Origin of the sequence: Streptomyces sp. NPDC007856 (assembly GCF_042868225.1) — a bacterium.
Lineage (GTDB): Bacteria > Actinomycetota > Actinomycetes > Streptomycetales > Streptomycetaceae > Streptomyces.
Map to the genome: position 1 here is coordinate 232,060 of NZ_JBIAEC010000010.1, position 56,349 is coordinate 288,408.

50 protein-coding genes (1 of these 50 only partly in view) are annotated in these 56,349 nt (G+C 72.9%); 23 read left to right on the forward strand and 27 right to left on the reverse strand.

Features of this window, described 5'->3' with window-relative positions; genetic code table 11:
• Positions 1–559 precede the first annotated feature (559 nt).
• Entirely contained in the window at positions 560–1,801 is a 1,242-nt protein-coding gene (locus tag ACFYOH_RS24425) for a geranylgeranyl reductase family protein (RefSeq protein WP_388628998.1), read from the reverse strand.
• Between the two features lie 141 nt (positions 1,802–1,942).
• Here ACFYOH_RS24425 and ACFYOH_RS24430 point away from each other — a divergent pair, with 141 nt between their 5' ends.
• Positions 1,943–3,295 (forward strand): dipeptidase, encoded by a 1,353-nt coding sequence (locus ACFYOH_RS24430; RefSeq protein ID WP_388629001.1) that lies wholly within the window; start codon positions 1,943–1,945, stop codon positions 3,293–3,295.
• A gap of 61 nt (positions 3,296–3,356) precedes the next feature.
• Positions 3,357–4,061 (forward strand): MBL fold metallo-hydrolase, encoded by a 705-nt coding sequence (locus ACFYOH_RS24435; protein ID WP_388629004.1) that lies wholly within the window; start codon positions 3,357–3,359, stop codon positions 4,059–4,061.
• A gap of 80 nt (positions 4,062–4,141) precedes the next feature.
• Here ACFYOH_RS24435 and ACFYOH_RS24440 read toward each other — a convergent pair whose 3' ends face one another.
• Positions 4,142–5,185 (reverse strand): NUDIX domain-containing protein, encoded by a 1,044-nt coding sequence (locus tag ACFYOH_RS24440; RefSeq protein ID WP_388629007.1) that lies wholly within the window; start codon positions 5,183–5,185, stop codon positions 4,142–4,144.
• Positions 5,186–5,341: 156 nt separating this feature from the next.
• Positions 5,342–5,536 (reverse strand): hypothetical protein, encoded by a 195-nt coding sequence (locus ACFYOH_RS24445; protein WP_388629010.1) that lies wholly within the window; start codon positions 5,534–5,536, stop codon positions 5,342–5,344.
• 860 nt (positions 5,537–6,396) lie between these two features.
• On the opposite strand from ACFYOH_RS24445, the gene ACFYOH_RS24450 reads away from it, so the two are divergent.
• The 3 genes from ACFYOH_RS24450 to ACFYOH_RS24460 all read left to right on the forward strand — a co-directional run bounded on the left by ACFYOH_RS24450 (position 6,397) and on the right by ACFYOH_RS24460 (position 9,772).
• A complete protein-coding gene (locus tag ACFYOH_RS24450) occupies positions 6,397–6,750 on the forward strand; it encodes a hypothetical protein (protein ID WP_388629013.1) in 354 nt (117 codons plus the stop codon).
• Positions 6,747–7,517 (forward strand): maleylpyruvate isomerase family mycothiol-dependent enzyme, encoded by a 771-nt coding sequence (locus tag ACFYOH_RS24455; protein ID WP_388629016.1) that lies wholly within the window; start codon positions 6,747–6,749, stop codon positions 7,515–7,517. The genes ACFYOH_RS24450 and ACFYOH_RS24455 overlap by 4 nt, the downstream gene beginning before the upstream one ends.
• 215 nt (positions 7,518–7,732) lie before the next feature.
• Positions 7,733–9,772 (forward strand): NPCBM/NEW2 domain-containing protein, encoded by a 2,040-nt coding sequence (locus ACFYOH_RS24460; RefSeq protein WP_388629019.1) that lies wholly within the window; start codon positions 7,733–7,735, stop codon positions 9,770–9,772.
• Between the two features lie 206 nt (positions 9,773–9,978).
• On the opposite strand, the gene ACFYOH_RS24465 is transcribed toward ACFYOH_RS24460, so the two are convergent.
• Positions 9,979–10,929 (reverse strand): ROK family protein, encoded by a 951-nt coding sequence (locus ACFYOH_RS24465; RefSeq protein ID WP_388629021.1) that lies wholly within the window; start codon positions 10,927–10,929, stop codon positions 9,979–9,981.
• A gap of 267 nt (positions 10,930–11,196) precedes the next feature.
• Between ACFYOH_RS24465 and ACFYOH_RS24470 the strand changes: the two genes are divergently transcribed.
• The gene (locus tag ACFYOH_RS24470) at positions 11,197–12,246 is read left to right on the forward strand and encodes a LacI family DNA-binding transcriptional regulator (RefSeq protein WP_388629024.1); all 1,050 of its coding nucleotides are present in this window, start codon (positions 11,197–11,199) and stop codon (positions 12,244–12,246) included.
• A gap of 116 nt (positions 12,247–12,362) precedes the next feature.
• Here ACFYOH_RS24470 and ACFYOH_RS24475 read toward each other — a convergent pair whose 3' ends face one another.
• The 6 genes from ACFYOH_RS24475 to ACFYOH_RS24500 form a co-directional block, all read right to left on the reverse strand.
• Positions 12,363–13,661, reverse strand: a complete 1,299-nt coding sequence (locus ACFYOH_RS24475; RefSeq protein ID WP_388629027.1) for a DUF6986 family protein — start codon at positions 13,659–13,661, stop codon at positions 12,363–12,365.
• 184 nt (positions 13,662–13,845) lie between these two features.
• Entirely contained in the window at positions 13,846–14,808 is a 963-nt protein-coding gene (locus ACFYOH_RS24480; protein WP_388629030.1) for an electron transfer flavoprotein subunit alpha/FixB family protein, read from the reverse strand.
• Positions 14,809–14,862: 54 nt separating this feature from the next.
• Complete coding sequence (locus tag ACFYOH_RS24485) at positions 14,863–15,648, reverse strand: electron transfer flavoprotein subunit beta/FixA family protein (RefSeq protein ID WP_388629032.1); 786 nt, start codon at positions 15,646–15,648, stop codon at positions 14,863–14,865.
• Positions 15,649–15,865: 217 nt separating this feature from the next.
• Positions 15,866–16,375 (reverse strand): flavin reductase family protein, encoded by a 510-nt coding sequence (locus ACFYOH_RS24490; protein ID WP_388629035.1) that lies wholly within the window; start codon positions 16,373–16,375, stop codon positions 15,866–15,868.
• 44 nt (positions 16,376–16,419) lie between these two features.
• Complete coding sequence (locus ACFYOH_RS24495; RefSeq protein WP_351617915.1) at positions 16,420–16,500, reverse strand: putative leader peptide; 81 nt, start codon at positions 16,498–16,500, stop codon at positions 16,420–16,422.
• A 125-nt stretch (positions 16,501–16,625) separates the two neighbouring features.
• On the reverse strand, positions 16,626–17,039 hold the full coding sequence (locus ACFYOH_RS24500) for a TlpA family protein disulfide reductase (RefSeq protein ID WP_388629277.1): 414 nt from the start codon (positions 17,037–17,039) through the stop codon (positions 16,626–16,628).
• Positions 17,040–17,114: 75 nt separating this feature from the next.
• Here ACFYOH_RS24500 and ACFYOH_RS24505 point away from each other — a divergent pair, with 75 nt between their 5' ends.
• Entirely contained in the window at positions 17,115–17,531 is a 417-nt protein-coding gene (locus tag ACFYOH_RS24505; RefSeq protein ID WP_388629038.1) for a DUF4395 domain-containing protein, read from the forward strand.
• A 189-nt stretch (positions 17,532–17,720) separates the two neighbouring features.
• Positions 17,721–18,449 carry a lysophospholipid acyltransferase family protein gene (locus tag ACFYOH_RS24510; RefSeq protein ID WP_388629041.1) on the forward strand — a complete coding sequence of 243 codons (729 nt, stop codon included), beginning with the start codon at positions 17,721–17,723 and terminating at the stop codon, positions 18,447–18,449.
• A gap of 146 nt (positions 18,450–18,595) precedes the next feature.
• On the opposite strand, the gene ACFYOH_RS24515 is transcribed toward ACFYOH_RS24510, so the two are convergent.
• The 4 genes from ACFYOH_RS24515 to ACFYOH_RS24530 form a co-directional block, all read right to left on the reverse strand.
• Positions 18,596–19,186: a transglutaminase domain-containing protein gene (locus ACFYOH_RS24515; RefSeq protein ID WP_388629044.1), complete on the reverse strand. Its 591-nt coding sequence runs from the start codon at positions 19,184–19,186 to the stop codon at positions 18,596–18,598.
• 78 nt (positions 19,187–19,264) lie between these two features.
• Positions 19,265–20,335, reverse strand: a complete 1,071-nt coding sequence (locus ACFYOH_RS24520; RefSeq protein WP_388629047.1) for a threonine aldolase family protein — start codon at positions 20,333–20,335, stop codon at positions 19,265–19,267.
• Positions 20,332–21,126, reverse strand: coding sequence for an SDR family NAD(P)-dependent oxidoreductase (locus ACFYOH_RS24525; RefSeq protein WP_388629050.1), 795 nt, complete (start codon positions 21,124–21,126; stop codon positions 20,332–20,334). The genes ACFYOH_RS24520 and ACFYOH_RS24525 overlap by 4 nt, the downstream gene beginning before the upstream one ends.
• Positions 21,123–22,520 carry a DUF6421 family protein gene (locus ACFYOH_RS24530; protein WP_388629053.1) on the reverse strand — a complete coding sequence of 466 codons (1,398 nt, stop codon included), beginning with the start codon at positions 22,518–22,520 and terminating at the stop codon, positions 21,123–21,125. Before ACFYOH_RS24530 ends, ACFYOH_RS24525 begins: the two co-directional genes overlap by 4 nt.
• 389 nt (positions 22,521–22,909) lie before the next feature.
• On the opposite strand from ACFYOH_RS24530, the gene ACFYOH_RS24535 reads away from it, so the two are divergent.
• On the forward strand, positions 22,910–23,593 hold the full coding sequence (locus tag ACFYOH_RS24535) for a glycerophosphodiester phosphodiesterase (protein WP_388629055.1): 684 nt from the start codon (positions 22,910–22,912) through the stop codon (positions 23,591–23,593).
• Positions 23,594–23,596: 3 nt separating this feature from the next.
• Here the strand turns inward: ACFYOH_RS24535 and ACFYOH_RS24540 are convergent, their stop codons facing one another.
• Positions 23,597–24,136 (reverse strand): GNAT family N-acetyltransferase, encoded by a 540-nt coding sequence (locus ACFYOH_RS24540; protein WP_388629058.1) that lies wholly within the window; start codon positions 24,134–24,136, stop codon positions 23,597–23,599.
• Between the two features lie 71 nt (positions 24,137–24,207).
• Between ACFYOH_RS24540 and ACFYOH_RS24545 the strand changes: the two genes are divergently transcribed.
• The gene (locus ACFYOH_RS24545) at positions 24,208–24,600 is read left to right on the forward strand and encodes a VOC family protein (protein ID WP_388629061.1); all 393 of its coding nucleotides are present in this window, start codon (positions 24,208–24,210) and stop codon (positions 24,598–24,600) included.
• On the opposite strand, the gene ACFYOH_RS24550 is transcribed toward ACFYOH_RS24545, so the two are convergent.
• The gene (locus ACFYOH_RS24550) at positions 24,597–25,436 is read right to left on the reverse strand and encodes a class I SAM-dependent methyltransferase (protein WP_388629064.1); all 840 of its coding nucleotides are present in this window, start codon (positions 25,434–25,436) and stop codon (positions 24,597–24,599) included. The two genes, ACFYOH_RS24545 and ACFYOH_RS24550, sit on opposite strands and share 4 nt — an antisense overlap.
• Before the next feature lie 153 nt (positions 25,437–25,589).
• Here ACFYOH_RS24550 and ACFYOH_RS24555 point away from each other — a divergent pair, with 153 nt between their 5' ends.
• Positions 25,590–26,354 carry a VOC family protein gene (locus tag ACFYOH_RS24555; protein ID WP_388629067.1) on the forward strand — a complete coding sequence of 255 codons (765 nt, stop codon included), beginning with the start codon at positions 25,590–25,592 and terminating at the stop codon, positions 26,352–26,354.
• Between the two features lie 41 nt (positions 26,355–26,395).
• Here ACFYOH_RS24555 and ACFYOH_RS24560 read toward each other — a convergent pair whose 3' ends face one another.
• A complete protein-coding gene (locus ACFYOH_RS24560; protein ID WP_388629069.1) occupies positions 26,396–26,875 on the reverse strand; it encodes a MarR family winged helix-turn-helix transcriptional regulator in 480 nt (159 codons plus the stop codon).
• 689 nt (positions 26,876–27,564) lie between these two features.
• The gene (locus ACFYOH_RS24565; RefSeq protein WP_388629072.1) at positions 27,565–29,253 is read right to left on the reverse strand and encodes an FUSC family protein; all 1,689 of its coding nucleotides are present in this window, start codon (positions 29,251–29,253) and stop codon (positions 27,565–27,567) included.
• 188 nt (positions 29,254–29,441) lie between these two features.
• On the opposite strand from ACFYOH_RS24565, the gene ACFYOH_RS24570 reads away from it, so the two are divergent.
• From ACFYOH_RS24570 to ACFYOH_RS24580, 3 genes are read left to right on the forward strand one after another with little or no spacing between them, the layout of a single operon-like run.
• Positions 29,442–29,999 (forward strand): DUF5134 domain-containing protein, encoded by a 558-nt coding sequence (locus ACFYOH_RS24570; RefSeq protein ID WP_388629075.1) that lies wholly within the window; start codon positions 29,442–29,444, stop codon positions 29,997–29,999.
• A 54-nt stretch (positions 30,000–30,053) separates the two neighbouring features.
• Complete coding sequence (locus tag ACFYOH_RS24575; protein WP_388629078.1) at positions 30,054–30,434, forward strand: phosphatase PAP2 family protein; 381 nt, start codon at positions 30,054–30,056, stop codon at positions 30,432–30,434.
• Positions 30,435–30,444: 10 nt separating this feature from the next.
• Positions 30,445–31,134, forward strand: coding sequence for an HAD family hydrolase (locus ACFYOH_RS24580; RefSeq protein WP_388629081.1), 690 nt, complete (start codon positions 30,445–30,447; stop codon positions 31,132–31,134).
• A gap of 66 nt (positions 31,135–31,200) precedes the next feature.
• Here the strand turns inward: ACFYOH_RS24580 and ACFYOH_RS24585 are convergent, their stop codons facing one another.
• Positions 31,201–31,449: a DUF2630 family protein gene (locus ACFYOH_RS24585; protein WP_388629084.1), complete on the reverse strand. Its 249-nt coding sequence runs from the start codon at positions 31,447–31,449 to the stop codon at positions 31,201–31,203.
• A gap of 264 nt (positions 31,450–31,713) precedes the next feature.
• On the opposite strand from ACFYOH_RS24585, the gene ACFYOH_RS24590 reads away from it, so the two are divergent.
• Positions 31,714–32,382: a TetR/AcrR family transcriptional regulator gene (locus ACFYOH_RS24590; protein ID WP_388629086.1), complete on the forward strand. Its 669-nt coding sequence runs from the start codon at positions 31,714–31,716 to the stop codon at positions 32,380–32,382.
• A gap of 33 nt (positions 32,383–32,415) precedes the next feature.
• Here ACFYOH_RS24590 and ACFYOH_RS24595 read toward each other — a convergent pair whose 3' ends face one another.
• Positions 32,416–33,060 carry a DUF6214 family protein gene (locus ACFYOH_RS24595; protein ID WP_388629279.1) on the reverse strand — a complete coding sequence of 215 codons (645 nt, stop codon included), beginning with the start codon at positions 33,058–33,060 and terminating at the stop codon, positions 32,416–32,418.
• Positions 33,061–33,267: 207 nt separating this feature from the next.
• On the opposite strand from ACFYOH_RS24595, the gene ACFYOH_RS24600 reads away from it, so the two are divergent.
• Both ACFYOH_RS24600 and ACFYOH_RS24605 read left to right on the forward strand, forming a co-directional pair.
• A complete protein-coding gene (locus ACFYOH_RS24600; RefSeq protein ID WP_388629089.1) occupies positions 33,268–34,602 on the forward strand; it encodes an FAD-dependent oxidoreductase in 1,335 nt (444 codons plus the stop codon).
• 143 nt (positions 34,603–34,745) lie between these two features.
• A complete protein-coding gene (locus tag ACFYOH_RS24605) occupies positions 34,746–36,137 on the forward strand; it encodes a nucleobase:cation symporter-2 family protein (RefSeq protein WP_388629091.1) in 1,392 nt (463 codons plus the stop codon).
• Here the strand turns inward: ACFYOH_RS24605 and ACFYOH_RS24610 are convergent.
• Positions 36,054–36,410 carry an ArsR/SmtB family transcription factor gene (locus tag ACFYOH_RS24610; RefSeq protein WP_388629094.1) on the reverse strand — a complete coding sequence of 119 codons (357 nt, stop codon included), beginning with the start codon at positions 36,408–36,410 and terminating at the stop codon, positions 36,054–36,056. The two genes, ACFYOH_RS24605 and ACFYOH_RS24610, sit on opposite strands and share 84 nt — an antisense overlap.
• Positions 36,411–36,541: 131 nt before the next feature.
• Here ACFYOH_RS24610 and ACFYOH_RS24615 point away from each other — a divergent pair, with 131 nt between their 5' ends.
• A complete protein-coding gene (locus ACFYOH_RS24615; RefSeq protein WP_388629097.1) occupies positions 36,542–37,621 on the forward strand; it encodes an NADH:flavin oxidoreductase/NADH oxidase in 1,080 nt (359 codons plus the stop codon).
• A gap of 509 nt (positions 37,622–38,130) precedes the next feature.
• On the opposite strand, the gene ACFYOH_RS24620 is transcribed toward ACFYOH_RS24615, so the two are convergent.
• Positions 38,131–42,462 carry an HAD-IC family P-type ATPase gene (locus ACFYOH_RS24620; protein WP_388629100.1) on the reverse strand — a complete coding sequence of 1,444 codons (4,332 nt, stop codon included), beginning with the start codon at positions 42,460–42,462 and terminating at the stop codon, positions 38,131–38,133.
• An 8-nt stretch (positions 42,463–42,470) separates the two neighbouring features.
• Positions 42,471–43,157: a hypothetical protein gene (locus ACFYOH_RS24625; RefSeq protein WP_388629102.1), complete on the reverse strand. Its 687-nt coding sequence runs from the start codon at positions 43,155–43,157 to the stop codon at positions 42,471–42,473.
• 373 nt (positions 43,158–43,530) lie between these two features.
• Here ACFYOH_RS24625 and ACFYOH_RS24630 point away from each other — a divergent pair, with 373 nt between their 5' ends.
• Positions 43,531–45,807 carry a DEAD/DEAH box helicase gene (locus ACFYOH_RS24630; RefSeq protein ID WP_388629105.1) on the forward strand — a complete coding sequence of 759 codons (2,277 nt, stop codon included), beginning with the start codon at positions 43,531–43,533 and terminating at the stop codon, positions 45,805–45,807.
• 307 nt (positions 45,808–46,114) lie between these two features.
• On the opposite strand, the gene ACFYOH_RS24635 is transcribed toward ACFYOH_RS24630, so the two are convergent.
• Positions 46,115–46,873, reverse strand: coding sequence for a PaaX family transcriptional regulator C-terminal domain-containing protein (locus tag ACFYOH_RS24635; protein ID WP_388629108.1), 759 nt, complete (start codon positions 46,871–46,873; stop codon positions 46,115–46,117).
• 70 nt (positions 46,874–46,943) lie between these two features.
• On the opposite strand from ACFYOH_RS24635, the gene ACFYOH_RS24640 reads away from it, so the two are divergent.
• Together ACFYOH_RS24640 and ACFYOH_RS24645 are read left to right on the forward strand one after the other, a co-directional pair.
• Positions 46,944–48,623, forward strand: coding sequence for a DNA alkylation response protein (locus tag ACFYOH_RS24640; RefSeq protein WP_388629111.1), 1,680 nt, complete (start codon positions 46,944–46,946; stop codon positions 48,621–48,623).
• 166 nt (positions 48,624–48,789) lie between these two features.
• A complete protein-coding gene (locus tag ACFYOH_RS24645; protein ID WP_388629114.1) occupies positions 48,790–50,763 on the forward strand; it encodes a HEAT repeat domain-containing protein in 1,974 nt (657 codons plus the stop codon).
• Between the two features lie 14 nt (positions 50,764–50,777).
• On the opposite strand, the gene ACFYOH_RS24650 is transcribed toward ACFYOH_RS24645, so the two are convergent.
• Together ACFYOH_RS24650 and ACFYOH_RS24655 are read right to left on the reverse strand one after the other, a co-directional pair.
• Positions 50,778–50,993, reverse strand: coding sequence for a hypothetical protein (locus tag ACFYOH_RS24650; RefSeq protein ID WP_388629117.1), 216 nt, complete (start codon positions 50,991–50,993; stop codon positions 50,778–50,780).
• A gap of 48 nt (positions 50,994–51,041) precedes the next feature.
• A complete protein-coding gene (locus ACFYOH_RS24655) occupies positions 51,042–51,632 on the reverse strand; it encodes a hypothetical protein (protein WP_388629120.1) in 591 nt (196 codons plus the stop codon).
• A gap of 285 nt (positions 51,633–51,917) precedes the next feature.
• Here ACFYOH_RS24655 and ACFYOH_RS24660 point away from each other — a divergent pair, with 285 nt between their 5' ends.
• Positions 51,918–53,006 (forward strand): WD40/YVTN/BNR-like repeat-containing protein, encoded by a 1,089-nt coding sequence (locus tag ACFYOH_RS24660; protein WP_388629123.1) that lies wholly within the window; start codon positions 51,918–51,920, stop codon positions 53,004–53,006.
• A 276-nt stretch (positions 53,007–53,282) separates the two neighbouring features.
• Here the strand turns inward: ACFYOH_RS24660 and ACFYOH_RS24665 are convergent, their stop codons facing one another.
• Positions 53,283–53,798 carry a hypothetical protein gene (locus ACFYOH_RS24665; RefSeq protein WP_388629126.1) on the reverse strand — a complete coding sequence of 172 codons (516 nt, stop codon included), beginning with the start codon at positions 53,796–53,798 and terminating at the stop codon, positions 53,283–53,285.
• Between the two features lie 258 nt (positions 53,799–54,056).
• On the opposite strand from ACFYOH_RS24665, the gene ACFYOH_RS24670 reads away from it, so the two are divergent.
• On the forward strand, positions 54,057–56,349 hold the 5' portion of the coding sequence (locus ACFYOH_RS24670; protein ID WP_388629128.1) for a BTAD domain-containing putative transcriptional regulator. Its footprint extends 629 nt past the window's final position; only the first 2,293 of its 2,922 coding nucleotides appear in the window; its start codon is at positions 54,057–54,059; the stop codon falls past the right edge of the window.

Genomic DNA, 56,349 nt, shown 5'->3' on the forward strand with positions numbered 1-56,349 from the left:
AGCCCAGTTCTCGTGCCTCTCCCGCACCGAACCGGCTCTCGCACCCCATACCCGACCAGCTCCGCGGACCCCACCGGCCCGGTGCTCATACCTCTCCCGCACCGGACCGGTTCTCGCACCCCCACCGGCCCGGTCCCACGCGGGCCCCGCACAGCCCGGTTCTCGTACCTCTCCCGCAACGGACCGGTTTGCGCGCCCCACACCGGACCAGCCCTCGCGCCCCGCCCAGCCCAGTGCTCGTGCCTCTCCCACCGGACCGGCTCTCGCACCCCACACCGGACCAGCCCTCGCGCCCCCACCGACCCGGTTCTCGTGCTTCTCCCACACCGGACCAGCCCTCGCGCCCCGCCCAGCCCAGTGCTCGTGCCTCTCCCACCGGACCGGCTCTCGCACCCCACACCGGACCAGCCCTCGCGCCCCCACCGACCCGGTTCTCGTGCTTCTCCCACACCGGACCAGCCCTCGCGCCCCACTGGGCCGGTCGGCGCGGGCTTCCATGGGACCGGTCCGCACAAGGCCTCCTGCCCGCGAGACCCTTCGTCGGCCTCGTCCGGTGCGGTCAGGAACCCGCTGGGTCCTCGACCGGAGCCGCCGCCCCCCGGTCCAGCGCGGTCAGGGCGCGCTGGGCGATGGGGTGAGTGCGGACGAGGTCGCCCAGAGAGGTCGAGCCCTGGGTGATGTCCCGGAAGGCCTTCCACGCGGGGCGGAAGCCGGTGAGGGCCGCGTGGAAGAGGCCGGGACGCTTCTCGAACACGGAAAGCATCCGCTTGCCGACGCTCATCTCGACGCCGAGCCCGGCCTTGATCGCGAACGCGTAGTTCAGGGCCTGGCGGCGGGTGTCCACCGCGTCGTGCGCCTCGGCGATGCGCACCGCCCACTCCCCCGCCAGCCGGCCCGAGCGCAGCGCGAAGGAGATGCCCTCGCGGGTCCACGGCTCCAGCAGTCCGGCCGCGTCACCGCAGACCAGCACCCGGCCCCGGGACAGCGGCGAGTCGTCGGCACGGCAGCGGGTCAGATGTCCGGAGGAGACGGCCGGCTCGAAGCCGGACAGGCCGAGGCGGGCGATGAAGTCCTCCAAGTACCGCTTGGTGGCGGCGCCTTCACCGCGCGCGGAGATCACGCCGACCGTCAGGGTGTCGCCCTTGGGGAACACCCAGCCGTAACTGCCCGGCATCGGGCCCCAGTCGATGAGCACCCGTCCCTTCCAGTCCTCGGCGACCGGCTCCGGGACCGGGATCTCCGCCTCCAGGCCGAGGTCCACCTGGTCCAGCTTCACCCCGACGTGCGCCCCTATGCGGCTGGCGCTGCCGTCGGCGCCGACGACCGCGCGGGCCAGCACCGTCTCACCGCCCTGCAGGACCACGGCGACCGTACGCCGGTCGGGCACCGCCGAGCCGTGCTGCTCGACCCGCTGCACCGTGACGCCCGTACGCAGCTCGGCGCCCGCCTTCTGGGCGTGCTCGACCAGCTGCTGGTCGAACTCGGGCCGGTTGATCAGACCGAACAGCATCTGCTTGGAGCGGCGGGTGCGGGTGAAGCGGCCGTTGTTCGAGAAGGTGACCGCGTGCACCCGGTCGCGGAAGGGCAGCTCGAAGCCGGGTGGCAGCGCGTCGCGCGAGGGGCCGATGATGCCGCCGCCGCAGGTCTTGTAGCGCGGCAACTCGGCCTTCTCCAGCAACAGCACGCGCCGGCCCGCGACCGCCGCCGCGTAGGCCGCCGAGGCCCCTGCGGGTCCCGCGCCCACCACGACGACGTCCCACACCCGCTCCACGTCGTCCGCCGAAGAGTTCTCGCCGCTCACGATGGTCTACCGCTCCGATCAAGCCGCTGCCGTAGTGTCCCCCGCATCCTACGGCGGCCATCGCCGCAGGCCGCTGTGGGAGTATCGGAGGCACATACCCTGTTCAAGCTGTGCAACGTCGCACCCACGAGGAGCGTGCCCATGTCGTCGAATCCGGTCGCCGAGACCGTCGCCTCGCTGCTGCCCAGAGCGAAGGCGGAGCTGACCGAACTGGTCGCCTTCAAGTCGGTGGCGGACTTCACGCAGTTCCCGAAGAGCGAGAGCGAGGGCGCCGCGAACTGGATCGCCGACGCGCTGCGCGCCGAGGGATTCGTCGACGTGGCCCTGCTCGACACCCCGGACGGAACGCAGTCCGTCTACGGCTACCTGCCGGGCCCGGAGGGCGCCAAAACGGTTCTCCTCTACGCGCACTACGACGTGCAGCCGCCGCTGGACGAGGCCGGCTGGACCACCCCGCCGTTCGAGCTGACCGAGCGCGACGGCCGCTGGTACGGCCGCGGGGCCGCCGACTGCAAGGGCGGCGTGATCATGCACCTGCTCGCGCTGCGCGCCCTGAAGGCGAACGGCGGCGTCCCGGTGAACGTCAAGGTGATCGTCGAGGGCTCCGAGGAGCAGGGCACCGGCGGCCTGGAGCGGTACGCCGAGGAGCACCCGGAGCTGCTGGCGGCCGACACCATAGTCATCGGCGACGCGGGCAACTTCCGCGTCGGCCTGCCGACGGTGACCACCACGCTGCGCGGCATGACCCTGGTCCGGGTGCGGATCGACACCCTCGCGGGCAATCTGCACTCCGGCTCCTTCGGCGGCGCCGCCCCGGACGCGCTCGCCGCACTGATCCGCGTGCTGGACTCGCTGCGGGCCGAGGACGGCACGACGACGGTCGAGGGGCTGGACTCCACGGGGACGTGGGACGGCCTGGAGTACCCCGAGGAGCAGTTCCGCGCGGACGCCAAGGTGCTCGACGGCGTCGGGCTGATCGGCAACGGCACGGTCGCCGACCGCGTCTGGGCCCGCCCGGCCGTCACCGTCCTCGGCATCGACTGCCCGCCGGTCGTCGGCGCCACCCCGTCCGTGCACTCCAGCGCCCGCGCGCTGGTCAGCCTGCGGGTGCCGCCGGGCGTGGACGCGGGGCAGGCGAGCAAGCTGCTGGAGGCCCACCTCACGGCGCACACCCCGTGGGGCGCCCGGGTCACCACCGAGCAGATCGGCCAGGGCCAGGCCTTCCGCGCCGACGCCTCCAGCCCGGCCTACCAGGCGATGGCCGACGCGATGGCGGTCGCCTACCCGGGCGAGACCATGCAGTACGCCGGTGAGGGCGGCTCCATCCCGCTGTGCAACACCCTCGCCGGCCTGTACCCGCAGGCGGAGATCCTGCTCATCGGCCTGAGCGAGCCGGAGGCGCGGATCCACGCGGTCAACGAGAGCGTGTCTCCCAGGGAGCTGGAGCAGCTGTCGATCGCCGAGGCGCTCTTCCTGCGCAACTACGCGGGCTGATCCCTTCTGCCCGTGGCAGAGCGCCCTCGCCTCGGGCGGGGGCGCCGCCTACGGTCGGCGCATGGACGTCATCGAACTGCTCCCTCGGCTCCACCTCCTGCGCTTCCCCGTCGGCCAGGCCTATCTCTGGCGTGATGACGACGGGTGGACGCTGATCGACGCGGGCCCGATCGGTGCCGGCCGCGCCATCGCCGAGGCGCTCGGGGCGCTGGGGCACGCACCCGGGGACGTACGGCGGATCGTGCTGACCCACTTCCACGAGGACCACGTGGGCGGGGCGGGCGAGTTCGCGGCGCTGAGCGGCGCGGAGGTACTGGCCCATGATCTCGACGCGCCGTTCGTGCGAGGTGAACTCCAGGGCCCGCCACCCCGTTTCGAGGAGTGGGAGCTGCCCATCCACGCGGAGGTCGCCCGGCATCTGCCCAAGGGCACACCGGTGCCCCCGGCCGCGGTCACCGGTGTGGCCGACGGCGATGTGCTGGGCTTCGGCGGCGGCGCCCGGGTGATCCCCGTACCGGGGCACACGGACGGCAGCATCGCCCTGTTCCTGCCGGACGAGCGGGTGCTGTTCACCGGGGACACGGTGGCGGCCTCACCGGTCGACGGCACGGTGATCCCGGGCGTCTTCAACCTCGACCGGCCCCAACTCCTCGCCTCTGTCGTCCGGTTGGCCGAGCTGGACGCGGAGGTGGCGTGCTTTGGACACGGGGACGCCGTGGTGGGAGGGGCCGCCGCCGCACTGCGCAAGGTCGCGAACACCCACTGACCAGTGGGGGGCGGCCGTAACCCCGGCACACCGCACCACTTCCCAGGTCGGCCGGACAACCACCAGCCCGCAGACGCAGGTCAGCCGACGGGTACGCCCGCCTCCAGATACAGCGCGGTCCCCCGCTCTCGGGCCCGCAGCGCCCAGCGCAGCCGCTCGTAGCGGACCGGCGGCAGCAGCTCGGCGGCCTCCTGCTCGCTGGCGAAACGCCAGCCGCGCAGCTCCGGGCCCGGCAGCAGCACCCGGGACGCCTCGCCGGTCTCCAGCCGGCCGCCGTCGAACAGCAGCCGCAGCCCGCCGAAGCCGGGCGGCACCGGCCGTTCCCAGTCCACGACGAGCAGCCGGGGCACCTCCCGCAGCCGTATCCCGGTCTCCTCGGCGACCTCGCGCATTCCGGCGCGGGCCGGTGCCTCGCCGCGCTCGACGACGCCGCCGGGGAACTCCCAGCCGGGCTTGTAGGTGGGGTCCACGAGGAGCACCCGGTCGCGCTCGTCGAAGAGCAGCACCCCGGCGGCCAGGGTCTCGGCAGTCGGCTCGGGGGTCTGCACGATGTCGCAGGGCGGTACGGCACCGCTGCCGACGGCGTCGGCGATGCGGACGGCGGTGGCGTACGGGGTGAGGGCGCTGGTGTCCACGAGGTGGGCGTCGGCGGTCAGCCAGGAGGCGAGGGCGGCGCGGTAGGGCTCGATGTGGTCGGAGGACCACTGCCGCACCCGTATCTCGCCGTCGGGCAGGTCCGGCGGGATCTCCCGCCCGGCCATCCGCTCACGCAGGATCGTTTCAGCCGGGGCGAGCAGCAGATGGTGCACGGGGATCCTGCGGGCGGCGAGGCCGCCGAAGATCTCGTCGCGGTACTCCTGGCGGAGCAGGGTCATCGGTACCACGAGCGTCCCGCCCAGTTCGGCGAGCATCGCGGCCGCCGTGTCGATCACGAGCCGGCGCCAGATCGGCAGGTCCTGGAAGTCGCCGACCTCGGCGAGGCGCTTGGCCGGCAGCAGGTGCCTCAGCCCCGCGCCGATGACCTCGGGGTCGAAGAGCGTGCTGTTCGGGATCAGCTCGATCAGTTCCCGTGCGGTGGTGGTCTTCCCCGCACCGAACGCGCCGTTGATCCAGACGACGGTCACGGACTCCCCCTCTTGTGTCGGCCCCCTGAGGCTTGCCCGCTCCACCCTGCCACGGAAACCCCGCCCCGGTGAGGGCGCCGGAACGGCAGTGCCGGTGCCCGCTGAGGTGGGGACACCGGCACGCGTGCCGTGGGCCGTGGGCCGTGGGCCGTGGGCCTACTCCTGGCCGCCGAGCGCGTTGTCGTCTACGGCGAAGCTGTCCTGGCCGGCCAGGTGACCGGCCGAGTCGAGGGTGTCCGAGACCTTGAGGTCCTTGAGGGGTCTCTGGTCCGCCGCGTGGGAGGGGGTGACGGCAGCCACGACGAATCCGGTGGCCAGGGTGGCGATGGCGAGCATGCTGCGCTTCTTCATGCACTGACCAACTGCGGATCCGGCCAGGGGTCACGCGGATACCCGCGAGCGGACGACCGGCGTCACGTCCGGGCGGGAAGGCCGGGGTTACGTCCGGGGAGAACCGGGGGACGCCCGGCGGAAGACGGGGGGACGCCCTGCGTGAAAGCCGGAGAACGCCCGGCGGAAGCCCGGAGGACGCCCGGCGCGGAAGCCGAGGGCCCGGCGGAAGCCCGGAGCATCGCCCGTGCGAAGGCCAGGGAACGCCGGGCGGAAGACGGGAGCAACGCCCAGCGGAAGACCAGAGCAACGCCCGGCGCGAAAGCCAGAGGAACGACCGACGGAAGACCAGAGCAACGCCCGGCGCGAAAGCCAGAGGAACGACCGACGGAAGACCAGAGCAACGCCCGGCAGGACCAGGTACGCCAGCAGGAGGGTGCATCGAGAAGTCCGGCGCTCACCTCCACCTCGAGGCACAGGGCGACGCGGCGGCGGTGCGCAACGTCAGCGCCGCCACGTTCGGTCTGGTCGGCACGCCGTCCGTCGAGGCCAGAACGGGTGCGGGCTGCGGGGGCCGCGCGCTCTCGGCTCAGGGCACCCCGAGCGTGTCACGTGCCCGCCGTGCCGCGAGCACGTGCCGGACTGGCACCCGCGGCTCGCCGACCGGCTGGAGCGGGTGGCCGGGCGGCCGGGAGCCATCGCCGACCGGGCCCGGGTGCGGCGAGCAGCCGCCCAACGCCGCGATCCGGCACGGCGGTTCTCGGCGGCGAGAGGATGCGGCCCCGTCGAAACCCGCTGGTCCGCTCCCGCATGGGGCCGGTATCGTCCGAGGTCCCGGCCCTCCCGCTCCTGTGGCAGGCCCCGACCAGAATTGCGACATCATGACCAGCCGGCCCCCGACGACGACCCTCTGGCGACCGACAGGCCCCAAGGAGCTGGAGCTGGTCCGCGCGCTCGACTGGCGGGCCTGGCCGCCCCGGCTTCCGGAGCAGCCGATCTTCTACCCGGTCCTCAACGAGGACTACGCGATCCGCATCGCCCGGGACTGGAACGTCAGGCACGACGGCGCCGGCTTCGTGACCCGCTTCGAGGTCGACACGGAGTTCCTCGGCCGCTATCCGGTCCGCCAGGCCGGCGGTGAGACGATCCTCGAACTGTGGGTCCCGGCGGAGGAGCTCGACGAGTTCAACGCCCATATCGTCGGCCGTATCGAAGTCGTGCGGGAGTTCCGGTGAGCGAGCTCGCCGCCTGCCACGCCGGAGGCGACCGCATCGAGGACGTCCGGCGCTCCGGCGACCGGCTCCTGCGCACCGCGGCCGGCCTGTCCGACGCGGGACTCCGCGCACCGTCCGAGCTGCCCGGCTGGACACGCGCCCATGTGCTCGCCCATGTCGCCCACAGCGTCGACGCCTATGTGTGGCTCATGCGGCTCGCGCACACCGGCCGCGAACCGGGTCCGCGCGCGAACACGGCGACGCTGTCCGCGGCGATCGAGCGGGACGCGGCCCTGTCCGCCGACCGGCTTCTGGCCCGGCTGCGGGAGAGCCTGGACCGGTTCACGGCGCAGACGCGCGAGATGCCGGCCCCCGCCTGGGACCGTCCGGTCGCGGCACTGGCCGGCTGGCGGCACCCGGCCTGGTACATCCTGCTGCGCTGCCTGCGGGAGTTGGAGACCCACCACCTCGACCTGGGCCTCGGCCATGGCACCGAGCAGTGGCCCGACAGCTATGTCTCCTGGGCGCTGGACGACACCCTCTCCACGCTGCGCACCCAGGGGTTTCCGCTCGCCTCGGTGACGGCCGTGGATCTCGGCCGGCGCTGGTCCATGGCGGCGGAGGGGCCCTCGGTCGCCGGGGCCGGGCACCAGGTGCTCGGCTGGCTCAGCGGCCGGACTCCGGCCGGCGTGCTGACGACGGACAGCCCGGCCCCTCTCCTCCCCGCCCCGCCCGCCTGGCCCCAGCCTCCGCTGCCCGGCTGGGGCCGCGTCGACGACGAGGGGTGAGCCCCGGAAGCGCACACTTCCGAACGCACGACAGGAGCGACTGCGCCAAACGGCCCTGCCATCCCCGCTTCTGACAGCATATCGAACAGTCGGGACGCACCTCTTCCAACACAGTCCGACACGTCCTACCGTAATCGCGCACAGCTGACACATGCATGACGCCCAGGCGCCGCCCTGTCGTCAGCCACCATTCGCGAGTCGGAGGAACGTCAACGATGCGTCACCCTCACACCCGCACGACCCGCCACACCCGCACAACCCGCCGGAGAGTCGCGGGAGCACTCACCGCAGGCCTGCTGTGCGCGGCGGGCCTCGCCGGCCCCGCGCTGGCGGCCCCCGTCCAAAGCCCGGCCGCTCCCGCCCTGGCCGACGGTCTCGCCCTTACTCCGCCCATGGGCTTCAACAACTGGAACTCCACGCACTGCCGCGCGGACTTCAACGAGAGCATGGTCAAGGGCATCGCCGACCTCTTCGTGGCGAAGGGCCTGAAGGACGCCGGCTACCAGTACGTCAACCTGGACGACTGCTGGGCCCTGCCGCAGCGCGACGCCGACGGCAAGCTGGTGCCCGATCCGGCCCGCTTCCCGAACGGCATCAAGGCCGTCGCCGACTACGTCCACTCCAAGGGGCTCAAACTCGGCATCTACACCAGCGCCGGGACCAAGACCTGCAACAGCGCGGGCTTCCCCGGCGCGCTCGGCCACGAGTACAGCGACGCCCAGCAGTTCGCCGACTGGGGCGTGGACTACCTGAAGTACGACAACTGCAACAACCAGGGCGTGGACGCCGAGCAGCGGTACACCACCATGCGGGACGCGCTCAAGGCGACCGGTCGGCCCATCGTCTACAGCATCTGTGAATGGGGCCAGAACAAGCCCTGGAAGTGGGCGTCGGACGTAGGTCACCTGTGGCGGACCACCGGTGACATCAGCGACAGCTGGTCCTCGATGCTGTCGATCCTGAAGCAGAACCTGCCGCTCGCGCCGTACGCCGGACCCGGCCACTGGAACGACCCCGACATGCTGGAGGTCGGCAACGGCGGCATGACGGACACCGAGTACCGCTCGCACTTCTCCCTCTGGTCGGTCATGGCCGCGCCGCTGCTGATCGGCACCGATCTGCGCAAGGCCTCCCAGGGAACCCTCGACATCCTGGACAACAAGGAGGTCATCGCCGTCGACCAGGACCCGCTGGGCAAGCAGGGCACGGACGTCTCCTCGGCGGGCGGACGCTGGATCATCGCCAAGGAGATGAGGGACGGCAGCCGCGCGGTCGCCCTGTTCAACGAGTCCGGCACCGCGCAGCGGATCGCCACCACCGCGTCCGCCGTCGGCCTGCCCGACGCCACCGCGTACACCCTGCGGGACCTGTGGCAGCACAAGAGCTACAACACCGCCGGCACCATCGCGGCCACCGTCCCCGCCCACGGCACGGTCCTGCTGCGCGTCTCGGCCGACCCGCGCTGGGCCACGCACCCGCCCGCCGCCGAACTGGGCCTGGACGGCAGCTCGTTGCTGGAGGCGGGTACACCGGCGACGCTGACCAGCACCGTCACCGACCTCGGCCGCACTCCGGCGCGCCAGGTGTCCGTGTCCCTGACCGGCCCCGACGGGTGGACCGTACGGCCCTCGTCGCCGGCCACGGCCGCCGCCCTCGCCACCGGCAGCACCCTGCGCACCGGCTGGACCGTCACCGCGCCGGCCGGCACACCGACCGGCTCCTACGGCCTCACCCTCCAAGCGCGTTACCTCTCACCGGCCGGACAACGCGTCACCAGCACCCTTTCACTGACCGCGTCCGTCGTCGTGCGGCCGCCCGCCGGGACGTCGTACCTCAGCGACCTGCCCTGGCTGTCGGCGACCAGCGGCTGGGGGTCGGTGGAGCGCGACACCAGCAACGGGGAGAGCGCCGCAGGCGACGGCCACCCGATCACCCTCGGCGGCACCGTGTACGCGAAGGGCCTCGGCGTCCACGCCCTGAGCGACGTCTCCTTCTACACCGGCAAGGCCTGCAGCAAGGTCAGCGCGGACGTCGGCGTCGACGACGAGAAGGGCACTCAGGGCACCGTCACCTTCGAGATCTGGGCCGACGGCACGAAGGTCGCCTCGACCGGCGTGCTGACCAATGCGATGCCCGCCCAGCCCCTCACCGCCGACGTCACCGGCGCCCAGGTGGTCCGCCTGGTCGTCACCGACGCGGGCGACGGCATCGACTCGGACCACGCGGACTGGGCAGACGCACGCGTGAGTTGCTGACCGTGCGGCTGCGGGCCGTCACGCCCGGCCAGGGCGCGGATCCAGGTGGGGCGGCTGCGACTCCCCCGGGGGCGCAGGGCCGTGTCTGCTATGCGGCTCCGCCGCGCGGGCGCGACCAGCCCACCCCACTCCACATCCGCGCCTGGCAGACGGCCCGCAGCACCACGGCGCCGCCCGGCGGCACCTCCGGCGAGCAGCGCTACCGCTCAAACCCCCGCCGTCGCGTCCGGCCGCCGAGCCAGCGCCGCGGCCGCCGCGCCGACCAGCCCCGCGTCCGTACCCATCTGCGCGGGAACGACCCGCAGGCGCTGGACGAAGGACAGCGTGGCGTAGTCGCCGAGTGCCTTGCGCAGGGGGGTGAAGAGGATGTCGCCCGCCTTGCCGACGCCGCCGCCGATCACGGCGATGTCGATCTCGACCAGGGTCGCGGTGGCCGCGATGCCGGCGGCCAGCGCCTGTGCCGCACGCTCGAAGGAGGCCACCGCGACCGGGTCGCCCTCGCGGGCGGCGGCGGCCACGGCGGCGGCCGAGGTGTCGCCACCGGGGCCGGGACGCCAGCCCTGGTCCAGGGCGCGGCGGGCGATGTTCGGGCCGCTCGCGATCCGCTCCACGCAGCCGCGCGAGCCGCACGGGCACGGGTCGCCGTCGAGGTCGACGCTGATGTGGCCGATGTGCCCGGCGTTGCCGGTCGGCCCGGGGTGCAGCCGGCCGTTCAGGACCAGGCCGCCCCCGACGCCGGTCGACACGACCATGCACAGCGCGTTGTCGTGGCCGCGGGCGGCGCCCTGCCAGTGCTCGGCCGCCGTGATCGCGACGCCGTCGCCGATCAGCTCGACCGGCAGTCCACCGGTGGTCGCGCGCACCCGCTCGACCAGCGGGAAGTCCCGCCAGCCCGGCACGTTCACCGGACTGACCGTGCCCGCCGAGGCGTCCACCGGGCCGGCGCTGCCGATGCCGACGGTGTCGGCGCGTTCCCACAGCGGCGACCCGGCGAGGTCGCCGAGGACCTCCTCGACGGCCCGCATGACTGTTTCGCCGTCCTGCTGGGCGGGCGTGCCGCGCTGGGCCCGCGCCAGTATCCGTCCGTCGCCGTCCACCAGCGCGCCGGCGATCTTGGTGCCGCCGATGTCCAGGGCCGCCACGAGGTCGGTGTGCATCAGAGTCAGATCTCCCCGTCGAAGCTTGAGAACCAAGGACACGCAGGCCAGTCACACGTGGGGCGCAGGCCGACAGACAGCAGTGGACAGTCTCTCGCGCATCTGACAACGTTGTCCAGGCTCTATGCTCGACGCCACATCCTCATACAAACCACGGATCGGCGCATCACCCGGGGCGTACGACCCCGTGCGCACCGGCGCACCACCCCGGACGCACCGGTTCCGTGACCGGACGACAAGACGGACGACAGGACAGGACGCCGCATCGTGCCCGAGACCACCCGCCGCACAGACAGCCTTTCCGGCACCCGTTACGGCAACCGCCCGACCATGAAGGACGTGGCGGCGCGGGCCGGGGTCGGCCTGAAGACGGTCTCCCGGGTGGTCAACGGCGAGCCCGGTGTCACCCCGGACACCGAGCGCCGGGTGCAGGAGGCGATCGACGCGCTGGGCTTCCGCCGCAACGACAGCGCCCGGGTCCTGCGCAAGGGCCGTACCGCGAGCATCGGGCTGGTCCTGGAGGACCTCGCCGACCCCTTCTACGGCCCGCTCAGCCGCGCCGTCGAGGAGGTGGCCCGGGCCCACGGCGCGCTGCTGATCAACGGCTCCAGCGCCGAGGACCCGGAGCGCGAGCAGGAGCTGGCGCTGGCCCTGTGCGCACGGCGGGTGGACGGTCTCGTGGTGATCCCGGCCGGGGACGACCACCGCTATCTCGAACCGGAGATCAGGGCGGGCGTGGCGACCGTGTTCGTGGACCGTCCGGCCGGGCGCATCGACGCCGACGTGGTCCTCTCCGACAACTACGGCGGTGCCCGGGACGGCGTCGCCCATCTCATCGCCCACGGCCACCGCCGGATCGGCTTCATCGGCGACATGCCGCGCATCCACACCGCCGCCGAGCGGCTGCGCGGCTACCGTGCGGCCATGGAGGACGCGGGGATACCGGTCGAGGAGGCCTGGATGTCCCTCGGGCAGACGAATCCGGAGCGGGTGCGCCGGGCGGCGGAGGAGATGCTCTCCGGTCCCGCCCCCGTCACCGCGATCTTCGCGGGCAACAACCGGGTGACGGTCACCGTGATCCGGGTGCTGGCCGAGCAGTCCCGCCGGGTCGCCCTGGTCGGCTTCGACGACATCGAGCTGGCCGATCTGCTCCAGCCGGGCGTCACGGTCGTCGCCCAGGACGCGGCCGCCCTGGGCCGTACCGCCGCCGAGCGCCTGTTCCGTCAGCTGGACAGCGGCCTCGTCGCACCGGAGCGCATCGAACTGCCCACCCGGCTGATCACGCGCGGCTCGGGCGAGCTACCGCCGGCCGACTGAGCCGCCCGTGCGCCCCGTTCCTCTGTCGTCCGCTGCCCTGTCCGCCTGGTCGATGTGTGGCGCGCAGGGTACGGGGCAGCCGTGCCCGCCCTCGGGCTGGGACCGGTTCGCTGCCGCTACTTGGCGGAGGCCGTCAGGTCGCCCCGGCGGGGAGCGGCGAAGCCTTCCAGGTCGGCGCGGGTCAGGCCGGTGAGGCGGGCGACTTCGGCGATGTCGAGGGCGCCGCAGTCCAGGCCGCGCAGCAGATAGCCGCTGAGGGCCTTGGCGGTGGCAGGCTCGTCCATGACGTCGCCGCCGGCCCGGTTGGCGTAACGGGCGAGGCGGCCGGCGGCCTGTTCGAAGCCCTCGCGGTAGAAGGCGAAGACGGCGGCGTAGCGGGTCGGGATGTGGCCGGGGTGCATGTCCCAGCCCTGGTAGTAGGCGCGGGCGAGGGCGCGGCGGGTGAGGCCGTAGTGCAGCCGCCAGGCGTCGTGGACCTTCTCGGTCGGGCCGACGGGCAGGACGTTGGTCGAGCCGTCGGAGACGCGCACCCCGGTGCCCGCCGCCGCGACCTGCATGATCGCCTTGGCGTGGTCGGCGGCGGGGTGGTCGCTGGCCTGGTATGCGGCGGAGACCCCGAGGCAGGCGCTGTAGTCGAAGGTCCCGTAGTGCAGCCCGGTGGCGCGGCCCTCGGCGGCCTGGATCATCCGGGCGACGGTGGCGGTGCCGTCGGTGGCGAGGATGGACTGGCTGGTCTCGACCTGGATCTCGAAGCCCAGCCGCCCGGCGTCCAGGCCGTGCACCTTCTCGAAGGCCTCCAACAGCCGCACGAACGCGCTGACCTGCTCCGGGTACGTGACCTTGGGCAGGGTGAGGACCAGGCCCTCGGGCAGCCCGCCCGCATCGATCAGGCCGGTGAGGAAGACGTCGAGGGTGCGGATGCCCCGGTCGCGTACCGCCGCCTCCATGCACTTCATGCGGATGCCCATGTACGGCGCCGCCGTGCCGTTCGCGTACGCCTCCGCGATCAGCCGGGCCGCGCGGGCCGCCGCCTGGTCCTCCTCGGCGTCGGGGCGGGGGCCGTAGCCGTCCTCGAAGTCGACGCGCAGGTCTTCGATCGGCTCGCGTTCCAGCTTGGCGCGGACGCGGGAGTGGACCGGCTCGGCCAGCTCGTCCGAGAGGCCCAGGACGGCCGCGAAGGAGGCGGCGTCGGGGGCGTGTTCGTCGAGGGCGGCGAGGGCCTGGTCGCCCCAGGAGCGGATGGTGTCGGCGGCGAAGGCGTCACCGGGGACGTAGACGGTGTGGACGGGCTGCCGGGTGCCGGGGTCCCCGGGGTAGCGGCGCTCCAGCTCCGCGTCCACCGGCGCGAGGGAGGCGCTGACCTCCTCGCTCACGGCACCCGCGAGGCTCGTCGCCACCTTCTCCTGCTGCCCCATCCCACACCCTCCAATTTTCCGCAGTACGGAATCAACAATCCGTAGAATGAAGTTATCCGGGTGGTTCTCGCTGGTCAACACCCCGTCCGGACCGTGGTCGGGGTCCGGCGGATCGTCACCAGGATGCACCGAGGCCCCGGTGACCGCGTCGGTCACCGGGGCCTCGGACGTGCCTGAGTGAGGCTCAGCCCTTGCGGGCCTTGATCTCCTCGGTCAGCTGCGGGACGACGTCGAAGAGGTCGCCGACGACGCCGTAGTCGACCAGCTCGAAGATCGGGGCCTCGGCGTCCTTGTTGACGGCCACGATCGTCTTGGAGGTCTGCATACCGGCACGGTGCTGGATGGCGCCGGAGATGCCGTTGGCGATGTACAGCTGCGGCGAGACCGACTTACCGGTCTGGCCGACCTGGTTGGTGTGCGGGTACCAGCCGGCGTCGACGGCGGCACGCGAGGCACCGACGGCCGCGCCGAGGGAGTCGGCGAGCGCCTCGATGATCGAGAAGTTCTCCGCGCCGTTGACACCACGGCCGCCGGAGACCACGATCGCGGCCTCGGTCAGCTCCGGGCGGCCCGTGGACTCGCGCGGGGTGCGGGCGGTGACCTTGGTGCCGGTCGCCTGGTTCGAGAAGGTCACGGCGAGGGCCTCGACCGCACCGGCGGCCGGGGCGGCCTCGACGGCGGCCGAGTTCGGCTTGACCGTGATGACCGGGGTGCCCTTGATGACACGGGACTTGGTGGTGAAGGACGCGGCGAAGACCGACTGGGTGGCCACCGGGCCCTCGTCGCCGGCCTCCAGGTCGATGGCGTCGGTGATGATGCCGGAACCGATGCGCAGCGCCAGACGGGCGGCGATCTCCTTGCCCTCGGCGGAGGACGGGACCAGCACGGCGGCCGGGGAGACGGCCTCGTGGGCGGCCTGCAGGGCGTCCACCTTCGGCACGACCAGGTAGTCGGCGTACTCGGAGGCGTCGTGGGTGAGAACGCGGGTCGCACCATGCTCGGCGAGCGTGGCGGCGGTGTCGGCGGCGCCGTTGCCCAGCGCGACGGCGACGGGCTCGCCGATGCGGCGGGCCAGGGTCAGCAGCTCGAGGGTGGGCTTGCGGACGGCACCGTCCACGTGGTCGACGTAGACGAGGACTTCAGCCATGGGAATGCTCTCCTGCGAAACGGAAGGTGAGGGGCGGTCAGCGGGGGCGAGCCCTTAGATGAACTTCTGGCTCGCGAGGAACTCAGCGAGCTGCTTGCCGCCCTCGCCCTCGTCCTTGACGATGGTGCCGGCCGTGCGCGCCGGGCGCTCGTTCGCGGCCTCGACCGTGGTGAACGCGCCGTCCAGGCCGACCTCTTCGGCCTCGATGTCCAGGTCGGACAGGTCCCAGGACTCCACCGGCTTCTTCTTGGCGGCCATGATGCCCTTGAAGGACGGGTAACGCGCCTCGCCCGACTGGTCGGTCACGGAGACGACCGCCGGAAGCGAGGCCTGGAGCTGCTCGGAGGCGGCGTCGCCGTCACGGCGGCCCTTCACGACGCCGTCCTCGACGGAGACCTCGGACAGCAGGGTGACCTGCGGGACGCCGAGACGCTCGGCGACCAGCGCCGGTACGACACCCATGGTGCCGTCGGTGGAGGCCATGCCGGAGACGGCCAGGTCGAAGCCGGCCTTCTCGATCGCCTTGGCCAGGACCAGGGAGGTGCCGATGGCGTCGGTGCCGTGCAGGTCGTCGTCGGCGACGTGGATGGCCTTGTCGGCACCCATGGACAGGGCCTTGCGGAGCGCGTCCTTGGCGTCCTCGGGGCCGATGGTCAGGACGGTGACCTCGGCGTCGTCCGCGTTCTCCGCGATCTGGAGGGCCTGCTCGACCGCGTACTCGTCCAGCTCGGAGAGCAGACCGTCCACGTCGTCGCGGTCGACGGTCAGGTCATCGGCGAAGTGCCGGTCGCCAGTGGCGTCGGGCACGTACTTCACAGTGACAACGATCCTCAAGCTCACGCCGGCTCTCCTACTGCATCGTCATTTCCGGGCTGCCTCTTGCACGCAGCATAGGCGCCTCAAGCGGCCGATCCCGGTCGGGGCGTCCGCGCGCTCCGACCGAAATATTACTCGTCAGTACATCCAGTTCATGCCCGCTAAGCAAGCGCTTTGAACTGTGACCTTCGCAACGCAGCGTAACCGGAACTCGACGGCTTCGCAGGCGAGGCGGACGTGATCAATCCCGCAGACCGTTGAAGCGGCCCTGGTGGTAGAGGAGCGGGCGGCCGGCGCCCGTGGGATCGCCCAGGACGACCTCGGCGAGCACGATCCGGTGATCACCGGCCGGGACCCGGCCGGTGATCCGGCAGACCAGCCAGGCGAGCACCTCGTCGAGCACCGGTACGCCTTCCGGGCCCTCGCGCCAGGCGGTGGGCGCGCCGAAGCGGTCGGCGCCGCTGCGGGCGAAGGTGGCGGCGAGCTCGCTCTGGTGCTCGCCGAGTATATGGACGCCGATGTGGTCCGTCTCGGCTATCGCGGGCCAGCTGGAGGCGCCCGTGCCGATGCCGAAGGAGACGAGCGGGGGCTCGGCGGAGACCGAGGTGAGGGAGGTGGCGGTGAAGCCGACCGGGCCGGAGGCACCACGCGCGGTGATCACCGCCACACCGGCGGCGTGCCGGCGGAAGGTGGAGCGCAACAGGTCGGGCGAGGCGAGCTGAACAGTGCCGAGGTCGGGCGAGGCCGTCATGGAGTTGTCCTTCTGGTGGAGTTCGCGAGGTGGGCCGTCGGGTCTCAACAGCCCGGACAGATGGCGCTCGCGGTGCGGGCGAGGTCGACATGGACCCGCCCATGGAGAAGGAGTTCGGTCGGCATACGGTCAGGCTGACGATAGTTGGTGCGCCCAGTCAAGCACGGTCCGGGATGCGGAAGACCTCGTACCGTGCCCTGAGGGCCCTTCACCGTGCCCTGAGGGCCCTTCACCGTGCCCTGAGGGCCCCTCACACAGCCTCGCCCAGTGCCGCGATGACGTCGGCCTTGCGGGGCTGTCCCGTGGCACGCCGTACGACCCGTCCGTCGGCGTCGAGGACCAGCACGGTGGGCGTCTTCAGGATTTCCAGGTCGCGTACGAGGTCCAGCCGGGCCTCGGCGTCGATCTCGATGTGAGTCACCCCGGGGACCATTCCGGCGACCTCGCCGAGGACACGCCGGGTGGCCCGGCAGGGCGCGCAGAAGGCGCTGGAGAACTGGACCAGCGTGGCCCGCTCACCGAGGTCGCCACCCAACTCGACGGCGCCCAGCCGCTTGTCCTCGTCCCGCCCGCGCACCCGTACCCTCCCGCTCCGCCGCTTGTGCAGCACTCCGAAGGCGCTCGCCACGACGAGCACCGCCACGCACACCACCGCTCCGTTCATCATCTGCCCAAGCATTCATCAGACTGCAAAGATTCCCGCCTCCCGTCGCGGTTTCCGTTGCGGAATGCTGGCTTCATGGACATCGACGTGAGAGGGCCGCGCTTCGGAGCGGCCGTGACGACGGCCGTTCTGGCCGTGGCACTGATCCTGCAGAACTCCTGGGTACTGGGCTGGCAGACAGTGGTGTTCGCGGTGGGCGCGGCCGCGGGCGTGCAGCGTTCGCCGTACGGCTGGGCGTTCCGTACGGCGGTACGGCCGCGGCTCGGCCCGCCGAAGGAGTTCGAGGCGCCGGAGCCGCCGCGGTTCGCGCAGGCCGTGGGTCTGGTGTTCGCGGGGCTCGGTCTCGTCGGGTTCACGCTGGGACCGCAGTGGCTGGGACTGGCCGCGACCGGCGCGGCGCTCGCCGCCGCTTTCCTGAACGCGGCGTTCGGCTACTGCCTGGGGTGCGAGATGTTCCTGCTTCTGAAGAGGGCCACCGTACGGGCGGAGTAAAAGACCCTTGAAGATCCAAGGTGGGATGTAGGCCGACGTGACGAGAATCTCGCCGCCGCCGGGCACCAGGGCTGGCTACCCGTCCGTTCTTCGGGCACGATCTGCGAGACGCCGTAAACCTACGGCTGCGTAACTTTCCCGCCGGGAGCCTCCCTTTCCCGAGCAGAGCAGAAAGGGTCCGTCCCGCCCATGGCAGAACTGGTCTACCGTCCCGTCATCGGATTCGCCAAGACGATGTTCAAGGTCTGGGACCTGAAGATCGACTGCCAGGGGTCGGAGAACATCCCGCGCTCGGGCGGCGCCGTGCTGGTGAGCAATCACATCAGCTATCTGGACTTCATCTTCAACGGCCTGGCGGCCCTGCCGCAGAAGCGCCTGGTGCGCTTCATGGCGAAGGAGTCCGTCTTCCGCCACCGCATCTCCGGTCCGCTGATGCGCGGCATGAAGCACATCCCGGTGGACCGCAAGCAGGGTGAGGCGGCCTACGCGCACGCGCTGGACTCGCTGCGCTCCGGTGAGGTGGTCGGTGTCTTCCCGGAGGCCACCATCTCGCAGTCGTTCACCCTGAAGAGCTTCAAGTCCGGTGCGGCCCGGCTCGCCCAGGACGCCGGTGTCCCGCTGATCCCGATGGCGGTGTGGGGCACCCAGCGGCTGTGGACGAAGGGCCACCCGCGCAACTTCAGGCGCAACCACCTGCCCGTCACCATCCGCGTCGGCGAGCCGGTCGAGGCACCCCGCGACCAGTACGCGGGCGCCATCACCCGCCGGCTGCGCGAGGGCGTCCAGGAACTACTGGAGGCCGCGCAGCGCGCCTACCCGGGCCGCCCCAAGGACTCCACGGACTCCTGGTGGCTACCGGCCCATCTGGGGGGCACGGCACCGACTATGGAGCAGTTGCGGGCGGCCGACGCGCTGTGACCTGCGGCGCCTTGGCCGGGGGGCTTGGCGGGCTTCTTCGGCTGCCGGCCGGTGGGGGCTGGTCGCGCAGTTCCCCGCGCCCCTAGGGGGCTTCAGAGCCGTCGGTTTCCGGTGAGCGACACCCGGGCGACGGCCGTTGCTTGGCGTCAGAGTGCGTCAGGGAGCGTCTTCCACAGGTACGGCCGGTCCGGGGCCGCCTTCAGGGCATCGAGGACGACCGGGTGCGGTTCGGCGTACAGGACCGGATAGTCCAGCTCACCGGCCGCGGGGTCGGGGATCCAGGCCAGCCGTTCGCCGTCCAGGGAGAACCGGGCGTCCACGCCAGGCTTGTTGCCGCGCGGGTCCTGGCGGTGCCAGGCGCCGTGGAACCGGACGGCGACCAGACCGTGCACGGCATGGCCGCCCTCGTCGTCCGTCAGCCTCTGATAGCAGAGGGCCGTGGGGATGTCCTCGGCACGCAGCAGAGCGGCCAGCGCATGGGCTTTGGCGTAGCAGATGCCGGTGCCCAGGGCGAGCACGTCGGAGGCGCGCCAGGTGACGCGCAGGTCCCCGGAGTCCTGGGAGTGCGGGATGGTGTCCCGGACGAATTCGTAGGCGGCCTGCGCATAGGCATACGAGTGGGCCGCGCTGGCGGCCAGCCGATCGGCCGTCTCGCGGACCACGGGATGGTGATGGTCGATGACCTCGTCAGCGGCCAAGTACGCAGACAGATCGGCGGTGTTCTGGATCAGCTCCATGCCCGCAGAGCATAGGAACGCGATCGCCCGACAGTCAATGACTTTTCGAGCGACCGCATACCTATGCACGCGAGGCGACTAGCGCGCCATCTCCTCCTTGAGCGCGGCCACGAACGTGTCGACGTCCTCCTCGGTGGTGTCGAACGAGCACATCCAGCGCACCACTCCGGCGGCCTCGTCCCAGAAGTAGAACCGGAAGCGCTTCTGCAGGCGCTCGGAGACGTCGTGCGGGAGCTTGGCGAAGACGCCGTTGGCCTGCACCGGGTAGAGAATCTCCACGCCGTGCACCGCGCGCACGCCCTCGGCGAGCCGCTGGGCCATCTCGTTGGCGTGCCGGGCGTTGCGCAGCCACAGGTCCTTCGCCAGCAGCGCCTCCAGCTGCACCGAGACGAAGCGCATCTTGGAGGCGAGCTGCATCGACAGCTTCCGCAGGTGCTTCATCCGCCGCACCGCATCCTGGTTGAGGACCACGACGGCCTCGCCGAAGACGGCGCCGTTCTTGGTCCCGCCCAGCGAGAGGATGTCGACCCCGACCGCGCTCGTGAAGGTCCGCATGGGCACGTTCAGCGAGGCGGCCGCGTTGGCGATCCGGGAGCCGTCCAGGTGCACCTTCATGCCGTGCCCATGGGCGTGCTCGCAGATCGCGCGGATCTCGGCCGGCGTGTAGAGGGTGCCCAGCTCCGTGCTCTGGGTGATCGAGACGACCTGCGGCATGGCACGGTGCTCGTCCTCCCAGCCCCAGGCCTGCCGGTCGATCAGCTCGGGCGTGAGCTTGCCGTCCGGCGTGGGCACGGTGAGCAGCTTCAGGCCGCCCATGCGCTCGGGCGCGCCGCCCTCGTCCACGTTGATGTGGGCGCTCTCGGCGCAGATCACCGCGCCCCAGCGGTCGGTGACCGCCTGGAGCGCGACCACGTTCGCGCCGGTGCCGTTGAACACCGGGAAGGCCTCCGCGGTGGCCCCGAAGTGGCTGCGGATGATCCGCTGGAGGTTCTCGGTGTACTCGTCCTCGCCGTAGGCCACCTGGTGGCCGCCGTTGGCGAGGGCCAGGGCGGCCAGCACCTCGGGGTGGGCCCCGGCGTAGTTGTCACTGGCGAAACCGCGGACCTCGGGGTCGTGATGGCGACGCGCGTCGGTCTTGGGAGGGTTCACGGCTTCTCGGTCAGCCACAGACGGTTTCCGTTCACTTCCGCGGCGGGCTTGCTCCAGACGCCCTCGATGGCCTCGGCGAGGTCCTTGACGTCCGTGAAGCCCGCGAACTTCGCGTTGGGGCGTTCGGCGCGCATCGCGTCGTGCACCAGCGCCTTCACCACCAGGATGGCAGCAGCCGCCCGCGGACCGGCCTCGCCCCCCGCCTTGCGGAAGCCGTCGGCCATGGCCAGCGTCCACGCCTCGGCGGCGGCCTTGGCCGCGGAGTACGCCGCGTTGCCCGCGGTGGGCTTCGACGCGCCGGCGGCGCTGATCAGCAGGTAGCGGCCGCGGTCGCTGCGCTGCAGGCCGTCGTAGAAGGCCAGGGAGGTGTGCTGCACCGTGCGGATCAGCAGCTTCTCCAGCAGGTCCCAGTCGGCGACGCTCGTCTCCGCGAAGGTCGCGCTGCCGCGCCAGCCGCCGACCAGGTGGACCAGACCGTCGATCCGGCCGTGCTCCTTCTCGATGCGATCGGCCCAGGCACGGGTCGAGTCCAGGTCGAGCAGGTCGACCGTCTCGCCGGTGACCGTGGCACCGCCGCGCGCGTAGCGGGCCGCGTCCACGGCCTCCGCCAGGCGCTCGGGGTTGTTGTCGGCGCCGACCACGACCGCGCCGGCCTCGGCGAGCCGGACCAGGGCCGCGTGTCCGGCGGGACCGCCCGCGCCGGCCACCGCGATCACCGCACCGCTGAGAGACCCGTTGTTCGCCACGTTCTTCCCCTCTGAAGCAGTGTTCTCGTTGAGGCGGTCGCTCACGCGGCGATCCGCTCGGCGCTGTCCGCCGTGATGCCCTTGGTGGAAGCGATCACATTCTTCAGCTTCTTCGACAGGGCCTCGTAGAACATGCTCAGCGGAAACTCGTCCGGAAGCACGTCGTCCACGAGCTTGCGCGGCGGCTGGGTCAGGTCCAGGGCGTCCGGGCCCTTGGCCCACTTGGAGCCGGGGTGCGGGGCGAGGTAGGTGGCGACCAGTTCGTAGCCGGCGAACCAGTGCACCAGCTTCGGGCGGTCGATGCCGTCCTTGTAGAGCTGCTCGATCTCGGCGCACAGCTGGTTGGTGACCTGCGGGGCGCGCTCCCAGTCGATGGAGAGCTTGTTGTCGGTCCACCGGACGACGTCGTGCTTGTGCAGGTAGGCGAAGAGCAGCTGGCCGCCGAGGCCGTCGTAGTTGCGGACGCGGTCGCCGGTGACCGGGAAGCGGAACATCCGGTCGAAGAGCACCGCGTACTGCACGTCACGGGCCTGCGGGACGCCGTCCGCCTGCAGCTTCACGGCCTCCTTGAAGGCGGTGAGGTCGCAGCGCAGCTCCTCCAGGCCGTACATCCAGAACGGCTGGCGCTGCTTGATCATGAACGGGTCGAACGGCAGGTCGCCGTGGCTGTGGGTGCGGTCGTGGACCATGTCCCAGAGCACGAAGGCCTCTTCGCAGCGCTTCTGGTCGTGGACCATCGCGGCGATGTCCTCGGGCAGCTGAAGGCCGAGGATGCCGACGGCGGCGTCGGTCACCCGGCGGAAGCGGGCGGCCTCGCGGTCACAGAAGATGCCACCCCAGGAGAAACGTTCCGGCGCCTCGCGTACGGCGATGGTCTCCGGGAAGAGGACGGCCGAGTTGGTGTCGTAGCCGGACGTGAAGTCCTCGAAGGTGATGCCGCAGAACAGCGGGTTGTCGTAGCGGGTGCGCTCCAGCTCGGCCAGCCAGTCGGGCCAGACCATGCGCAGCACGACCGCCTCCAGGTTGCGGTCCAGGTTGCCGTTCTGCGTGTACATCGGGAAGACGACCAGGTGCTGCAGGCCGTCCGCACGGTTCGCGGCGGGCTGGAAGGCGAGCAGGGAGTCCAGGAAGTCCGGCACCTGGAAGCCGCTCTCGGCCCAGCGGTGCAGATCCTTCACCAGCGCCTGGTGGTAGGCCGCGTCGTGCGGGAGCAGCGGGGACAGCTGCTCGACCGCGTCGACGACACGCCGTACGACGGCCTCGACGTCCGCCCTGGCCGGGGCGCCCTCGGCCTCGAAGTCGATCGATCCGTCCTTCGACTGCCATGGCCGGATCTGCTCCACGGCATCCTTGAGCACGGGCCAGGCCGGGTGCTCAACCACCCTGGTCGACGAAGGAATGTGTCCCTCCGCACCCGTCTGCACAAGAATTTCCGTCATGTCCCATCCTCCACGGGAGAAGCTCAAGTAGGGACACCGTATGCATACCCGGTTTCAGCCAGCAAGAGGCAGCTCGGGAAATCTTTCTGTCCTTTCCCTTGGTCACCGACATTTTTCCTGCACCAAACCGTGACGGCGCTCACTTCCGTCGAGCACCCGCCCCCCGCGCGGTAGCCATCCGGGAGGTCAAAGGGCGGAGACTCGCCCGCCACAGGGTGACGGCAGGGGCGTGCACCGGCCGGCTGACGGCCGCCACGCACCCGTATGCCTCATGCACGTGCGGGTTCATCGCGGGGCCCGGCCGTTAGGCTGCGACTCTGCCCGCGCGGACGACGGAGTCCGCCCGTTCCGCGCGCGCCGAGCCGCCGTCGACGGAACGGAGTCGAACCTTGAACTTCCTTACCATCGGTCACCGCGGGGTCATGGGTGTCGAGCCCGAGAACACCCTTCGTTCCTTCGTCGCCGCGCAGCACGCCGGCCTCGATCTGATCGAACTCGATCTGCACCTGAGCAAGGACGGCGCCCTGGTCGTCATGCACGACGCAGAGGTGGACCGTACGACCGACGGCACCGGGGCGATCGCCGACAAGACCCTGGCCGAGCTCCGCTCCCTGGACGCCGGCCGCGGGGAGCGGGTACCGGTGTTCGAGGAGGTCCTGGACGCGGTGCGCACACCGATCCAGGCCGAGATCAAGGATGTGGCCGCGGCCCGGGCCCTGGCAGCGGTGATGCACGAGCGCGACCTGATCGGGCGCGTGGAGGTGTCCTCGTTCCACGACGACGCGATCGCCGAGATCGCCCGGCTGGTGCCGGGCGTGCGCACGGCGCTGATCGGGAGCCGCTACGGCACGGACATCGTGGACCGCGCGGTCGCCGTGGGCGCGTCGACCGTCTGCCTCAACATCCGCCGGCTCACTCTGGAGATCGTCGAGCACGCGCGCAAGTCCGGGCTGCGGATCGTCGGCTGGGTCGTCAACACCCAGGATCATCTGCGGCTGGTGCGCGCCCTGGAGCTGGACGGCGCGACGACCGACTTCCCGCAGATCAAGCGCACGGGGCGGTTCACGGCCTGACGGTCACCCGAGCTTCTTGACCAGCAGCTCGAACCGCAGGTCGTCGCGCTGCGGGATGCCGAAGCGCTCGTCGCCGTACGGGAAGGGCGACATCTCTCCCGTACGGCGGTAGCCCCTGCGCTCGTACCAGGCGATCAGGTCGTCCCGTACCGAGATCACGGTCATATGCATCTCGGTGACGCCCCAGGCCTCCCGGGCCTGGCGTTCGGCCTCCGCCATGACCGTCTTGCCGAGACCCGCGCCCTGCAGGGTGGGGCTGACCGCGAACATGCCGAAGTAGGCGTGATCGCCACGGTGTTCCAGCTGGCAGCAGGCGATGATCCGGCCGTCCTGCTCCACGGTCAGCATCCTGCTCTCGGGCGACTTGATGACCTCCAGCACGCCCTCGGGATCCGTCCGCCGCCCCTGCAGGATGTCCGCCTCCGTGGTCCACCCGGCCCGGCTGGAGTCCCCGCGGTAGGCCGACTCGATCAGCGCGACCAGCGCGTGGACGTCGGCGTCGGTGGCGTCGCGGAAGGTGGGGCCGGCGGCCGGGGTGTCCATGGAGCGCTTCTCCGATCTCGGGCGTGGCTGAGCCAGGGTCGAGGGTAACCCTGCCACTAGGCTGCGCCTGCATGGTGCACGTTCTCAGCAGCCGGACCCTGCTCACCCCCTCCGACCCCGAGCGCTCCCGGACCTTCTACGGCGAGCAGCTGGGGCTTTCCGTCTACCGCGAGTTCGGTACGGGGCCCGAGCGGGGGACGGTCTACTTCCTCGGCGGCGGCTTCCTGGAGGTCTCCGGGAGGTCCGAGGCGCCGCCGTCGCCCGCGGTCCGGCTGTGGTTCCAGGTCGACGACGTGACGGCCGCGCACGAGGAGCTGAAGGCCAACGGCGTGGACATCGTCCGGCCGCCGGTGAAGGAGCCGTGGGGGCTGGTCGAGATGTGGATCGCCGACCCGGACGGCATCCGCATCGCCCTGGTGGAGGTCCCGGAGGACCATCCGATGCGCTACCGGCCGGGCGTCTAGGGTCCGGGCGTGCGCTCGGGGCGGATGCCCGCGGTGAGCACATGACCGCTGATGCCCAGCAGTGAGGGCACGGACTCGGTCCGCCGCGTCGCCGCCAGGACCAGCGCCCGGCGCTCCGGATCGTCGAGCCAGGAGGCGACGTCGGCCATGAGCCAGGCGGCGCCTTCGAGGCCGTACTGAGCCTGCGGTGTCAGGCCGGCGTCCGCGAACTCGGCGGGGACGTCGCCGGGGTCGTGGAAGTAGGCCGTGGTGAACAGGGACTTCGGCCGACCGGTCGGACTCATCAGGCCGTCGCCGACGGCGGCCTCGATCTGCGGCCGGTGCTCGGCGTCGAAGTAGAGCCCGGTGCTCAGGTTGTCGTGCAGCGGTGCGAACCGGTTGATCGTGGCGGCGACCACGAGCCCTCCGGGACGCACCACCCGCCGCGCCTCGGCGAGCGCCCGTACCCGGTCCGAGCGCTCGGGCAGGTGGTACAGGGGGCCGAGGAGCAGCGCGACGTCCCCGGAGGCGTCCGGCGCGTCGAGGGCCCGGGCGTCGCCGTGGCGTGCCCGGACGCCGGGCAGCCGGGCCGCCCGCTCGACGTGCAGGGGTACCGGGTCGAGGAGTTCCACGTCGTGGCCGTCGGCGGCGAGCCACTCCGCGTGGATGCCGCTGCCGCCGCCCACGTCGAGGATCCGCGCCGGAGCCGGCGGCAGGAGCCTGCGCAGGACGTCCTGGGTGCGCCAGAACTCCAGCCGTCCGGCGCCGGTGCGCAGCCTGGCGTCCTCCCGGTCGCGTCCGTAGTACTCGGCGATCTCCTCGGTCAGCGAGGGCGCCGTGGTGTCCTCGGTCTCCATGGCCGGAACCCTCGCGCACCCCGCTCCGCCCGGCAAGCCATTTCCGCGCCCGCGGGGACCGTCCCGGATGGCCGGGGCGGGGAGCCCGGGTTAGCGTGCCGGGAGAGCGCTCTGTGCGGCACGGCAGGCCCGCCCCGGCCGGAAGGAACCCCCATGAAGTTCGACAAGCCGGTGACCGGCGGACCGTGCTGGACCGAGCTCGGGACCAGCGATCTGGAGGGGGCCAAGCGGTTCTACACCGAGTTGTTCGGCTGGCGGCCGGAGACCGACCCACGGCAGGAGGCGGGCGGGTACACGGTGGCGCACCTGGGGGACGCGGCGGTCGCCGCACTCACCCCGCTGTACCAGGAGTCCCAGCCGGTGGCGTGGAACGTCTCCTTCGCGGTGACCGACGCCGACACGGCGGCACGGCGGGTGGAGGAGGCCGGTGGGACGGTGGTCCTGGGCCCGATGGACGTGTTCGACGTGGGCCGGTTCGCGGTGGCCCTCGATCCGACCGGCGCGGCGTTCCAGCTGTGGCAGGCGCGGTCCTTCCCCGGCGCCGGACTGTTCAACGCGCCGGGCACCCTCGGCTGGGTGGAGCTGGCGACCCGGGACACCGAGCGGGCCCGGGACTTCTACACCACGGTGTTCGGCTGGAGCGTCAACGCCTCGGAGTGGTACACGCAGTGGGGCATCGGCGGGGACGACTTCGGCGGCATGGCCGACATGGGCGACCGGTTCCCGCCCGAGGTGCCGCCGCACTGGCTGCCGTACTTCGCGGTGGACGACGTGGACGCGACGGCCGAGGTCGCGCAGCGGGCGGGCGGCGCCGTCGTCCTGGCGCCCGTGTCGGTGCCCGACGGCCCGCGCATCGCGGTGCTGCGGGATCCGCAGGGCGCGGCGTTCGGAGTGCACCAGGCCGGCGAGGAGGGCTGAGGCGCTGCGCTTGCCCTCCCATGCCTCCGCTGGAGCTTCGCTCACGTCCGGAGCGACCCCATCCGGCCTTCCAGGCGAGCGAGCAACTCGGCGAGCAAGTCGGCGAGTTCGCCCTGCCCCTGCGGAGCCAGCACACTCAACACAGCTGTTTCATAGGCGAGTTGATCAGGGAGGATGTCGTCGACCAGATCGCGGCCCGCGTCGGTGAGGCGGACATGGGCTACGCGGCGGTCCCGGGTGTCGCCGCGCCGCTCGACCAGTCCGCGTTCGGTCAGCTGCTTGAGCCGCTTGGTGACGGCGGCCCCGGAGGAGAAGGTCTCCCGGGCGAGCTCGCCCGGGGTCAGCTCGTGTCCGGTACGGCGCAGCGCGCCCAGCAGGTCGAACTCGGCACGGCTGAGGCCCGCCCGGCGCAGCGGCGCGTCCTCGGCCTGCTGGAGCAGCGCGGCACACCGGTTGATCCGGCCGATGACCTCCATGGGCCCGGTGTCCAGCTCCGGGTGAACGACCCGCCACTGCCGCACGACGGCAGCGACTGTGTCGTGGTGAGCGGCGGGGGCGGTGCTTGTGGCGGGGGCGGGGGCAGTGACCCTGGCGGGGGCGGCGCCGCTTGCCGGTCCGCCCGGCCCGACGGCTCCGCTGGCGTCCGTTCCGACGGGCTGGTGGCCACCCGGCCGGCCCGCGTCGGCCGTGGCGTCACCGTTCCCCCTGCGCGCCCCGACGGAACCACGGCCGTCCGCCGATTGCGTGTCGGCGGACCGCCTGTGTCCGCCTGCCGGATCCGCTTCGGCCATGGCGTCACCGCTCCCTGGGCGCGCCCCAACGGAACCACGGCCGTCCGCCGATTCGGCGCCGACGGACCGCCTGTGACCGCCCGACCAACCTGCCTCGGCCATGGCCTCACCACTCCCCGAGCGCGCCCCAACGGAACCACGGCCGTCCGCCGATTCGGCGCCGACGGACCGCCCGTGACCGCCCGACCAACCTGCCTCGGCCATGGCCTCACCACTCCCCGAGCGCGCCCCCACGGAACCACGGCCGTCCGCCGCTCGCGTGTCGGCGGACCGCCTGTGTCCGCCCCCCGGGCCCGCTTCGGCCGTGCCGCCGGAACCATGGCCGGCCGTCAGCTGCGATTCGGCGGGCGGCCGGTGGTCGCCCGCGCGGTCCGCGTCGGCCGTGTCGTCCGCCGGCGCGTGTCCGCCGTTCGTCGCCGTCATGGCCGTATGTCCTCCGTCGTCCTGCCGGGGTCCTGGACCGGATCCTGGTTCCGGTGCCGCGGCACGAACCCCTGCCGTCGTACCGTCGCCGCGAGCGTACGGTGTCCGGACTGCTCGGCCAGCACGATCCGCTCCTCGGGCAGGGCGCGCTGCCACCACTCGCCGGACGCGGCGTCGGCCGTGGCGCGCAGGTCGGCGAGGGCGGCGGCGAGGCTGCGGCGGGCCGACTCCAGGGCGCGGGGTGCCGGGTGCGGCTCGGCCAGCAGCCGGGCGGCGTTCTCGCGGGCGCGCTCCGCCGTGGTCAGGGCGTGTTCGAGGCGGTCGCCGGCGCGCCGGTTGGTGACGGCGACGGCCGCGACAAAGCCGACCAGCGCGCCGACCAGGGTGTCCGTGACCCGCTCGGTGATCAGTTCGGCCGGGTTCTGGGCGCGCGCGAACTCGGTGATGAGCAGGGCCATCGGGGTCACGCAGACGGTGCCGAGCCAGTAGTTGCGCGCGATCAGCGCCTCGGCGCCGAAATTGAAGGCGAGGCAGCACAACACCAGCGCGACCGGGTGGAGATGGGCGAGCGGGGCGACGACGGCGAACACGAGGACCCCGAGCACATTGCCGACGACCCGCTGGACGCCCCGGCTCCAGGTGAGTGTGACGTTGGCCTGGTAGAGGGAGGCGGCGGTGACCAGCGCCCAGTAGGGACGCCCCACCCCGAGTGCGAGGGAGGCGTAACCGGCGAGGGCGCAGCCGATCGCGGTGCGCGCGGCGATCGGGGCCAGGTGCGCCAGGCGTTGCCGCAACGGCCGTCGCGGCTGGGCGAGTTCGGCGTCGATGCCGAGGAGTTCGGCGGCGGACTCCTGAGGGGAGTCGACGCGCGGTAGCCGCCCGGTGCCGCGCAGTTCACGGGCCCAGGCGCGCAGCCGAGCGGGGTCGGCGTCGGCGGGGGCGGGGGCGGCGAGGGCGACCTCGGCGCGGACGAGGAGCCGTTCAAGAGCGCGCCGGGTGCGGTCGGGGCGGGTGCCGGCGGCGAGCAGGGACTGCCAGGCGGCGTGGATCGCGGCGGCACTCGCGGCCCTGGCCCGGGCGTGGCCGTCGGCCGTGCCACGGGTGTCGGCGTAGGCGGCGGCCGCGTTCAGGGCCTGGGCGGTGGCGCGGCGCTCGGGGCCGTGCGGGCGGAGCAGCCCGGGTGCCATGCCGACCAGCCAGGCCCAGGCGCCGGCCGCGAGGGCCAACCCCACATGTCCGGGCACCTGACCGAGGGCCTGCGGCGCGAACAGCGAGGCGGAGCTGATGAAGGTCAGGACCACGTTCCCGGGCGGTCCGAGCCGGGTCGCGTCGCTCACGGCCTTCTGGGCGGCCGCCATCACCGCGCCGACGGTGACGAGGACGACGGCGTCGCTCGTGACCGACGCGGCGAGCAGGGAGACCGCGAGGCCGCCGACCATGCCGAGCACCACCCAGGCCAGGACGCGGGCGCGGGCGGCGTAGGGCCGGTTGTGGCCGTAGAGCGCGCACAGCGACCCGGCCATCGTGTACATCGCGAGGTCGAGGCGGCCGAGCGCCAGCAGGATCAGATTGGGCGGTGCGACCGCGGCGACCACGCTCAGCGCGGGCTTGAACCAGATGTCGGAGGGCCGCCCGAGGCGGAGCACTCCGGCGAGGGGAAGTCGGTGGAGGGTCGCACTGCTCATACCATCAATTTAGCATGTGTTTTACTTGTAAAATTCCTTGGCGGCGGCCCTCGGGCGATTCCCAGGGGCGGGCGCGCTCACCTGCCGTGCTCCGTCGAACGCTCCCCGTGTACACCCTTGCGCTTGCGTGCGCTCCGCACGGCGTGGGCATCGCATCCCTCGACCGAGCGTCGAACGGGGAGGTGCGCGTGCACGGACCGGTACCGGCAGCGTGGCTGCTGGTCGCCCTGTGCGCGGCGACCGGGGCCTACTGCCTGCTGCGGATGCGCAGCCGTGTGGAGGAGCAGCGCAGGGCCGCGGGCGGCGAGGCGGTGATGGGCTTCGGCATGGCCGTGATGGCCGTACCGGCGGCGGTGCTCTCGCCACCGAGCTGGGTGTGGCCGGTGTACGCGGCCGTGTTCGGTGCGGCGGCACTGCGCGCGCTGTGGGCCGCGCGCGCCGCCCCGCATCATCTGCACCACCTGGTGGGCACGTCCGCGATGGTCTACATGTCGGTGGTCATGGCCGCGGCTCCGCCCGGCGCCCATCACGCGCACGGCGGCTCGGGCGTTCCGCTGCTGACCAGCCTGCTGCTGCTGTACTTCGCGGGTTACGTGCTGCTGGCCGGCGCCCGTCTGGTGCCGGCCACCGTCGCGGCGGCCGGGGCCGGCGGCGGCGCGGTCGGCTGGGGCGACCGGCCGGAGCTGGCACGGGCCTGCCGGCTGTCGATGGGGATAGGCATGGTGGCGATGCTGCTGACCATGTGAGCCGGGTCCGTGCCGGTGCGCTGTCTGCGTCACTTCGGTGGCACGGACCGTACGGTGAACGGTCTCGCGGGTGCCCCGGCTCCGCGCGGAGTCGTGGACGCCAACGCCCTCGGCACGGCCGTCCCGTGGGCGGCACCCACCGCCGCACCGGCCCTGCCGGCGGTGGTGCAGCAGTCGGTGAAGGGTGCCGTCGACGGCCTGCCGCTGTGGCCGCTGCACCGCTTCGGCGTGGGCCGCGTCCGGTGGCGTACGGCCGTGGCGACGACCGTGGTCTCGGTGGTGGGCGTGGGCGTGACCCGGGTGTGGCTGGGCGTGCACTGGCCCTCGGAGGTGCTGGGCGGCCGGCTGTTCGGGGCGTTGGTGGTGGACCCGGCCGTGATCGGGTACGAGTGGCCATGGCCTGGTCACGCCCGAACCGCTGGGCACCGCGGATAGGGTCAGGTGCATGACTGCCGTGTTGTTCGACTTCTCCGGGACGCTGTTCCGCGTCGAGTCCACCGAGTCCTGGCTGCGTGCGGTGCTGACCGAGACCGGGCACACCCTGCCCGAACCCGAACTGAAGGCGGCCGCACGGGCCTTGGAGGCTGCGGGTGCGCTGCCGGGCGGAGCGAATCCGCTGGAGCTGCCGGCCGACCTGGCTGAAGTCTGGGCGGTGCGGGACGAGAGCGCGGAGCTGCACCGGGCCGCCTACACGGGCCTTTCCCGGCGGGTGCCGCTGCCCGACCCCGGGCTGCACGACGCGCTGTATGAGCGGCACAAGACGCCGGCCGCCTGGTCCCCGTACCCGGACGCCCTCGAGGTGCTGCGCGCGCTGCACGAGCGTGGGATCGGCGTGGGCGTGGTCAGCAACATCGGCTGGGATCTGCGCCCGGTGTTCCGCGAGCACGGCCTCGACCGGTATGTGGACGCGTATGTCCTGTCGTACGAGCACGGGGTGCAGAAGCCCGACCCGCGGCTGTTCTCGGTCGCCTGTGCGGCACTGGACGCCGATCCCCGGCAGGTGGTCATGGTGGGCGACAGCAAGGAGGCCGACGGCGGCGCGGCCGCGCTCGGCTGCCGGGTGCACTTCGTCGACCACCTGCCGGTGACCGACCGGCCCGACGCGCTGCTGCCGGTGCTGGACCTGATGGGCTGAGGTCCGACGCGCCGCTCCCCCGCGGTCTGCCGGGCTGAGGCCCGGCGCCCGCCGGGCCCTGGGTGGTCAGCCCTGGTAGTCCTCGACCTGGGTGGCGGGGCGCACGCGCGCCTCGTCCGGGTTCTCGCCGAACTCGGCCTTGGCGCGGCGCTGCCGCAACAGGTCCCAGCACTGGTCGAGTTCACGCTCCAGCTGTCCCAGCCGCTGCTGCTCGACGGAGCTGTCGATCCGACCCGAGGCCAGCGCCGCGCGGAGTCTGCGCTCGTCCTCGACCATCTCCGTGATCCTGTTCAGGATCCGCTGGTCCTGATCCATGACGACCCGCCTCCTCGCCTCGGCACCGCTGCCCACTCTAGGGAGGCAGCGGGCGGTGCGCGAGATCGAGGGGAGGCGTGGGCCGGGCAGCGAGCCGGGGGCACCACGAGCACGCCACGGAAAGGCCTCGCTGCCAAGCCGTCCGCCTGAGACGATCCCCCGCGTCGCCCCAGGCGGACGGCAGCCCTGGACAGGGCACGCACATGGCATGCCCACTGCGGTGAGTATAGTTGGCTGGCAGCCAGTCAACGCAGGAGTTACAGGATGTCCCCGCGCAGCGCCTCGGTCAACGAAGAGTTGCGGCGGCGTTCCCGGGAGCGGCTGTTGCAGGCCGCCGTGGAACTGGTCGACGAGCACGGCTTCGAGGCCACCACGCTGGGCGACATCGCGGACCGCGCCGGTTCGGCGCGCGGACTGGTGTCGTACTACTTCCCCGGCAAGCGCCAACTGGTGCAGTCCGCCGTACACCGGCTGATGCACCGCACACTGGAGGAGGCGCTGGAGCGGGAACCGCACACCGAGGACGGCCGCGAGCGTCTCGCCCGCGCCATCGACGCGATCCTGGGCCTGGCCCACGACCGGCCGGTGCTGATGCGGCAGCACATGGCTGGGCTGCTGCAGGCGGAGGGCTTCGTGCAGTGCCCGGAGCAGCGCCGGCTGTCGGAACTGCTCAGCGACACCGTCGCCCGGTACGGCTCCCAGGACGTCGCCGTCGACTATCCGATGCTGCGCGCCCTGCTGATGGGCGCGGTGTACTCGGCGCTGGTGCCGGGGGTGCCGATGCCCGTCCCCGCGCTGCGGGCCGAACTGTTCCAGCGGTACGGGCTCGACTGGGAGTCCGGGGTGCCTCCGGAGAGCGAGCAGGGCAGGGAGGCGCGGGAGCAGGACCTGTCCCGGTTCTTCGCGACGGAGGAGCGGCCGAGCAGTCCATGACGGACGCGTGAGCTGCGGCGACGGCAACTCGCCTCAGTCGCGGCGCACATGGCGGGGCGTCAGGAATCCCGCGTCCCGTGCCTGGGCGATCAGCCGGAGGGAGCGGCGGCGGCTGAGTCCGGTCGCGCTCATCACGGCGAGCACCGGGTCACCACCCTCCTCCTGTGCGGCCCGGTACTCCTGTGCGACCAGCCGACGGCCCTCGATGCCGCGCGGCCAGACCGGCCGGGCGCGCCGCGGCCCCACACAGAGCGCGCCCTCCTCCTCGGCGACCTTCTCCTCGGCGACCTCCCCTTCACCGACCTGCTCGTCGGCGGCCTCCTCCACACCGGCCGCCGCCACACCGGCCTCCTCCTCGGCGACCTCCTGCGCACCGGCCGCCGCCTCGGCGTCGGCTTCCGGTTCGTACCGCTCCTCCGGGTGCTCGTCGCCGTCGCCCTCGTACGACCGCTCCACCCCGCACGACTCGAACAGCGGACCCTCGATCCAGTCCGCGAGCACCGTCAGATCGGCGAGGGACAGGGCCGGCTGGGCCCTGACGTCCTCGATGGACACGCAGCCCTCGCGCACGACGGCGAGCGCGTCGACCTGAGCACCGTCCGGAAAGGCCAGCCGCACATGGAACCAGGACGTGGCCTCGCCGTTCTCCCGCACCTTCCACGCGGGCCACACGGACACCACACCGTCCTTCGCGTCCCGCTCGGAAAGATCAAGAAAGGATGCCTCCCGCACACACGCAACGTAACCTCGTGATCACCATCCATACGAATGGACACGCTTCGTAGTCACCCCGCCGGCCCCTGCCGTCCCGGACCTGCGGGTGCCATGCTGGAGCCGTCCGCACACCACCTCCTTCGCCACCCCCGTCGTCCGAGGAGTACCGCTGTGCTGCGTGTCGCCGTCGTCGGTTCGGGGCCGAGCGGGTGTTACACCGCCCAGACCCTGGTTCAGCAGGACCCAGGCGTGTACGTGGACGTACTGGACCGGCTGCCGTGCCCGTACGGCCTGGTCCGGTACGGCGTCGCCCCGGACCACGAGAAGATCAAGTCCCTGCAGGGCAGCCTGAGGACGGTGCTGGAGCACGAGCGGGTGCGGTTCCTCGGCGGGGTCCGGGTGGGCGGCCCCGGGGGGCTGACGGTGGAGCGGCTGCGGGAGCTGTACCACGCCGTGGTGTACTGCGTGGGCGCCGCCGCCGACCGCCGGCTCGGGATTCCGGGCGAGGAGCTGCCGGGCAGCTGGTCAGCGACCGACTTCGTGGCCTGGTACAGCGCCCATCCGGACGCGGCCGACTCGGGCTTTCTGCGCGGAGTGCGGTCGGCCGTCGTCATCGGCGTGGGCAATGTGGCGGTGGACGTCACGCGGATGCTGGTCCGGGGTGCCGCGGAGCTGCGCCCGACGGACATGCCTCAGGCGGCGCTGGACACGCTGACGGCGAGCGGGATCACCGAGGTGCACATGGTGGGCCGGCGCGGCCCGACGCAGGCCCGCTTCACCACCAAGGAGCTGCGCGAGCTGGGCGCGCTGCCCGACACCGCGGTCGGCGTCGATCCGGCCGACCTGGCGCTGGATCCGGCGGACCCCGCCGCCCTGCCCGCGGTACCGCGCCGCAATCTGGAGGTGCTCCGCGGCTGGGCAGCCCGACCCCCGGCCGGGGCCGCCCGGCGCATCGACCTGCGGTTCTTCCTGCGGCCCGTGGAACTGCTCGCGGACGCCGGCCGGGTGGGCGCCGTGCGCCTCGAGCGGACGGCGCCCGACGGGCGGGGCGGGGTGACGGGGACCGGCCGGTTCATGGACCTGCCCGCCCAGCTGGTGCTGCGCTCGGTGGGCTATCGCGGAGTGCCGCCGGACGGGCTGCCGTTCGACGCGCCCAGCGGCACGGTGCCGAACGCGGCAGGGCGGGTGGTACGCGAGGGTGCCCCCTCCCCCGGCGAGTACGTCGCCGGGTGGATCAAGCGCGGTCCGACGGGTGTCATCGGCACCAACCGGCCCTGCGCCAAGGAGACGGTGACCTCCCTGCTCGCGGACGCTCCGGCGCTGCTGCGCCGGCAGGTGCCCGAGGATCCGGTGTCCGCGCTGCGGGCGGCCGGCATCGAGCCGGTGCCGTGGACGGGGTGGCTGGCGATCGAGCGGGCCGAGGCCGAGCTGGGCGCGCGGCTCGGCCGGAGCGTGGTCAAGCTGGCCGACTGGGACGCGCTGCTCACGGCGGCCCGGTCGGCATAGCCCCCGGTGGCCAGGGATTCCGCGGCGGCCGGGCGGGCATGACACACAGCGGCAACAGACCGGAAATCAACAAACTGTTCAAGGCGCTTACGGTCTCGTCCTGTTCGGAAGTCACTCCCCGCCCGCGCACTGCTGGAGTACCCATGGCCACCACCGCAGATGTCCACCCCGTCGACGAGATACCACCGGCACGGCAGTTGGCGGCCTTCGGGCTGCAGCACGTGCTCGCGATGTACGCGGGTGCCGTCGCCGTGCCGCTGATCGTGGGCGGCGCGATGAAGCTGTCGCCCGCCGACCTGGCGTATCTGATCACCGCCGACCTGCTGGTGTGCGGGATCGCCACGCTGATCCAGTGCGTCGGTTTCTGGCGGTTCGGCGTCCGGCTGCCGATCATGCAGGGCTGTACGTTCGCGGCCGTGTCACCGATGGTGCTCATCGGGACGACGGGCGGCGGACTGCCCGCGATCTACGGCTCGGTGATCGTCGCGGGTCTGGCGATCATGCTGCTCGCGCCGATCTTCGGCAGGCTGTTGCGCTTCTTCCCGCCGCTGGTGACCGGCACGGTGATCCTGATCATCGGGGTCTCGCTGCTGCCGGTCGCGGGCAACTGGGCGGCGGGCGGCGCCGGTGCGAAGGACTTCGGGGAGCCGAAGAACCTGGCGCTGGCGGCCTTCGTACTGGCGGTGGTGCTGGCCGTACAGCGGTTCGCGCCGCCCGCCCTCGGCCGGATCGCCGTCCTGGTCGGTATCGCGGTGGGCCTGGCGGTCGCGGTGCCGTTCGGGTTCACCGACTTCAGCGGGGTCTCCGGCGCCGACTGGGTCGGCATCAGCACGCCGTTCCACTTCGGGGCGCCGCAGTTCAGGGCGTCCGCGATCGTGTCCATGCTGGTGGTCGCCCTGGTGACGATGACCGAGACGACCGGTGACCTGATCGCGGTGGGCGAGCTGACCGGGCGGAAGGTCGAGCCGCGCCCGCTCGCCGACGGGCTGCGCGCGGACGGCCTGTCGACGGTGCTGGGCGGGGTGTTCAACACCTTCCCGTACACGGCGTACGCGCAGAACGTGGGCCTGGTCGGGATGACGCGGGTGCGCAGCCGCTGGGTGGTGGCGGCGGCCGGCGGGATCCTGGTGCTGCTCGGTCTGCTGCCCAAGCTGGGCGCGGTGGTCGCGGCGATCCCGGCGCCGGTGCTGGGCGGCGCGGGGCTGGTCATGTTCGGCACGGTCGCGGCGAGCGGGTTGCGGACGCTGGCCGGGGTGGACTTCAAGGGCAACCACAATCTGACCGTGGTGGCCGTGTCGGTGGCGATCGGCATGCTGCCGGTGGGTGTGCCGACGGTCTACGAGAAGTTCCCGGACTGGTTCCAGACGGTGATGAACAGCGGGATCAGCGCGGGCTGCCTGTCCGCGATCGTGCTCAACCTGCTCTTCAACCACCTTCCGGGGAAGGAGGGTTCAGGCACCGCCGCCGAGTCGGCCGGCCTGCCGGTCGGCGGCCGCGAGGAGGCTGTCGAGCAGCCCCGGGAAGAGTCCGTCTAGATCGTCCCGGCGCAGGCCGTTCATCTTGGCCGTGCCCCGGTAGACCTGCCGGATGACCCCGCTCTCCCGCAGCACCCTGAAGTGGTGCGTGGTGGTGGACTTGGTCACCGGCAGTTCGAACTGCGAGCAGGTCAACTCGGCTTCCCGAGCGGCGAGTTCACGCACGATCTGCAGCCGCATCGGGTCGGAGAGCGCGTGCAGCACGCCCTCCAGGCGGATCTCCTCCCGCTCCGGATGCGGCAGCGCGCGGCCGGCGGTGGCGGTCTCGGTCACGGCGGCTGCCCTTCGTCACGGAACTCCTCGGCTGAGACCATTGTACGAGAGACGTCGTAGTTTGACATGTCTCGTAGTACGAGGGTTATCGTACGAGGCGACCAGCGGTCCCGTGACGAACGGAGTCTGTCGTGAGCTCGCTCTTCGAGAGCATCACCCTGCGCGAAGTGACCATCCCGAACCGGGTGTGGATGCCGCCGATGTGCCAGTACTCGGCCGAGCCGGAGGGTCCGCTCGCGGGCGCCCCGCACGACTGGCACTTCGCGCACTACGCGGCGCGCGCCACGGGCGGCACCGGTCTGATCATCGTGGAGGCCACCGCGGTCTCGCCGGAGGGCCGGATCTCCCCCTACGACCTCGGTCTGTGGAACGACGCCCAGGTGGAGGCCTTCCGCCGGATCACCCGCTTCCTCACCGCCCAGGGCACGGTGCCGGGGGTCCAGCTCGCGCACGGTGGCCGCAAGGCGTCCACCGACCAGCCGTGGAAGGGCGGCGCGCCGCTGGGACCGGAGGCGCGTGGCTGGCAGCCGGTCGCCCCGAGCGCGGTGCCGTTCGACGAGCACCACCCCGTGCCCACCGAGTTGACGGTGGACGAGATCCATGAGGTCGTCGGCCAGTTCGCCGCGGCGGCCCGCCGGGCGCTCGCCGCCGGCTTCGAGATCGCCGAGATCCATGGCGCCCACGGCTACCTGATCAACGAGTTCCTCTCCCCGCACTCCAACCACCGCACGGACGTCTACGGCGGCTCGTACGAGAACCGCACCCGGTTCGCCCTCGAAGTCGTGGACGCCGTACGGGGGGTGTGGCCCGAGGACAAGCCGGTGTTCTTCCGCATCTCGGCCACCGACTGGCTCCAGGACGGCGGCTGGACCACCGAGGACACGGTCCGCTTCGCCCGCGACCTGCACGCGCACGGCGTCGACCTGCTCGACGTCTCCACCGGCGGCAACGCCTCCGGCGTGACCATTCCGACCGGGCCCGGCTACCAGGTGCCGTTCGCCGCCCGGGTGAAGGCCGAGACCCCGCTGCGCGTCGCCGCCGTCGGCCTGATCACCGAGGCCGGACAGGCCGAGAAGATCGTGACCAACGGCGAGGCCGACGCCGTCCTGCTGGGCCGCGAGCTGCTGCGCAACCCGTCCTGGGCCCGACACGCGGCCCGCGAACTGGGCGGCGAGGTCAGGGTGCCGAACCCGTACCACCGGTCGGCCTGACCACCGCCGCCCGCGACCACCGGCCGGTCCAGCGCGGCCCTCCGCGACCACCGGCCGGTCTGACCGCGGCCGCCCATCACCACCAGCCGAACCGACCACGGCCACCCACCACCAGCCGGTCCAGCGCGGCCACCGAACACCACCGGCCGATCCAGCGCGGCGACCGCCACCACCGGCCGGTCTGAGCGTAGGCGCCGCCCAGCACCACCGGCCGGACTGACCGCAGCACCCACCACCGGCCGATCCGACCACGGCCACCCACCACCACCGGTCGATCCAGCGTGGCCCTCCGCGGCCACCGGGCGGTGCGAGCACGGTCGTCCGCGACACCAGGCAGTCCGAGAACGGCCACCCACCACGACCAGCCGAACCGACCACGGCCACCCACCACCACCAGCCGGTCCGAGCACGGCCGTCCGCGACCACCGGCAGAACCGACCACAGCCACCCGCCACCCGCCGATACCGCGACCACCACAACCGGCCGAAGTGAGCGCGGGCGTGCGGTGGTCAGTCCGGGAGCAGGCGGCCGATCGTCTCCTCCAGGCGAGGGAGTACCCGCTGTCCCGCGAGGGCCAGGGCGATCGCCGCCAGGACTCCGGCCCAGGCGGCGGGGCCGAGCGGGGTGCACCCGACGGCGTGGCTGGCGACCGGGATCTGCACTGCCGCGAACAGCGCCGCTGCGGAACCCAGGCAGGTGATCTGCACCAGGCGGCTCGCGCGCCGGTCCAGCCATGTCTGCACGAGCTGTGTGCCGACCACCCCGCACAGCGCCATCGTGCTGGAGCGGCGCGCGGTGCCGGGTGTGAAGCGGCCGATCAGCCAGGCCGTCAGGGCGCCCAGGCAGGTGGTGAGCGCCCGGTGCCGGATCTGCTGCAGCAGGGGCGCGCCCAGGACGGCGGAGGCGTCCTCCGGCGATCCGCCGCGGACCCGTACGGCACCGGGCTCGTCGTCCTCCGGCGCTCTGCCACGGGCCAGTGCCGGCGCGTCCTCCTTCTCGGTCACCGCCACCGCCATCGACGGGAACAGGTCGGTGAAGAGGTTCACCATGAGCATCTGCCGGGTGGACAGCGGCGCCCGGCCGGACAGCAGCGTGCCGAGGATGCCGAAGCCGACCTCGCCCGCGTTGCCGCCGATCAGGATGGCGATGGCGTCGGCCACGCTGTGCCACAGCGCCCGGCCCTCGCCGACCGCGTCGATCAGGACCGTCAGATCGCCGTCGGTGAGGACGATGTCGGCGGCGTTGCGCGCCGCGGCCGAACCGCGCGCGCTGATCCCGACGCCGATGTCGGCGGCGCGGATCGCCGCGGCGTCGTTGGCGCCGTCGCCGACCATGCCGACGACCCGGCCCGCGTCCCGCAGCGCCTCCACGACCTGGAGCTTCTGCTCGGGCGCCACCCGCGCCACCACACCCGCGTCGCGCAGCATCCGGGCCCTGGCCGCCCGGTCCGCCGCCGCCAGCTCGTCGCCGGTGACCACGACGGTGTCCTCGGGCCAGCCCAGCTCGGCCGCGATGGCCCGCGCGGTCTGCGGATGGTCCCCGGTGAGCATGACTGGTCGTACGCCTGCCTCGATCAGGCCCGCCACAAGCGCCGTGGAGGTCTCGCGCGGTACGTCGGACAGGGCGAGCAGCCCGATGAACTTCAGCTCGCGCAGCGGCTGTTCGAGGATGTCGTCCTCCTGCTCGTCGGCGCCCAGCCGCCGTTCGGCCACCGCCAGCACCCTGAGGCCGTCCCGCGCCAGCGCATGGGCCGCCTCCGAGGCGTGCTCGGGCAGCCCTGCGCACGCGGGCAGCACCGTCTCCGGGGCGCCCTTGACCACCAGCCGTAGCGGGCCGTCCCCGCTCCGGCCGACGGCGGCGGCGTATCCGCGTGCCGCCTCGAAGGGCAGGTCCGCGGACTGTGTCCAGTCCGGATCGGGACCGGCCGCCGCCAGCACGGCCTCGTCGGTGGCGTGCACCGGCCGCTCGGCGTCGCCGTCGACGCGCGGACAGGCGCGGACGGCGGCCCGGACGGTGCCGGCGGACCCCGGGTCGTCCACCGGGCGCACCGTGCCGTCGGCGTCGGAGGTGCGCACCAGGCGCAACCGGTTCTCGGTGAGCGTGCCGGTCTTGTCGAAGCAGAAGGTGTCCATCCGGCCCAGCGCCTCCAGGGTGCGCGGGGTGCGGACGAGGACACCGTCACGGCTCAGCCGCCGGGCGGCCGCGAGCTGCGCGACCGTGGCCACCAGCGGCAGCCCCTCCGGTACGGCCGCCACGCCCACCGCCACCCCACCGCTGACCGCCTCCCGGATGGCGGTGCCGCGCACCAGCGCCAGGCCCGTGACCGCGGCACCGCCCGCCAGGGTCAGCGGCAGTGCCTTGCGGGTGAGTTCCTGCAGCCGGGCCTGTACACCGCCGGCCGGAGGCGTACGCGCGGCCAAGTGGACGGCGCGGGCGGCCTCCGTGTGCTCACCGATGTCGACGACCACGCCACGGGCCTGGCCCGCCACCACGGTCGTACCCTCGAAGACCATGCACCGCCGGTCGGCGACCGCGGCGTGCGGGGTCGGATCCGTCTGTTTCTCCACCGGCAGGGACTCACCGGTCAGGGCGGACTCGTCGACCTCCAGACCGTCCTGCCACAGCAGCCGGGCGTCGGCGGGCACCACGTCGTCCGCCTTCAGCTGGATCACATCGCCCGGATGCAGCTTGCCCGCCTCCACGGTCCGCGTGCCGCCGGCCGGGGCCTCTGTCTCCGGCGGTACGAGGCGCGCCTTCTGCTGCTGCTCCGCGACCAATCCGGACAGCGCCCGTTCGGCGCGCAGCCGCTGGATGCCGCCGACCAGGGCGTTCAGATCCAGCGCGCCGACGACGAGCAGGGCGTCCACGACGGAGCCGAGGATCGCCGACGCCGCCGAGCCGACGGCGAGGACCGGGGTGAGCGGGTCGTGGAGTTCGCCGCGTACGGCCTGGCCGAGCCGGTAGGACCAGCGCAGCGGCGCGGCGGCCGGATGCCCGGACACAGCGGCGGCGGCCCTGCGCACGCGGGCGGCCAGCGTCTCGAAAGCGCCGCCCTCGGCGGCCGGTTCGTGCTCCAGCCGCTCCTGGACCTGCTCGGGGTCCAGCTCGTGCCAGTGCACGCGCGCGTGCGGGTGCGGCGGCCGGGCCGCCGCCACGCCGAGCGCGGCCCGGCCCCCGGAGAACAGGGCCGACACGGCGGCGGCGTCCACGGGGGCGTGCCGCAGCCCCGGCAGTGCGGCGAGGCGGCCACGGCCGCCGCCCGACTCGCCGACGGCCACCAGCAGCCCGGAGAGCGCGGCGCCGGAACGGGCCAGGGTCTGGGCATGCCCGCCGACCGTGCGGGCGGCCGGGATCGCGGTCAGCACCCGCCATATGTCCGGCAGCCCGTGCAGCGCGAGGAGGTCCGCGCCCCAGACCACGGCGGCGTCGTGGTCGGTCAGGGCGAGGGCGATGTCGGCGTTGCGCAGCCCGGCCAGCACGTCGTGCTCGTCGGCCGTGCGCACCCGCGCGACGGCGAGCACCGCCCCGGCGTCGCCGCGCGCCTGGTACACGACGTCGTCCAGCGGCCGGCGTGGGTCGACGACCTGGTCGGCGAGGCCAGTGAAGTCCTCCAGGGCCGGGTCGTCCACGAGCACCACGCGCAGGCGGGCCCGGCGGGCCGCGTCCAGCACCGGTTCGGCCCACGGGTCGGCCTCGCCCTCGTCCGTGCACAGCGCGCTGGAGTGCAGGACGACCGTGCCGGCCATCTCCAGCCGGCGCAGCCGGTCCGGGTCGCGGACAAGGACACCCGTGCGGGCGAGCGCTGCGCTCAGCAGCGCGTGGAAGGCGGCGGGACCGTAGCGGGCGGCCTTCGGCGAGCCGGCGAGGACCGCCTCCGCAGCCTCGGCGACGTCGTGCTTGACCAGCAGGGTGGCCGCGGCGCCCAGCACACTGCCCGCGGAGGCGTGCTCGGCGTACTCCTGGGCCGGGGACTCCCGCAGCGGCGGGCGGGGAGCGCCGTCCACCGCGATGCTGACGCGCCCGGGCGCGCACAACTGGTCGTGCACCGTGTCGAAGGCGGCGGAGCGAGCCACCGTCTCGGCCACCTGGCAGGCCCGCAGGACGCTGTCGAGGACGAGGGACGTAGGGGTCTGTCCGGCTCCGTGGACGGTGGCGTTCGCGCAGGCCAGCAGGAGATCCATGCCGGTGTTTCCGAGCCGGCCGCGCAGCCAGGCGCGAAAACGGGGGTTCTCCCGCAGCAGGGTCACCACCGCGGTCGCCAGGCGCGGCGTGGGCGGCAGCCGGAGCGCGTACGCGGTGACCGCGACGCCGATGCCCACCGTGTCGGCGGCGAGCGTGGCCACGGCCGCGCGCACCCCGGCCGGGTCGGCCGGATGCGTGGTCTCGTCCACATCCGCGGCCAGGAGCAGTCCGTGTCCCTCGGCCAGTTCGGCGGCGTGGTCCACGATCCGGTCGGTGGCCTCGTCCTTGGTCGCGGTCACCACCAGACGCGCGAGTCCCTCGTCCCAGTACGCGAACAGCACGTCGGGCCGCTCGGCCAGCGTCTCGGCCACCCGGCGCGCCAGATGCGCCGTGCCGCCCGCGCGCTGCACATGCTCGTGCGCCACCGGCCGCAGGGCCAGATGGGCACGGGCCCCGGCCCGCCAGTGGCCGCCGGAGCCGGGCAGCGCGTTGCGCGCGACCCGCGCCACGCGTACGGCGGCGTCCGCGCCGCGCACTCCTGCACGCACCGTTCCCGCGGCGGCACCGGCGGCCGCTCCGACCGCCGGCGCCAGCAACCGCGGTGCCGAGGGCAGCAGCCGTACGGCCGCCGAGGGCATCGCCAGCAGTCGCAGTGCCATGGTCCTCCTCAGAGCGTGGTGCGGTCGGGCCGGGTCGTGGGACCGAGCGGCCCGGTGGCGTGCTTGCCCGGAGCGCCCTCGGCGCCGCGGGTGGTCCGGGCGCCGCCGGACGTCTTGGTGCCGCCGGTTGTCCGGGGGGTCCGGGATGCGGTGGCGCCAGTGGGGATCCCGGCGCTGCCGGTCGTCCGGCTGCTTGCACGGGTCCCGGCGTCGCCGGCTGTCCGGCTCCCCGCGGACGCCTCGGCGGCTCCGGCGGCCTCGACCCCGGCCTCGGCGGCGCCGGCGTCCCAGGCCTCGCCGGAAGTCTCGGCGTCCTCGGCGGCCTTGGCCCCACCCGTGCGGTGGGCGCCCGGGGACGTGCCGCCGTGGCCGGACCCGAGGGCCGCGGTGCCGAGGTCCTGAGCGGCCTCGGGACTCTGCCCGCCGTCCGCCGGAAGTTCGGGCCGGGGCTGGGTGAGCCAGGCCACGGCCGCGCCGGTGAGGGCCACGGGCCACTCGACCACGCCCGCCGCGCCGAGCACTCCGGCCCCCGCGTACACCGCGATGCGCCGCCCGCGGGGCGAGACCGCGCCCATCTTGTCCAGGGTTTCCTCCGCGGCCCTGGTCACCATCCCGGCGCCGGGCACCCTGCGCAGTGCGGAGGCCGCGCCGCGCAGCGGCGCCGTGAGAACCGACGACGACTTCTGCTCAGCCATGACTCTCCTCGGGTGAGATCGCCTTGCATGCCCCACCGAGTGCCCTCAACCGTGCTGGTCATCCCCGTTTCTCCGCAGAGGGTGCCCACTTCCAAGGGAACGCCTCGCGCCGCTCCCGCGCCACCCGCACCGCGCGACCACCCTGCCCGGACGCCTCGGCAACCACCCTGCCCGGACGCCTCAGCAACCGCCCCGCCCGGAGGCCTCGGAACAGCGCCTCGAACACAGCCGAAGTCGGTCGGCGCATCGAAGTGGCCGGGGTCCGGATCCAGGTCCTCACCCGCTGCCAGGAGGCCGGTCCCGGTCGCCGCACTCCCGTCCTACCGGTCAAATCCGGATGGCCGGATGGAAGGATGGGCGTGAGGGAGGGCGGATGGGGCGCAGGGAGAGGGAGGCGGTCGCGCAGGCGGCCCGTCTGTACGAGGCCGCACAGGCACTGGCCGACGACCACGGCAGGGCGGTAGAGGCGGTCCGCGCGGCGCTGAAGCCGATTCAGGACGCGGCGGTGGCGCAGGCGCTCGACGCCATACCCGTGGCACGGCTGCAGGACGCCACGGACGGACGGCTGCGGCTCGCCAGTGTCGACAAGAGCGGACTGCGCACGGTCCGGCAGGTGCTCGAAGCCGGTCCGTACCGGTTGCGACAGATCCCCGGAGTCGGTCAGCGCACCGCGGACCAGATCGTCGCGGCCGCACGGCAGCTGTCCGACGCCGTGCACGACACCGTCGCCGTACACATCGACGTCGACCGGCCGGAGCCGCGGACCACGGCGCTCGTCATGGCCCTGCACGTCCTGGTGGAGGCGGGGCCCGAAGCGCGGCGCGCGGTCGGCACCGCCGCCGAGCTGGCGCAGCGGCTCGGCCCCCCGCTGGCCGAGGCCCGGCCGGCGGCCGGGCGGCTGAGCATGCTGACGGCCGGGCGGGCCAGGAAGGCGCGCGCGCTGGCGGCGGTCGAGGAGTTGCGCACGCTGGTGGCGGAGGCGGTCGAGGCCGGTACCCCTGAGGCGCTCGCGCAGGCGTCGGTGGACCTGTTGCGGGGCACGTCGAACGACCTCGCGGCCTGGGTGGACTTCGAACTGCGCTCCGCCGAGTACTACGGCCTGCTCACCGAGATCTCCGGGCGTGCCCCGGACACGGCCGCCGCAGAGGGGTTCCTGCCCGACGGGATCGCCGAGCGGGTGCGGGGACAGCAGCTCGACGACTCCCGGCTGCGCGTGTCGCTGCGCGGCTACCAGGCGTTCGGCGCCCGGTTCGCCCTGGCGCAGCGCAAGGTGATCCTGGGCGACGAGATGGGGCTCGGCAAGACCGTCCAGGCCATGGCCGCGCTGACGCATCTGGCCGCAGAGGGGCAGAGCCACTTCATGGTCGTGTGCCCGGCGAGCGTGCTGGTGAACTGGACGCGCGAGATCGAGGGACGCACCTGGCTCCATGTCACGCCCCTGCACGGGCCGGACCGGCACGACGCGTTCGCCTACTGGAAGGGGCGGGGCGGCGTCGCCGTGACGACCTTCGACGCCCTGCGCGGCTTCCCGGCCCCCGGCGGCGGTGAGATCGGGATGCTGGTCGTGGACGAGGCCCACTGGGTGAAGAACCCCAGGGCCCTGCGCTCCCAGGCCGTGGCGCAGTGGGCGGGGCACTGCGAACGGGTCCTCTTCATGACGGGCACGCCGATGGAGAACCGGGTCGCCGAGTTCCGCAACCTGGTCCGGATGCTCGACGAGACCGTGGCCGACCGTGTCGGCGCCGATGCCGGACTGCCGGGCTCGGTGGCCTTCCGGAAAGCGGTCGCACCGGTCTACCTGCGCCGCAACCAGGCGGATGTCCTCGTCGAACTGCCCGCCCTGCAGCAGACGGACGAGTGGGAGCAACCGAGCGCCTCGGACGAGGAGGCGTACCGCGAGGCGGTGCGCTCCGGCAACTTCATGGCGATGCGCAGGGCCGCGTACGCCCGCCCGGAGAAGTCCGCCAAGCTCGTCCGGCTCCGCGAGATCGTGCGGGAGGCGGCGGAGAACGGGCTGAAGGTGGTGGTCTTCTCCAACTTCCGGGATGTCCTGGGCGTGGTGGAGGATGCGCTCTGCGCCGGGTCAGGGGCCGGCGGTCCCGTGGTCGGCCCGCTCACCGGGAGCGTGCCGCCCGAGCGGCGCCAGCTGCTCGTCGACGAGTTCACTGCTGTGTCCGGTCCGGCGGTGCTGCTGGCGCAGATCCAGGCGGCGGGGGTCGGGCTCAACCTCCAGGCCGCCGCCGTCGTGATCATCTGTGAGCCCCAGATCAAGCCAACCGTCGAACAGCAGGCGGTGGCGCGGGCCCACCGCATGGGCCAGGTACGGCCGGTCCGGGTGCACCGCCTTCTGGCTCCGGGCGGCGTGGACGAGCGGATGGTGGAGATGCTGCGCAGGAAGGTCCGCCTGTTCGACGCCTACGCCCGCCGCAGCGCGGTGGCGGAGGCGACTCCGGACGCCGTCGACGTGTCGGACACGGAGATGGCGCGCCGGATCGTGGCCGAGGAACGGACCCGCCTGGGCTTCGGAACCGGCAGTGTCGGCGGCGCGACCGGCCCTGTGGGCAGCGTATCCGGCCCTGTGGGCAGCGCGGCCGGCGAACCGGCGGACGCGGTTCCGGGTACCGGCGAGGCGGCCGACAGCGCTTCTTGACGGCGTCCAGGGGCGCCAGGAGTCGTCGTATCCGGGATGGCCGGCGTACGGCAGGGCGCGCAGGCGCAGCGCGGTGCAGGGCGCCGGATCGTGAAGGGCCACATGAGTGAGCAGCTTCACCCGGGTCCTCGGCGCCGAACCGCCCCATCGGCGTGTGCGCGGCCTCCCGCCCCAGGAGGTGAGCACCTGCTCGATCTCGTCGGCCGTCACGCCCCAGACCGCGCCGGGCGCGCCGCTGATCGCGTCCCGGCCACCCGTTGCTCCTCCTGGAACCGGGCGAGCAGGAACGGTTCGAGAGCCGGGGCGGTCATGCGGCGCGCTCCCTTCGCCCCACCGACGCGGCCAGCTCCCGCTGATAGCCGGCATAGGCCGCGCGCAGGGCCTCCCCGGGCCAGTCGGCGGGGAGGAGTCCGGGTGGCAGGACCGGGTCGGTGAGCAGGTGGCGTACGGCCGCGGCGTAGGCGGTGAGGCGGTCCGCCGGAGTGCGGGCGGCGGCCGCGCGGGCGAGCAGTGTCCGCGCGGTCGCCGCCCAGGTGTCCAGCGGCCAGAGCCGGGCGACCAGGTCATGTGTGGGCTCATCGGGTCGCGCGGTGTACGTCCGGGCGACGGATCCGAGCATGTCCGGCAGGGCACGGTCGAGGTTGGCCGGGCGCAGCCACACGCCCTCGCGGAGTTCCGCCAGGCGCAGCGCGGCCAACCGGGCGCGCAGATCGGCGCGTTCGGCGGGACCCCGACCGGTCGCCGTGATCACCACCATCTCCCAGTCGCCGTCCCACGCGCGCGTGCCCGGCCGGAGCGCCTCGTCCTGGCGCCGCTGGCGGGCCAGCAGCCGGTCGCTGAGCCGGTAGACGCCGGCGGTGCGGCGCAGGTCCCCCGCGGTCACCATCCGGCTGAGCGCGGCCCGCAACGTGGAGCCGCCGACACCGAAGGGCTCCACCAGGAGGACCAGGTCCTTCACCGGCAGCTCCGCCGGGTGCGCGCCGAGGAGCAGGCTCAGCACGACCGACCGCGCGGACAGCGGCCGCAGGCCTGCCTCCTCGGGCTCGGGCGAGACGTTCATGCGCATGGGCAGGTACTGTACGGGCACTCCTTGTTGCAGTATTGCTACGACCGCAGGAAGAGTGCAGCATGCTTCCATGGTCTCGATTCCCGCGCAGTCGCCCGCGCCGCCGCAGCCCCAGCCGCAGTACCCCACGCACGACGTCACCAACCAGGCCCCGCCCTTGGCCCCGTACGACGCCTCCGACGACAGGGCCCTGCTGGAGGGACTGCGCCGGGAGGGCGCCGGTTGGGCCGAGGAGGACATCCGGCGGCTGGGGGCGCGCGCCGGCAGCGCGGAGGCGCAGGAGTGGGGTGAGCTGGCGAACCGGCACGAGCCGGTCCTGCGTACCCACGACCGCTACGGCCACCGGATCGACGAGGTCGACTTCCATCCCAGCTGGCACCGCCTGATGCGCACGGCGGTCGCCGAGGGCCTGGCGGGCGCCCCGTGGGCGGACGAGCGGCCCGGCGCCCATGTGGTCCGTACCGCGGGCGGGCTGGTATGGGGGCACACGGAGGCAGGGCACGGCTGCCCGACGTCGATGACGTACGCCGCCGTGCCCGCGCTGCGCGCACAGCCGGATCTGGCCAAGGTCTACGAACCGCTGCTCACGAGCCGGGAGTACGACCCGGAGCTGCGCGTGCCGGCCGAGAAGCCGGGCCTTCTCGCGGGCATGGGCATGACCGAGAAGCAGGGCGGGTCGGACGTCCGGACGAACACCACCGTGGCCACGCCCACGGGGGAGCCCGGTGTGTACACGCTGCGCGGGCACAAGTGGTTCACATCGGCGCCGATGTGCGACGTCTTCCTGGTCCTCGCACAGGCCCCGGGTGGGCTGTCGTGCTTCCTGGTGCCGCGCGTTCTGCCGGACGGCAGCCGCAACACCTTCCGCATCCAGCGGCTGAAGGACAAGCTGGGCAACCGCTCCAACGCGTCCTCGGAGCCGGAGTTCGACCGGACGGTGGCCTGGCTGGTCGGGCCGGAGGGGCGCGGGGTCAAGACCATCATCGAGATGGTCAACTGCACCCGGCTGGACTGTGTGATGTCCTCGGCGACGCTGATGCGCAAGACGCTGGTCGAGGCGGGTCATCACGCCCGGCACCGCAGCGCGTTCGGTGCCCGGCTGATCGAGCAGCCGCTGATGCGCAACGTCCTGGCCGACCTGGCGCTGGAGTCGGAGGCGGCGACGACCCTCACGCTGCGGCTGGCCGGCGCGGCCGACCGCGCGGTGCGCGGGGACGCCGGGGAGCGGGCGTTCCGGCGGATCGCCACCGCCGTCGGCAAGTACTGGGTCACCAAGCGGGGCCCGGCGTTCACCGCCGAGGCCCTGGAGTGCCTGGGCGGCAACGGCTATGTCGAGGACTCCGGCATGCCGCGGCACTACCGGGAGGCTCCGCTGCTGTCGATCTGGGAGGGCTCGGGCAACGTCAACGCGCTCGACGTGCTGCGCGCCCTCGGCCGCGAACCGGACACCGCCGAGGCCCTGTTCGCCGAACTCGCCCTCGCGCGCGGGGCGGACGCCCGCCTGGACACGGCGGTCGCCGCACTCAAGGACCAGTTGGCCGAAACGGACCAGGTGGGCGCCCGCCGTCTGGTCGAGCGGATGGCGCTCGCCCTCCAGGCCTCCCTGCTGGTACGGCACGCCCCGCACCCGGTGGCGGACGCCTTCTGCGCGAGTCGGCTGGGCGGCGACTGGGGGCACGCGTTCGGCACGCTGTCCGCCGGGACCGACCTCGACACGATCCTGGAGCGGGCCCTACCCGGCCGGAACTGACCCCTCCCACCGGGCGCCGGTGCTCCTCTCGGCGGCAGGCGCGGGCGGCTCGCGCCCTGGCCGGTGACAGCCGACGGATCGCACACAGTCAGCGCGCAGCTCCGGACCGTTGTCAGTGTCGTGGTGCACACTCGCGATCAGGTGGCACTCGTCTCGGGAGGACAACGTGTTCACGGGGATCGACGAGGTCGACTGGGCCTCGCTGCGGCACGCGCACGGCAGCGCGGAGGACGTGCCCGGATGGTTACGGGCGCTGGCGTCCGCCGACACCGCCGAACGGGCGACCGCGCTCGACGGGATGTACGGCGCGCTGCACGACCAGGGGTGTGTGTACGACTCGACGCTGGCCTGCGTCCCTTTCCTGCTCTCCCTCGCGGCCCGCGAGGAGGTGCCGGACCGGGGCGGCATCGTGGAACTGCTGGTCGGCATCGGCGCGGACACCGCGGACGGGGACCCACGCGCACGGGAGGCGGTGTGCGCGGGCGCCGAGGTGTTCGTCCGGCTCGTCGGGGACCCGGACCCCGCGGTGCGCCGGGCGACCGCGTCGGCCCTCGTGCACTTCCTGCCCGCGCCGGCCCGGGTCCTGGACCTGTTACGGCAGCGGCTGCGGGCCGAGCGGGACGACCGCGTCCTGCTCGCCCTTCCGGAGGCGCTCGCCCTGTTCGTCCGCCGGCACCCCGCGCACGCCGACGCCGCGGTGGACCTCCTGGCCGAACAGAGCGCACCGCCCTACGCACCGGGGCTGCGGCTCGCCGCACTCGGTCAGCTCGCGCTCGTCGCGCCCGCCCGGCTGCCCGCCGACCTGGTGCCGACGGCCGTCCGGCTGCAGCGGGAGCGCTCCGCGCACCGCGCCCGGATCACCGAGCCCCGCGCCGCCGACTCCCTCGTCGGGCGCATACGGCGGCTGCGCCCGTCCGACGAGGAGGGCTCCCGGCTGCTGCGCACCCTGCACACCGCGCTCGGCGACCGCGTTGACGACCGGATCGCGCTCCTCGACGGGCAGTTGACCGGCCCGGACCCGGTGGACCGGTGCCATGGCGTCTGGATGGCGGCGGCGCTGCTGCGCGGCTGGCGCGCCGACCACCGCGGCACGGTCCGGCTGCTCGGGGCTCAACTGGGCACGGAACATGACTGGTTGCGGGACGCGGCGGTCGCCGTGCTGGCGGAGCTGCGGGCGCTGGCCGCGCCCGCCGCGGACGACCTGCACGCCCTCGTGTGCGCCCGCCCCGACCTGTGGACGCACCGCGTGGAGCGCGGCACCTGCACGCTGGGCGGTCCGCTCAGGGCGCTGGCCAGGGCCGGCGATCCGCGCGCGATCCCACCCCTGGCCCATCTGCTGGCCGGCCCGGCCGCACCGGTGGACCTGGGGTTCGGGCTGGCCCACCTGGGTGCCGCCGCGGCCCCGCTCGCCCCCGCGGTGCGGCATCGACTCGGCCGGATTCCGCCGGATTCCCCCGTCGCCGCCCCGCTGCTGGCGGCGGTCGGCGCCATGGGGGACGAGGAGGCCGTTCCGCAGGTGCTGCGACTGCTGTCGGGTGCCGGCGGCGGACCGGGGGCACGGGACGACACGGTCACGGGCCGGGCCATCGAAACGCTGGAGTTGCTGGGCGCCACCGCGCGGGCGGTACCGGCCCTCCGCGCGCTCCTGCGCACTCGGCATGCCGCCGCAGCGGCCGGCGCGCTCTGGTCGGCGCAGCGGGACCCATCCGCCATACTCCCCGCGCTGCTATGGGAGTTGGGCCGGAGTGATCCTGTGAGCCGGCGCGCGGCCGCCGTACAGCTCGGCCGTCTGGGCCCGGCCGGGCGCGCCGCGCGGCCCGCGCTGCGCCGCATGACCCGATCGCGGCTCGCACGGGAGCGGGTGGCGGCCGCGTGCGCGCTGTGGCGCATCGACGCGGATCCGGAGCCGGTTCTGCCGGTGTTCCAGCAGGCCTGGGCGCAGGACCCGCGCACCCGCCGTCCGATCGCCCGGTGCCTGACCGCGATGGGCCCGGCCGCCGAGCCGTTACGGCACCTCGCGACAGCGGAACTGGCTGCCCCGCGCCGCCACTTGGCTCATGTGGACGCAGGCGGCGGGCAGGGCATACCGGAGGACGAGGCTCTGCTGGGCGCGTGCCGGGAGGTGCTGGCGACGGTGTAGACGGTGCAGGGGTGTCACGGCGGGCACTCGTCCGAGCCGATGCATGCGGGGACGGGGCTGCTCGTCTCGTGGAGGGTGACGCTCCAGCGTGTGTGGTTCCAGGCAGGGTTGCGCCGGTCCTCGGCCATCGGCTTCGGGCAGACGGCTCCCCGCACCCGGACGGACAGCAGCACCACGCGCCGGAACCGGGCCCGGAGCTCCGGGTCCTCGGCCTGCGCGGGATGGATCACAGTCGGCGCCGGTCCCCGGCAGGGGGGGACCGGAGGTCGCCGGCGTGGTCAGACCATCCGTCCCCACTGCGGTCCGAGCCGTGCCCACTCCGTGTCCCAGGCGTGCATGCGGCGGCGTTCCAGCCGGCCGCGCAGGGCGAGGCCTACGGCGAAGGGGACGGCCGCCGCGCTCACGCCCACCAGGCAGCCGATCAGGGTGCCCCGGAAGGCGGCCTCGGAGGCGGAGGCGGGGCGGTCGACGAGTCGGCCCTGCGGGTCGGTCCAGACCGTGACCGGCGTGCCGGCCTTGCTGCCGGGCTCGACCCGGACCTGTCCGGTGTGGGTGGAGCCGTCGGCCACGGTCCAGCCCACCTTGGCCCAGACGCGTTCACCGGCGGAGGCGTGGCGGTGCACGGGGGACCTTCCAGGGGCCCGCCCCACCACGTGGGCGACGACCGGACGCCAGGCCGCCCGTTCCCTCGCGAGTCCGTGCTCCACCGACTCGGCCGCCACGAGGCCGGACGAGATCCCCGCCATGACGGTCAGCAGCCAGGCGCCGAGCAGCACCCAGGCCTCCACGACATCGGCCCGGCGTTTGAGCGGATTGCGCCGCCAGCGCCACAGCCACACCTTCGGACCACGGAACGCCTTCAAAGGCATCCTCCTCACGAGCGCACCGACCGGCCGGACCGCCCTCCCATACGCGGGAGATCGCTCCGCTGCTCACGACGAGCCGTCTCCCCGACGGTCGCACGAGACACGCGCCCAGCGCAGGCGCATGCCGCAACGGGCCCGGGCCGGCCTCCGTGACCGGCCGACGACACCGCCGTGACCTGCGAAAGGAGCACACACGGGGAGACTGTCAGTGGTGGGGTGCACACTGGCCGATAACCGACGACTACCTGTCTCACGACTACCTGGACGAGCGTCCCGGAGGTGATCGGCATGACCGAGGTACTGCTGGCGGTGGGCACCCGCAAAGGCCTGTTCATCGGGCGGCGCAGGGGTGGCGGCACCTGGGAGTTCGACGACAGTCCGTATTTCAACGCACAGGCGGTGTACTCGGTCGCGATCGACACCCGGGAGAGGCGGCCGCGGCTGCTGGTGGGCGGCGACAGCGCGCACTGGGGCCCGTCGGTCTTCCACTCCGACGACCTCGGCCGCACCTGGACCGAACCGCCGCAGCCGGCCGTCAAGTTCCCCAAGGACACCGGCGCTTCCCTGGAGCGCGTCTGGCAACTGCACCCGGCCGCCGCCGAGCCCGGCGTGGTGTACGCGGGCACGGAACCGGCGGCGCTGTACCGCTCGGAGGACCGCGGCGAGAGCTTCGAGCTGGTCCGACCGCTGTGGGAGCATCCGACGCGCTCGCAGTGGGTGCCGGGCGGCGGCGGTGAGGGTCTGCACACCGTGGTCACCGACGCCCGCGACCCGAAGGCGGTCACCGTGGCCGTCTCGACGGCCGGGGTATTCCGCTCCAGCGACGGCGGGGCGAGCTGGGCACCGTCCAACTCCGGTGTGTCCGCGGTGTTCCTGCCGGACCCCAACCCGGAGTTCGGCCAGTGCGTGCACAAGATCGCCAAGGATGCGGGCGACCCGGACCGGCTGTATCTGCAGAACCACTGGGGGGTGTACAGAAGCGACGACGCGGGCGCGCACTGGACGGACATCGGCGCGGATCTGCCGTCCACGTTCGGCTTCGCGGTGGCCACGCATCCGCGCCGGGCCGACACGGCCTACGTCTTCCCGATCAACGCCGACGCGGACCGGGTGCCCGCCGGACACCGCTGCCGGGTCTTCCGCACCACGGACGCGGGCCGTACCTGGGAGCCGCTGGCCAAGGGTCTGCCCGAGGAGGATCACTACGGCACGGTGCTGCGGGACGCCCTGTGCACCGACGACGCCGACCCGGCGGGTGTCTACTTCGGCAACCGCAACGGCGAGGTGTTCGCCTCGGCCGACGACGGCGACAGCTGGCAGCAACTGGCGGCGCATCTGCCGGACGTGCTGTGCGTGCGGGCGGCGGTGATCGGCTGAGCCACGTCCGCGGGCCGCGGGGCGCCTCCGTCGGGCTTCGGCCATCGGTCGATCAACGGGCCGGGTACGGCAGTAGGGTGACGCTCCAGCCGCCGACACCACCCACGCCGGCGGACGCTCCTCAGCGAGGCCGGCCTTGTGCGTGGCACCCCGCCGCCGGCGGCACAATGGAACGCCACGACCATGCCCGGCAGGCCACGCCCGCAGCCGAACCCGGAGGGAGCGGGCGGCCACCGGTCTTGCGCCTCGCACCGGCAGCCGCTCGGCCCCGATGGACTAGTGCGCTCCGATGGTGGTCCTCGGGCTCTGTACGTCGCCGTAGTACTTGCCGTTCAGCCAGAACCCGGTGGAGACCACGTAGGTGCCCGCCGGCGCATTCCAGTATTCGCTGTACCCGGCCCCCCCTCCACCGGTCCCCGCCGTGGTGGAGCCCTGGCCGGTGGAGACCCCGGAACCACAGCCGAAGTCGTGAGCCCAGCCGCCGGTGTTGACGTTGATCGCGTGCGCGCAGTACCACACGCCGGTGCCGGAGTAGTTCTGGAACGGGATCGTGGCGGACATGGTGTATCCGTTGTTCTCGACCCAGTAACAGGAGTCGATCGAGATGTTGTTGGTGACGTACGCGTAGTTGCCGGTGGTCCACGACCGGCACGCATATGCGCTGTATGCCGGGGCGACGACGTGGGTGCTGGACGACAGGGTGGCGGCATGGGCGCCTGACGCCGTGAGGAGACTACCGGCCAGGGAGGCCGCAACGGCTGCCGAGACGGTGAGTGCCTTCTTGAGACTCATGGGGGGTACCTTCCAGTGTCGACGCTTTCGCGTAGTTCGCGAGACCAATGAGCGGTGGCGACGGCCATCGTCGCGGCCACCACTGCTGCCTTGACCGAACGTTTCCTTGCTGTTCCTTTCGTTGCGCAGGAATGGCTGAGTGACCCACCGTGACGCTATGGACACGGATCCGTCGGCCGTCCTAGATTCGTCCTAGTGCCAGGTCAGCCAAGGGATCGGCGCTGATCGTGACGTGCTGGGGGGAGCATGAGATTCGGCGTGCTGGGGCCGTTACACGCCCAGATCACGGGACGCGAGGTCCGATTAGCCGGACCGCGGCAGGCCAAGATGCTGGCCGCGCTTCTGGTCGACGCCAACAACCTCGTCGCCATGGAGCGGCTCGTCGCCGTCATGTGGGACGGGAAAGCACCCGCCACCGCGGTCCGTCAGGTCCAGGACGCTCTCTCCGGGCTGCGCCGCAACCTCGCCGCGTGCGGAGCACCCGGCTCCTTGATCAGCACGCGGCGCGGCGGCTACCAGATCCACTTGGCGCCGGATCAGCTCGACCTACTGGAGTTCGATCACGAGCGGCACCTCGCCGAACGGCACACGGCCCCGTTCGAGACGGCTGTCGCGCTGCGGCGCGCGCTGACCTGCTGGCGCGGCAACGCCCTGGTCGACATCTCCAGCCGGGTCCTGGAGGTCGATGCGGCACGGCTGAACGAGAAGCGCGCGGCCACGCACAAACTGTGTCTGAGCATCGAACTCGACCTGGGGCATCATCGTGAGGTCATCGAAGAACTGACCGCCCTGCTCCGCGAGCACCCCTACGACGAACAGGTCGCCGAACACTTGATGGTCGCCCTCTACCGGTGCGGGCGACAAGGCGAGGCGCTGCAGGTGTACGAGCGGCTGCGCCGGACGCTGGCAGGCGAACTCGGCGTCGACCCCACCCCGCCGATCCAGGCGCTGCATCTGCGCATCCTGGCCGCCGATCCCGCCCTGGCGGCTCCGGTCCCGGCGAGCGGTCCCTCGGACACACGACCGGCAAGTCCGGGCACGGCGGCCACCGAACCGGTCATGGCGATGCCGGTGCGTCAACTGCCGCTCGATGTACCCGACTTCGTGGGCCGGGCCGACGTGCTGGCCGAGGTCGCCCGATTACTCGACGGGACGGCGCCGAACCGGGCCCCGGTGGCCGTCATCGTGGGCGGTCCCGGTGTCGGCAAGTCCTCTCTGGTGACGCACGCCGCTCGGCTGGCGAGCGCCACGTTCCCCGACGGCCAGCTCTACCTCGACCTCGCCGGGACGTCGGACGAGCCGCGGGACCCGGCGCAGATGCTGGCCGAGGCGCTGCGCGCACTCTCTATCGCCGGCAGCGCGATCCCGAACGGCCTGTCCGAGCGGGCCGCGCTGTACCGGTCGTTGCTGGCGGACCGCCGGATGCTGGTGGTGCTGGACGATGCCGGTCACGCCGACCAGGTACTGCCGTTGCTGCCCGGCGCCGACGGCTGTGCCGTGCTGATCACCAGCCGCGCACTGCTGACGCAACTTCCCGGCGCCCGGCACATCGACCTGGACGTGCTGACCCCGGCAGAGGCGCGGGAGTTGTTCACCGGCATCGTCGGGCGGCGGCGGGTCGAGCAGGAACCGGCGGAGGCCGACGCGATCCTCGACTGCTGCGGCAACCTGCCGCTGGCGATCCGGATCGCAGGCGCCAAGCTCACCGGCCGCCCGGCGTGGTCGCTGGCGGTGCTGCGGGAACGGATCGAGGACGAGTCCCGGCGGCTGGCCGAGCTGAGGATCGGGGATCTGAGCGTACGAGCCAGCGTCGAACTGAGCTTGCGGCTGCTGCCGGCCGACGCGGTGCGCGCGCTGAGTCTGCTGGGCCTGCTCGGCCCCTACACACTGCCCGGCTGGGTGGTCGGCCCGCTGCTGGACCGCTTCGACGCCGAGGAGGTGCTCGACACCCTCGTCGACGCCAGCCTGGTACGGCTCACCGCCACCGACACCATCGGCCAGCCGCGCTACCGGCTGCACGACCTGATCAGGACCTGCGCCGTGGAGATCGCCGCCCAGCTTCCGGTGGCGGACAAGCGGGACGCGATCGTCCGGGTACTGTCCGCCTGGCTCGATCTGGCCGGGCGCGGCACCGATCGGCTGCCGGCCGGGCTTCTGGCCGCCGCGCCCGGTTCGGCGCCGCGCCTGTCGCTGCCCGACACGGTCGTGGACCGGCTGATGGCCGACCCGGTCGGCTGGTTCGACGCGGAACGCGACACCCTGCTCGGCGCGGTGAAACTGGCCGTGGACTGGGGACTGGACGAGTTGGCCTGGGAGCTGGCGGCCGGCCCGGCGACCTACTACGACCACCGGTGCCTGTATCAGGACTGGGAGCACGGGCACCGGCTCGCGTTGGAGGCTGCCGAGGCCGCCGGCAACATGCGCGGCGCATCGGTGCTGCTGCGCGGTCTTGGCCAGCTGCACATCTACCGGGACGAGTTCGACGCGGCGACCCGTACCCTGCAGTCCTCCCTCGGACTGTGCCAGGACGGCCAGGACAAGCGCGGCGCGG

Coding starts and splice junctions, on each gene's coding strand:
- ACFYOH_RS24625 (WP_388629102.1), bottom strand. CDS start 43,157: ATGGCTGAGCAGAAGTCGTCGTCGGTTCTCACGGCGCCGCTGCGCGGC.
- ACFYOH_RS24495 (WP_351617915.1), bottom strand. CDS start 16,500: ATGCCGACCGAACTCCTTCTCCATGGGCGGGTCCATGTCGACCTCGCC.
- ACFYOH_RS24505 (WP_388629038.1), top strand. CDS start 17,115: ATGGACATCGACGTGAGAGGGCCGCGCTTCGGAGCGGCCGTGACGACG.
- ACFYOH_RS24480 (WP_388629030.1), bottom strand. CDS start 14,808: ATGGCTGAAGTCCTCGTCTACGTCGACCACGTGGACGGTGCCGTCCGC.
- ACFYOH_RS24445 (WP_388629010.1), bottom strand. CDS start 5,536: ATGAAGAAGCGCAGCATGCTCGCCATCGCCACCCTGGCCACCGGATTC.
- ACFYOH_RS24585 (WP_388629084.1), bottom strand. CDS start 31,449: ATGGATCAGGACCAGCGGATCCTGAACAGGATCACGGAGATGGTCGAG.
- ACFYOH_RS24655 (WP_388629120.1), bottom strand. CDS start 51,632: ATGCCTTTGAAGGCGTTCCGTGGTCCGAAGGTGTGGCTGTGGCGCTGG.
- ACFYOH_RS24580 (WP_388629081.1), top strand. CDS start 30,445: ATGACTGCCGTGTTGTTCGACTTCTCCGGGACGCTGTTCCGCGTCGAG.
- ACFYOH_RS24545 (WP_388629061.1), top strand. CDS start 24,208: ATGGTGCACGTTCTCAGCAGCCGGACCCTGCTCACCCCCTCCGACCCC.
- ACFYOH_RS24500 (WP_388629277.1), bottom strand. CDS start 17,039: ATGAACGGAGCGGTGGTGTGCGTGGCGGTGCTCGTCGTGGCGAGCGCC.
- ACFYOH_RS24540 (WP_388629058.1), bottom strand. CDS start 24,136: ATGGACACCCCGGCCGCCGGCCCCACCTTCCGCGACGCCACCGACGCC.
- ACFYOH_RS24565 (WP_388629072.1), bottom strand. CDS start 29,253: ATGAGCAGTGCGACCCTCCACCGACTTCCCCTCGCCGGAGTGCTCCGC.
- ACFYOH_RS24590 (WP_388629086.1), top strand. CDS start 31,714: ATGTCCCCGCGCAGCGCCTCGGTCAACGAAGAGTTGCGGCGGCGTTCC.
- ACFYOH_RS24640 (WP_388629111.1), top strand. CDS start 46,944: ATGGTCTCGATTCCCGCGCAGTCGCCCGCGCCGCCGCAGCCCCAGCCG.
- ACFYOH_RS24550 (WP_388629064.1), bottom strand. CDS start 25,436: ATGGAGACCGAGGACACCACGGCGCCCTCGCTGACCGAGGAGATCGCC.
- ACFYOH_RS24555 (WP_388629067.1), top strand. CDS start 25,590: ATGAAGTTCGACAAGCCGGTGACCGGCGGACCGTGCTGGACCGAGCTC.
- ACFYOH_RS24635 (WP_388629108.1), bottom strand. CDS start 46,873: ATGCGCATGAACGTCTCGCCCGAGCCCGAGGAGGCAGGCCTGCGGCCG.
- ACFYOH_RS24430 (WP_388629001.1), top strand. CDS start 1,943: ATGTCGTCGAATCCGGTCGCCGAGACCGTCGCCTCGCTGCTGCCCAGA.
- ACFYOH_RS24490 (WP_388629035.1), bottom strand. CDS start 16,375: ATGACGGCCTCGCCCGACCTCGGCACTGTTCAGCTCGCCTCGCCCGAC.
- ACFYOH_RS24605 (WP_388629091.1), top strand. CDS start 34,746: ATGGCCACCACCGCAGATGTCCACCCCGTCGACGAGATACCACCGGCA.
- ACFYOH_RS24620 (WP_388629100.1), bottom strand. CDS start 42,462: ATGGCACTGCGACTGCTGGCGATGCCCTCGGCGGCCGTACGGCTGCTG.
- ACFYOH_RS24665 (WP_388629126.1), bottom strand. CDS start 53,798: ATGAGTCTCAAGAAGGCACTCACCGTCTCGGCAGCCGTTGCGGCCTCC.
- ACFYOH_RS24630 (WP_388629105.1), top strand. CDS start 43,531: ATGGGGCGCAGGGAGAGGGAGGCGGTCGCGCAGGCGGCCCGTCTGTAC.
- ACFYOH_RS24475 (WP_388629027.1), bottom strand. CDS start 13,661: ATGGGGCAGCAGGAGAAGGTGGCGACGAGCCTCGCGGGTGCCGTGAGC.
- ACFYOH_RS24450 (WP_388629013.1), top strand. CDS start 6,397: ATGACCAGCCGGCCCCCGACGACGACCCTCTGGCGACCGACAGGCCCC.
- ACFYOH_RS24435 (WP_388629004.1), top strand. CDS start 3,357: ATGGACGTCATCGAACTGCTCCCTCGGCTCCACCTCCTGCGCTTCCCC.
- ACFYOH_RS24660 (WP_388629123.1), top strand. CDS start 51,918: ATGACCGAGGTACTGCTGGCGGTGGGCACCCGCAAAGGCCTGTTCATC.
- ACFYOH_RS24465 (WP_388629021.1), bottom strand. CDS start 10,929: ATGCACACCGACCTCGTGGCGGCCCTGGACATCGGCGGCACCAAGATC.
- ACFYOH_RS24530 (WP_388629053.1), bottom strand. CDS start 22,520: ATGACGGAAATTCTTGTGCAGACGGGTGCGGAGGGACACATTCCTTCG.
- ACFYOH_RS24515 (WP_388629044.1), bottom strand. CDS start 19,186: ATGGAGCTGATCCAGAACACCGCCGATCTGTCTGCGTACTTGGCCGCT.
- ACFYOH_RS24460 (WP_388629019.1), top strand. CDS start 7,733: ATGCGTCACCCTCACACCCGCACGACCCGCCACACCCGCACAACCCGC.
- ACFYOH_RS24510 (WP_388629041.1), top strand. CDS start 17,721: ATGGCAGAACTGGTCTACCGTCCCGTCATCGGATTCGCCAAGACGATG.